The organism is Peteryoungia wuzhouensis, assembly GCF_003205195.1.
In the GTDB taxonomy this organism is placed as follows: domain Bacteria; phylum Pseudomonadota; class Alphaproteobacteria; order Rhizobiales; family Rhizobiaceae; genus Allorhizobium; species Allorhizobium wuzhouense.
Genome location: NZ_QJRY01000006.1, coordinates 1 through 56,773, shown reverse-complemented (window position 1 = coordinate 56,773; position 56,773 = coordinate 1). Strand labels below are relative to the sequence as shown.

At 59.6% G+C, this 56,773-nt stretch carries 55 protein-coding genes and 2 pseudogenes (1 of these 57 cut by a window edge); 17 read left to right on the top strand and 40 right to left on the bottom strand.

Translation table 11 applies throughout. From position 1 onward, the window contains the following. On the top strand, positions 1 to 185 hold the end of the coding sequence (locus DMY87_RS16120; RefSeq protein ID WP_110792676.1) for a dipeptide ABC transporter ATP-binding protein. It extends 673 nt beyond the left edge of the window; only the last 185 of its 858 coding nucleotides appear in the window; its start codon lies beyond the left edge, outside the window; its stop codon occupies positions 183 to 185. A gap of 56 nt (positions 186 to 241) precedes the next feature. On the opposite strand, the gene DMY87_RS16115 is transcribed toward DMY87_RS16120, so the two are convergent. Beyond that, positions 242 to 706 carry an Lrp/AsnC family transcriptional regulator gene (locus DMY87_RS16115; protein WP_110792675.1) on the bottom strand — a complete coding sequence of 155 codons (465 nt, stop codon included), beginning with the start codon at positions 704 to 706 and terminating at the stop codon, positions 242 to 244. 173 nt (positions 707 to 879) lie between these two features. On the opposite strand from DMY87_RS16115, the gene DMY87_RS16110 reads away from it, so the two are divergent. The 4 genes from DMY87_RS16110 to DMY87_RS16095 all read left to right on the top strand — a co-directional run bounded on the left by DMY87_RS16110 (position 880) and on the right by DMY87_RS16095 (position 3,433). Continuing rightward, entirely contained in the window at positions 880 to 2,052 is a 1,173-nt protein-coding gene (locus DMY87_RS16110) for an amino acid aminotransferase (protein WP_110792674.1), read from the top strand. Positions 2,053 to 2,056: 4 nt separating this feature from the next. Then, complete coding sequence (locus DMY87_RS16105; protein WP_110792673.1) at positions 2,057 to 2,686, top strand: DUF6198 family protein; 630 nt, start codon at positions 2,057 to 2,059, stop codon at positions 2,684 to 2,686. Positions 2,687 to 2,786: 100 nt separating this feature from the next. Then, entirely contained in the window at positions 2,787 to 3,026 is a 240-nt protein-coding gene (locus DMY87_RS16100; protein WP_110792672.1) for a type II toxin-antitoxin system Phd/YefM family antitoxin, read from the top strand. A 2-nt stretch (positions 3,027 to 3,028) separates the two neighbouring features. Beyond that, positions 3,029 to 3,433, top strand: a complete 405-nt coding sequence (locus DMY87_RS16095; RefSeq protein ID WP_110792671.1) for a type II toxin-antitoxin system VapC family toxin — start codon at positions 3,029 to 3,031, stop codon at positions 3,431 to 3,433. Positions 3,434 to 3,439: 6 nt separating this feature from the next. Here the strand turns inward: DMY87_RS16095 and DMY87_RS16090 are convergent, their stop codons facing one another. From DMY87_RS16090 to DMY87_RS16075, 4 genes are all read right to left on the bottom strand, one after another. Next, positions 3,440 to 4,192, bottom strand: coding sequence for an ABC transporter ATP-binding protein (locus tag DMY87_RS16090; protein ID WP_110792670.1), 753 nt, complete (start codon positions 4,190 to 4,192; stop codon positions 3,440 to 3,442). Continuing rightward, the gene (locus tag DMY87_RS16085) at positions 4,186 to 5,253 is read right to left on the bottom strand and encodes a FecCD family ABC transporter permease (RefSeq protein ID WP_110792669.1); all 1,068 of its coding nucleotides are present in this window, start codon (positions 5,251 to 5,253) and stop codon (positions 4,186 to 4,188) included. Before DMY87_RS16085 ends, DMY87_RS16090 begins: the two co-directional genes overlap by 7 nt. Next, positions 5,253 to 6,386, bottom strand: coding sequence for an ABC transporter substrate-binding protein (locus DMY87_RS16080; protein WP_110792668.1), 1,134 nt, complete (start codon positions 6,384 to 6,386; stop codon positions 5,253 to 5,255). The genes DMY87_RS16085 and DMY87_RS16080 overlap by 1 nt, the downstream gene beginning before the upstream one ends. 66 nt (positions 6,387 to 6,452) lie before the next feature. Then, complete coding sequence (locus DMY87_RS16075; protein ID WP_110792667.1) at positions 6,453 to 7,598, bottom strand: ABC transporter substrate-binding protein; 1,146 nt, start codon at positions 7,596 to 7,598, stop codon at positions 6,453 to 6,455. A 109-nt stretch (positions 7,599 to 7,707) separates the two neighbouring features. Between DMY87_RS16075 and DMY87_RS16070 the strand changes: the two genes are divergently transcribed. The 5 genes and pseudogenes from DMY87_RS16070 (at position 7,708) to DMY87_RS16050 (ending at position 11,898) form a co-directional block, all read left to right on the top strand. After that, positions 7,708 to 8,511, top strand: coding sequence for a class I SAM-dependent methyltransferase (locus tag DMY87_RS16070; protein ID WP_110792666.1), 804 nt, complete (start codon positions 7,708 to 7,710; stop codon positions 8,509 to 8,511). 14 nt (positions 8,512 to 8,525) lie between these two features. Beyond that, on the top strand, positions 8,526 to 8,705 hold the full coding sequence (locus DMY87_RS24410) for an AbrB family transcriptional regulator (RefSeq protein ID WP_110792665.1): 180 nt from the start codon (positions 8,526 to 8,528) through the stop codon (positions 8,703 to 8,705). Further along, a pseudogene (locus DMY87_RS16060) lies at positions 8,702 to 9,105 on the top strand (type II toxin-antitoxin system VapC family toxin). The gene DMY87_RS24410 and the pseudogene DMY87_RS16060 overlap by 4 nt, the downstream one beginning before the upstream one ends. 145 nt (positions 9,106 to 9,250) lie before the next feature. Further along, entirely contained in the window at positions 9,251 to 10,771 is a 1,521-nt protein-coding gene (locus DMY87_RS16055; RefSeq protein ID WP_245408944.1) for an aromatic amino acid ammonia-lyase, read from the top strand. Between the two features lie 206 nt (positions 10,772 to 10,977). Next, positions 10,978 to 11,898: a sugar kinase gene (locus DMY87_RS16050; protein WP_110792927.1), complete on the top strand. Its 921-nt coding sequence runs from the start codon at positions 10,978 to 10,980 to the stop codon at positions 11,896 to 11,898. 12 nt (positions 11,899 to 11,910) lie between these two features. On the opposite strand, the gene DMY87_RS24200 is transcribed toward DMY87_RS16050, so the two are convergent. Continuing rightward, positions 11,911 to 12,066: a hypothetical protein gene (locus DMY87_RS24200; protein ID WP_165826271.1), complete on the bottom strand. Its 156-nt coding sequence runs from the start codon at positions 12,064 to 12,066 to the stop codon at positions 11,911 to 11,913. Positions 12,067 to 12,337: 271 nt separating this feature from the next. Between DMY87_RS24200 and DMY87_RS16045 the strand changes: the two genes are divergently transcribed. After that, positions 12,338 to 13,447 (top strand): PAS domain-containing protein, encoded by a 1,110-nt coding sequence (locus DMY87_RS16045; protein WP_245408943.1) that lies wholly within the window; start codon positions 12,338 to 12,340, stop codon positions 13,445 to 13,447. A gap of 31 nt (positions 13,448 to 13,478) precedes the next feature. Here DMY87_RS16045 and DMY87_RS16040 read toward each other — a convergent pair whose 3' ends face one another. Together DMY87_RS16040 and DMY87_RS16035 are read right to left on the bottom strand one after the other, a co-directional pair. Next, complete coding sequence (locus DMY87_RS16040) at positions 13,479 to 13,781, bottom strand: PepSY domain-containing protein (protein ID WP_110792663.1); 303 nt, start codon at positions 13,779 to 13,781, stop codon at positions 13,479 to 13,481. Positions 13,782 to 13,920: 139 nt separating this feature from the next. Continuing rightward, a pseudogene (locus DMY87_RS16035) lies at positions 13,921 to 14,167 on the bottom strand (helix-turn-helix domain-containing protein); the annotation flags it as partial. A gap of 185 nt (positions 14,168 to 14,352) precedes the next feature. On the opposite strand from DMY87_RS16035, the gene DMY87_RS16030 reads away from it, so the two are divergent. The 5 genes from DMY87_RS16030 to ggt all read left to right on the top strand — a co-directional run bounded on the left by DMY87_RS16030 (position 14,353) and on the right by ggt (position 19,079). After that, the gene (locus DMY87_RS16030) at positions 14,353 to 15,024 is read left to right on the top strand and encodes a GntR family transcriptional regulator (protein ID WP_110792661.1); all 672 of its coding nucleotides are present in this window, start codon (positions 14,353 to 14,355) and stop codon (positions 15,022 to 15,024) included. 92 nt (positions 15,025 to 15,116) lie between these two features. Further along, positions 15,117 to 15,968, top strand: coding sequence for a transporter substrate-binding domain-containing protein (locus tag DMY87_RS16025; protein ID WP_110792660.1), 852 nt, complete (start codon positions 15,117 to 15,119; stop codon positions 15,966 to 15,968). Between the two features lie 74 nt (positions 15,969 to 16,042). Further along, a complete protein-coding gene (locus DMY87_RS16020) occupies positions 16,043 to 16,756 on the top strand; it encodes an ABC transporter permease (RefSeq protein WP_110792659.1) in 714 nt (237 codons plus the stop codon). Next, on the top strand, positions 16,753 to 17,445 hold the full coding sequence (locus DMY87_RS16015; protein ID WP_110792658.1) for an ABC transporter permease: 693 nt from the start codon (positions 16,753 to 16,755) through the stop codon (positions 17,443 to 17,445). The genes DMY87_RS16020 and DMY87_RS16015 overlap by 4 nt, the downstream gene beginning before the upstream one ends. A gap of 38 nt (positions 17,446 to 17,483) precedes the next feature. Beyond that, entirely contained in the window at positions 17,484 to 19,079 is a 1,596-nt protein-coding gene (gene ggt / locus DMY87_RS16010; RefSeq protein WP_110792657.1) for a gamma-glutamyltransferase, read from the top strand. A gap of 140 nt (positions 19,080 to 19,219) precedes the next feature. Here ggt and DMY87_RS16005 read toward each other — a convergent pair whose 3' ends face one another. The 30 genes from DMY87_RS16005 to DMY87_RS15855 form a co-directional block, all read right to left on the bottom strand. Then, positions 19,220 to 20,191: an acetylxylan esterase gene (locus DMY87_RS16005; RefSeq protein ID WP_110792656.1), complete on the bottom strand. Its 972-nt coding sequence runs from the start codon at positions 20,189 to 20,191 to the stop codon at positions 19,220 to 19,222. 410 nt (positions 20,192 to 20,601) lie between these two features. Further along, positions 20,602 to 21,405, bottom strand: a complete 804-nt coding sequence (locus DMY87_RS15995) for an ABC transporter permease (protein WP_110792654.1) — start codon at positions 21,403 to 21,405, stop codon at positions 20,602 to 20,604. Between the two features lie 2 nt (positions 21,406 to 21,407). Continuing rightward, complete coding sequence (locus DMY87_RS15990) at positions 21,408 to 22,298, bottom strand: ABC transporter permease subunit (RefSeq protein WP_110792653.1); 891 nt, start codon at positions 22,296 to 22,298, stop codon at positions 21,408 to 21,410. A 5-nt stretch (positions 22,299 to 22,303) separates the two neighbouring features. Then, the gene (locus DMY87_RS15985; RefSeq protein ID WP_110792652.1) at positions 22,304 to 23,371 is read right to left on the bottom strand and encodes an ABC transporter ATP-binding protein; all 1,068 of its coding nucleotides are present in this window, start codon (positions 23,369 to 23,371) and stop codon (positions 22,304 to 22,306) included. Positions 23,372 to 23,393: 22 nt separating this feature from the next. Next, entirely contained in the window at positions 23,394 to 24,623 is a 1,230-nt protein-coding gene (locus DMY87_RS15980; RefSeq protein ID WP_205908177.1) for a polyamine ABC transporter substrate-binding protein, read from the bottom strand. A 189-nt stretch (positions 24,624 to 24,812) separates the two neighbouring features. After that, positions 24,813 to 25,235: a Ros/MucR family transcriptional regulator gene (locus DMY87_RS15970; protein ID WP_110792649.1), complete on the bottom strand. Its 423-nt coding sequence runs from the start codon at positions 25,233 to 25,235 to the stop codon at positions 24,813 to 24,815. Positions 25,236 to 25,251: 16 nt separating this feature from the next. Next, a complete protein-coding gene (rfbD, locus tag DMY87_RS15965; protein ID WP_245408942.1) occupies positions 25,252 to 26,163 on the bottom strand; it encodes a dTDP-4-dehydrorhamnose reductase in 912 nt (303 codons plus the stop codon). Between the two features lie 89 nt (positions 26,164 to 26,252). After that, positions 26,253 to 26,825: a dTDP-4-dehydrorhamnose 3,5-epimerase gene (gene rfbC / locus DMY87_RS15960; RefSeq protein WP_110792647.1), complete on the bottom strand. Its 573-nt coding sequence runs from the start codon at positions 26,823 to 26,825 to the stop codon at positions 26,253 to 26,255. Continuing rightward, positions 26,815 to 28,152 (bottom strand): O-antigen ligase family protein, encoded by a 1,338-nt coding sequence (locus tag DMY87_RS15955; RefSeq protein ID WP_110792646.1) that lies wholly within the window; start codon positions 28,150 to 28,152, stop codon positions 26,815 to 26,817. Before DMY87_RS15955 ends, rfbC begins: the two co-directional genes overlap by 11 nt. Beyond that, complete coding sequence (locus tag DMY87_RS15950) at positions 28,149 to 29,156, bottom strand: tetratricopeptide repeat protein (protein WP_133253028.1); 1,008 nt, start codon at positions 29,154 to 29,156, stop codon at positions 28,149 to 28,151. The genes DMY87_RS15955 and DMY87_RS15950 overlap by 4 nt, the downstream gene beginning before the upstream one ends. Positions 29,157 to 29,289: 133 nt before the next feature. Beyond that, positions 29,290 to 31,668 carry a GumC family protein gene (locus tag DMY87_RS15945; protein ID WP_245408941.1) on the bottom strand — a complete coding sequence of 793 codons (2,379 nt, stop codon included), beginning with the start codon at positions 31,666 to 31,668 and terminating at the stop codon, positions 29,290 to 29,292. 35 nt (positions 31,669 to 31,703) lie between these two features. Then, positions 31,704 to 32,447 carry a polysaccharide biosynthesis/export family protein gene (locus DMY87_RS15940; RefSeq protein WP_110792644.1) on the bottom strand — a complete coding sequence of 248 codons (744 nt, stop codon included), beginning with the start codon at positions 32,445 to 32,447 and terminating at the stop codon, positions 31,704 to 31,706. Position 32,448: 1 nt separating this feature from the next. Then, positions 32,449 to 33,258, bottom strand: coding sequence for a tyrosine-protein phosphatase (locus DMY87_RS15935; protein WP_110792643.1), 810 nt, complete (start codon positions 33,256 to 33,258; stop codon positions 32,449 to 32,451). A 63-nt stretch (positions 33,259 to 33,321) separates the two neighbouring features. Continuing rightward, a complete protein-coding gene (locus DMY87_RS15930; protein WP_110792642.1) occupies positions 33,322 to 33,795 on the bottom strand; it encodes a FecR family protein in 474 nt (157 codons plus the stop codon). After that, entirely contained in the window at positions 33,792 to 34,919 is a 1,128-nt protein-coding gene (locus DMY87_RS15925; protein ID WP_110792641.1) for a DUF1972 domain-containing protein, read from the bottom strand. The genes DMY87_RS15930 and DMY87_RS15925 overlap by 4 nt, the downstream gene beginning before the upstream one ends. Continuing rightward, positions 34,916 to 36,028: a glycosyltransferase family 4 protein gene (locus DMY87_RS15920; RefSeq protein WP_110792640.1), complete on the bottom strand. Its 1,113-nt coding sequence runs from the start codon at positions 36,026 to 36,028 to the stop codon at positions 34,916 to 34,918. Before DMY87_RS15920 ends, DMY87_RS15925 begins: the two co-directional genes overlap by 4 nt. After that, positions 36,025 to 37,371, bottom strand: coding sequence for a nucleoside/nucleotide kinase family protein (locus tag DMY87_RS15915; protein WP_133253027.1), 1,347 nt, complete (start codon positions 37,369 to 37,371; stop codon positions 36,025 to 36,027). The genes DMY87_RS15920 and DMY87_RS15915 overlap by 4 nt, the downstream gene beginning before the upstream one ends. A 50-nt stretch (positions 37,372 to 37,421) precedes the next feature. Next, positions 37,422 to 38,426, bottom strand: a complete 1,005-nt coding sequence (locus DMY87_RS15910; protein ID WP_165826270.1) for a glycosyltransferase family 2 protein — start codon at positions 38,424 to 38,426, stop codon at positions 37,422 to 37,424. Beyond that, complete coding sequence (locus DMY87_RS15905) at positions 38,423 to 39,646, bottom strand: glycosyltransferase family 4 protein (RefSeq protein WP_165826268.1); 1,224 nt, start codon at positions 39,644 to 39,646, stop codon at positions 38,423 to 38,425. Before DMY87_RS15905 ends, DMY87_RS15910 begins: the two co-directional genes overlap by 4 nt. Further along, positions 39,643 to 40,923, bottom strand: coding sequence for a hypothetical protein (locus DMY87_RS15900; RefSeq protein WP_110792636.1), 1,281 nt, complete (start codon positions 40,921 to 40,923; stop codon positions 39,643 to 39,645). The genes DMY87_RS15905 and DMY87_RS15900 overlap by 4 nt, the downstream gene beginning before the upstream one ends. After that, positions 40,920 to 41,843 carry a glycosyltransferase family 2 protein gene (locus DMY87_RS15895; protein ID WP_110792635.1) on the bottom strand — a complete coding sequence of 308 codons (924 nt, stop codon included), beginning with the start codon at positions 41,841 to 41,843 and terminating at the stop codon, positions 40,920 to 40,922. The genes DMY87_RS15900 and DMY87_RS15895 overlap by 4 nt, the downstream gene beginning before the upstream one ends. Further along, complete coding sequence (locus DMY87_RS15890) at positions 41,837 to 43,015, bottom strand: phosphotransferase family protein (protein WP_110792634.1); 1,179 nt, start codon at positions 43,013 to 43,015, stop codon at positions 41,837 to 41,839. The genes DMY87_RS15895 and DMY87_RS15890 overlap by 7 nt, the downstream gene beginning before the upstream one ends. Beyond that, positions 43,012 to 44,046, bottom strand: a complete 1,035-nt coding sequence (locus DMY87_RS24195; RefSeq protein ID WP_165826266.1) for a glycosyltransferase — start codon at positions 44,044 to 44,046, stop codon at positions 43,012 to 43,014. The genes DMY87_RS15890 and DMY87_RS24195 overlap by 4 nt, the downstream gene beginning before the upstream one ends. After that, positions 44,043 to 45,554 (bottom strand): lipopolysaccharide biosynthesis protein, encoded by a 1,512-nt coding sequence (locus DMY87_RS24190; protein WP_165826265.1) that lies wholly within the window; start codon positions 45,552 to 45,554, stop codon positions 44,043 to 44,045. Before DMY87_RS24190 ends, DMY87_RS24195 begins: the two co-directional genes overlap by 4 nt. 232 nt (positions 45,555 to 45,786) lie before the next feature. Continuing rightward, a complete protein-coding gene (gene rfbA, locus DMY87_RS15880) occupies positions 45,787 to 46,659 on the bottom strand; it encodes a glucose-1-phosphate thymidylyltransferase RfbA (protein WP_110792633.1) in 873 nt (290 codons plus the stop codon). A gap of 69 nt (positions 46,660 to 46,728) precedes the next feature. Then, positions 46,729 to 47,778 (bottom strand): dTDP-glucose 4,6-dehydratase, encoded by a 1,050-nt coding sequence (rfbB, locus tag DMY87_RS15875; protein WP_110792632.1) that lies wholly within the window; start codon positions 47,776 to 47,778, stop codon positions 46,729 to 46,731. Between the two features lie 98 nt (positions 47,779 to 47,876). Beyond that, positions 47,877 to 49,160 carry an exopolysaccharide biosynthesis polyprenyl glycosylphosphotransferase gene (locus DMY87_RS15870; protein WP_110792631.1) on the bottom strand — a complete coding sequence of 428 codons (1,284 nt, stop codon included), beginning with the start codon at positions 49,158 to 49,160 and terminating at the stop codon, positions 47,877 to 47,879. Positions 49,161 to 49,256: 96 nt separating this feature from the next. After that, entirely contained in the window at positions 49,257 to 49,712 is a 456-nt protein-coding gene (locus tag DMY87_RS15865; protein ID WP_110792630.1) for a hypothetical protein, read from the bottom strand. Continuing rightward, a complete protein-coding gene (locus DMY87_RS15860) occupies positions 49,709 to 50,899 on the bottom strand; it encodes an EAL domain-containing protein (protein WP_165826264.1) in 1,191 nt (396 codons plus the stop codon). Before DMY87_RS15860 ends, DMY87_RS15865 begins: the two co-directional genes overlap by 4 nt. A 346-nt stretch (positions 50,900 to 51,245) precedes the next feature. Further along, positions 51,246 to 54,344 carry an autotransporter family protein gene (locus DMY87_RS15855; protein WP_110792628.1) on the bottom strand — a complete coding sequence of 1,033 codons (3,099 nt, stop codon included), beginning with the start codon at positions 54,342 to 54,344 and terminating at the stop codon, positions 51,246 to 51,248. 424 nt (positions 54,345 to 54,768) lie between these two features. Here DMY87_RS15855 and DMY87_RS15850 point away from each other — a divergent pair, with 424 nt between their 5' ends. Then, the gene (locus tag DMY87_RS15850; RefSeq protein WP_110792627.1) at positions 54,769 to 55,386 is read left to right on the top strand and encodes a recombinase family protein; all 618 of its coding nucleotides are present in this window, start codon (positions 54,769 to 54,771) and stop codon (positions 55,384 to 55,386) included. Between the two features lie 217 nt (positions 55,387 to 55,603). Here the strand turns inward: DMY87_RS15850 and DMY87_RS15845 are convergent, their stop codons facing one another. Both DMY87_RS15845 and DMY87_RS24350 read right to left on the bottom strand, forming a co-directional pair. Continuing rightward, the gene (locus tag DMY87_RS15845) at positions 55,604 to 56,287 is read right to left on the bottom strand and encodes a recombinase family protein (RefSeq protein WP_342588660.1); all 684 of its coding nucleotides are present in this window, start codon (positions 56,285 to 56,287) and stop codon (positions 55,604 to 55,606) included. A 231-nt stretch (positions 56,288 to 56,518) separates the two neighbouring features. Further along, a partial coding sequence (locus DMY87_RS24350; protein ID WP_110792626.1) for a hypothetical protein occupies positions 56,519 to 56,773 on the bottom strand: 255 nt, incomplete at its 5' end.

Sequence of the window (56,773 nt, the reverse complement as noted above, 5' to 3'; positions counted from 1 at the left end):
TCGCCGACGAGGTGATGGTGATGTATTACGGTGAAGCGGTCGAATACGGCACACGGGACGCTGTCTTCTCCGATCCGCAGCACGCCTATACGCGCACGCTCTTTGCTGCGACCCCGAAGGCGGATGTCGAATCCATCAGGGCGCGGATGGCCAAGCGCGGCAAGATCGCCGCTGTTGCCGGCTGAGGTTGTTTCCATCCTCAACAGGGTAGGGGAGGGGCGCTCGATGGCGCCCCTTTTTCTCATTCCGGCAGGTAGCCGTAAGAGATCTTCGGACTGTCGAAGACCATGGTCGAGCGGATCGTCTTGATCTCCGCCAGACGATCGAATTCCTGCCAGATCAGCCGCTTGAAATCGGCCATGTCGCGCACCGAAATCTTGAGAAGAAAATCGAAATCACCGGCAACCGCATGGATCTCGACGACTTCCGCGAGCTTGCCGACATGAGCGATGAACCGTTCGCCGACCTGGGGTGTGGTGCGGTCAAGGGTAATCTCGACAAAGGCTTGCAGGCCGAGGCCCACTTCACCAGGATCGATCACGATCCTCTGCCGGATGACGCCGGTCGCGTAGAGGCGCGACAGCCGCCGGGAAAGAGGGGCAGCCGTCAGGCCGACGCGGTCGGCAAGCTCCGCATTGCTGAGACCTGCGTCCTCAAGCAGGCAGGCGATGATCCGGCGATCAATCCTGTCGAGTTCCAAAGTCAAAGTCTACGTTGCTCCATCCAATCAAGCGAATATGCGCACCATTATTGCGCCATGAGAGATATGTGCGCAATCCTCTGCAAGTGGGCGAAGGGTAGGCCCGCAATTCCGCAGAGACTTTGCGCGCGAAACTTGCTATTTTTCCGCCATCTCAACACCCAAGGCCAAGGTCTATCATGTTCGACAAGCTCGCCTCTCAGCCGAACGATCCGCTGCTCGCCCTGATCGGGCTCTATAACGACGACAGCCGCACGGACAAGATCGACCTCGGCGTCGGCGTCTACCGCGACGACATGGGCAACACTCCGGTGTTACGCTCGGTAAAGGCGGCCGAAAAGCTGCTATTGGAGACCCAGTCCAGCAAGTCTTACGTGGCACCGGAAGGCGACCGCGTGTTCCTCGACCTGCTCTGGGACCTGGTTGGTGGCAAGGAGACGGGCAGGTTTGCAGCCGGGGTTCAGACGCCCGGTGGGTCCGGCGCGCTGCGTCTCGCTTCCGACCTGATTGCAAGGGCAGGCACCGGCCGCCTGCATCTCGGCCTGCCGAGTTGGCCCAACCATGCCGGCATTTTCGGGGCGACCGGCCTCAATGTCGAAACGCATGTCTATTTCGACGTGCCGACACAGGATGTGCGTTTTTCCAGTGTGATGAAGGCCTTCAGCGAAGCTCAGCGCGGTGATGCCGTGCTCATTCATGCCAGCTGCCACAATCCAACGGGGGCAGGGTTCACGCCTGCTCAATGGGCGGAACTCGCCTCGGTGATCGCCGAGAGGCGGCTGGTTCCCCTGATCGATTCCGCCTACCAGGGTTTTGGTGCAGGGATCGAGGAAGACGTGGCGGGTCTGCGCACCCTGATTGCGGCAGCCCCTGAGGCGCTGGTTGCTGTCTCCTGCTCAAAGTCCTTCGGCATCTATCGCGAGCGCACGGGGGCAATTTTCGCGGTCGCACAGACGCAGGCGGCGGCGGACACCGCCCGATCCAACCTGGTCACTCTGGCTCGCACAAGCTATTCCATGCCGCCGGATCATGGAGCGGCCGTCGTGCGCACCATTCTTGCTTCAGATGTCCTGCGGAAGGACTGGATGGACGAGCTGAACGCCATGCGCGGTCGTCTTCAGGGGCTGCGCCGCGAACTCGCAAGCGCTCTTTCCGACGGCTGGCAACTGGCGCCGCAACTCGCCGAGCAACAGGGCATGTTCTCGCTGCTTCCGCTGAAGGAGGCCGATGTGCTGACGTTGCGCAAGGCGCACGGCATCTACATGCCGACCTCCGGCCGCATCAACATTGCCGGCCTGAAGAGTGCCGACATCGAGCGCGTTGCAACCGTACTGACGCCGCTGCTCGGATAAGACCATGACCACCACCACCGCGACGAATGAGGCGCGTGCCGAGCGGCACCGCCTCTATGAAGACGTGCTTGCAATGATTTCCGGAACGATGTTCGTTTCCCTCGGCACGCTGATTTACGCAAAGACCATGCTGACGGTTGGCTCGAGTGCCGGTCTGGCGCTGCTTTTGTCCTATGCGAGCGGCTGGGGTTTCGGGCTGATCTTCTTCCTGATCAACCTGCCTTTCTACATTCTCGCGGTCAAACGCATGGGCTGGCCCTTCACGCTTCGCACCTTCACGGCAGTCGCTTTGGTCTCGGTTCTGTCGAAGTTCAACAGCCAGTGGATCGACTTTTCCCACCTAGATCCACTCTATGCCACTGTGATCGGCGGCGGACTGATCGGGACGGGGCTGCTGATGCTGTTTCGTCACCGCACGGGACTCGGCGGCATCAACATCCTGGCCATGTATCTGCAGGAAAAGATCGGTCTGCGCGCCGGCTATTTCCAGCTGGGTGTCGACCTCTCGATCCTCGCCGCCGCCTATTTCGTTCTGCCGACCGACCGGCTGGCGCTGTCAGTGCTGGGCGCTGCGATCACCAACCTGATCCTCGCCATCAACCACAAGCCCGGCCGCTACATGGGTTTGAGCTGACAACGTCAAGGGTGCCGGCAGACCGATCCGATTCTTGACCAAGCTCGCCTCTTGTCTATCATGTGAGGCATACTGGGAACCCAGGCTTTGGAGTGCAGGAATGACCGTGACCGTCAAAATTTCTGAGCCCAAAGGGCAACTCTTGGAGCTTCTGGACAAAATCGAGGCTGGTGAGGACATCATCATTGCGCGTGGTGACGTGCCAATCGCTCGGCTTTCTCAGATTCCACAGAGGAGCGCGGTCGCTGAACTCATTCGCACGATCAAATCGCAACGCGACCTCAGAAGCGCCACCAGCCGTGACGAGATCAAGACCTGGCGCAACGAGGGCCGTCCATAGCCATGGCCTTCGTGCTGGATGCTTCCATCGCGGTGAGCTGGTTTCTCCGGGACGAGGACAGCAGCGTCGGTGACCGGTTGCTTTCAACGCTTGAATCGACGTCTGCGCTCGTGCCTTCCCTGTTCTGGTTTGAAATGCGCAATGTACTGGTGATCGCTGAGCGCAGAGGACGCTTGGCGCTTGGTGAGTCCACCCGATGCCTGGAGCAGTTACGCGGCCTGCCCATTGAAGATTTTGGATCCGGCTTGGATGACGCGATCCTGCGTCTTGCTCGAACACGCGGCATAAGCGCCTATGATGTCAGCTATCTCGCTTTGGCGAAGCAACAAAGCCTCCCGCTTGCCACCACCGATCGGCAATTGGCGGCGGCTGCACGGCTTGAGAATGTGGACGTCATTGAACACTGAGCGACCTTATCCCAGCGCCGCATCCACAATCACCATCGGGCGTCCCTGGGTGCAGGCCTCGATCCGCGCTTCCACATGGTAGACCTCGCGCAGTAGGGCAGGGGTGATCACGTCGAGGGTTGCGCCGCTGACCACCAACCGACCATCGGCCACCACCAGTGCGTGGTCGCAGTAGCGGATGGCGTGGTTGAGATCATGCAGGGCGATCAGCACGGCGATACCCGTCTCCCGGGCAAGCGTGTGCATGAACTGCAGCACCTCGATCTGGCGGAAGAGATCAAGCGCCGAAGTCGGCTCGTCCATCAGCAGGATCTCCGGCTTTCGCACCAGGGCTTGCGCGATTGCCACCAGTTGGCGCTGTCCACCCGACAACTCGCCGAGATCGCGAAAGGCAAGATCCGTGATGCGCAAGGCTTCGAGGATCCGGTCGATCTCGACCAGTTCATCCTCGGCAACCTTCCAGCCGGAACCCTGTTTGGACGCGAGCAGCACGCTTTCATAGACGGTGAGAACGGCATTGGCGCCGGTGTCCTGCGGCATGTAACAGATTGGCCGCAGGCTTTCCTCTCCGCTCACATGCACGACGCCATCGCCTTTCAAAAGGCCGGCGATACGCTTGAACAGGGTGGACTTACCCGCCGCGTTGGGGCCAATCACCGCAGTCAGAGCGCCGCCTGATATGTCGGAGGTGGTGATCTCTGAAAAAACCCGATGGCGGCCATACTGGGCGCCGACGGCTTCGAGCCTGAGGGCTACCATGCGCGCCTCCTGTTGGTGAAGATGAGCGAGAAGAAGAAGGGAACCCCGACCAGTGCCGTGATCACGCCGATCGGCAGGATGGCGCCGGGGATCAGCATCTTCGAGACGACTGACGTGACGGATAGGAGCAGCGCGCCGCAGATCACCGAACCGGGCAAGAAGAAGCGCTGGTCTTCGCCCACCAGCATACGGGCGATATGGGGACCGACCAGGCCGATAAAGCCGATGGTACCGACAAAGGAAACCGGGATCGCGGCGAGAAGGCTGACCAGCATCATGGTCTCGAGCCGCAAACCCTTGACGTTGACGCCAAAGGAGGCGGCCTTGTCGTCACCAAGGCGAAGTGCCGTCAGCGCCCAGGCACGACGGGCAAACAGCGGAACGCAGAGGACGAGCACGGCGAAGGTGACGGCCACCTTCGGCCATGTCGCCTTGGTGAGCGAGCCCATGGTCCAGAAGACGACGGCCGCCAGCGCCTGTTCGGAGGCCAGATATTCGAGCAACGACAAAAGCGCGTTGAAGGTAAAGACAAGCGCAATACCGAGCAGAACGATCGTCTCGACCGTCACGCCCCTGAGCGTCGAAACGCTGTAGATGAACAGCGAGGCAAGCATGGCCATCAGGAAGGCATTGACCGGCACCATGTATTGCACGGCGGCGGGGAAGACCGCGACGCCGGCGACGAGACCAAGCGCGGCCCCGAAGCCAGCGGCGGCCGAAATGCCGAGTGTGAAAGGACTTGCGAGCGGATTGGCAAGGATGGTCTGCATCTGCGCGCCCGCCAAAGACAGACACGCCCCGACCGTCACCGCCATCAAGGCAATCGGCATGCGGATATCCCAGATGACGACGCGCAGCTGATTGCTGGCGCCGGCCGGGTTCCAGATCGTCGAGATGACATCGGAAAGGCTGTAACGCGCCGGGCCATAAGCCATGTCAACGGCGATGCTGACGAGCAAGGCCAGGACCAGCAAGCAGAGAATGCCCGTACGGCGTGCGGCAATGGCACGGTAGCGCGTGCGCCCCTCCGCCATATCAGCGCCTTGAATTGCGACCGCCATCAGTTCGTCTCCCCCTTCAGCGAGGCAAAGTATCCGGGCTTGTAATCGACCGGCAGGAATTTTTCGTGGAAGTCGCGGAAGGTCTGATCCGGATCAAGGTCGGCAAAGAGTTCCGGGTGGAACCACTTGGCGAACTGCTGGACCGCCACGAACTCGTAAGGCACGCCGTAGAACTGATGCCAGACGGCATGGACATTGCCGGTCTTCACCGCCTGCAGGTCGGAAAAGCCCGTGCGCGCCATCAGTGAGATGAGCTTCTGCCGGGCGGCCTGCGGATCGGCGCCGCGGCCAACATGGACGAACCGGTTCGTCTTGGACTCGGCTGCCCAGTTCGACCCGGTCGCGATGTAATGCTCCGGGTTTTCGACAATGAGCTGCTCAAGATTGAGGTCCCCGAAGGTGGTCTTGATCACGTCGGCCGCGATGTTGTGGCCACCGGCCTGCTCGACCATCTCACCAAAATTATAGGGCCCGAAACTGCGGCAACATCCGTTTTCCGCATCATTTCCCGGGGCCCGTTCGATGAAGACCTTGGGACGAACGAAAGCTGTCACCTTCGCCAGCCGATCGGTAACCCGTGCCAGTTGCTCGTGGCGATAGGAAATAAGATCCTTTGCCCTATCTTCGGCACCAAAGATCTGACCAAGGATGCGAATGCTGTTTTCACTGTTCTTCGTCGCATCGACGCGGAAATCGACATAGACGATGGCAATTCCAGCGGCGGCGGCCTTCTCCTCGATGCCGCTTTCGGCGGCTACCTTCTGAGCTTCGACGTTGAGCGTGATCACGTCGGGTGAAAGAGCGATTGCGGCTTCAAGGTCAAAGGTGTTGTTCGGCACGTAGCCGAAGCGGGGCAGGGAGGCGAGCGCCGGAAAGCGCTCCACATAAGCCTCATAGCTGTCCGGGTCCTTGGTCAGGAAGTCGTCGCGCCAGCCGACGATTTGGTCGACTAGGTGATCGCCGGTCAGCGCCGCGATGGTATGGATCTGCCGGGCCTCGCCAACGAGCACGCGCTTGGCCGGCAGGTCGATCTCGACCTTGCGGCCGGCAATGTCAGTGATTTCAGCGGCGAGCAGCGGTGAACCCAGAACGCTCGACAGGGCGATCAACGCCCCGAAAAACTTCGTCAGCATCAAAATTTCATCCTCGAAAGAAGACCGGCATCCCTGAATTCGGCGGGATGCCGGCCGCTTGACCGATCAGGATCCGGTCTTCAGCGAAGCGAAGTAGCCCGGCTTGTAGTCGACCGGCAGGAAACGGGTATGCAGTTCCTCGAAGGTCTTGTCGGCGTCGAGGTCCTTGAACAGATCCGGGTGCAGCCACTTGGCAATCTGCTGGATGGCAACGAACTGGTAGGGGCTGTTGTAGAACTGGTGCCAGATGGCGTGGACATTGCCGTCCTTGACCGCCTTGATGTCCGTAAAGGCCGGACGGGCCATCAGGTCAGCGAGCTTGCGCTCGGCTTCTGCCTTGTCGGCTCCTGGACCGACACCGACCCACTTGCCACCGGGGACATAGAGTTCCCAGTTGGAACCGGTCACGATGACCTGATCCGGGTTCGACGCGATGATCTGTTCCGGATTGACGTTACCAAAGGTGCCGGGAATGAAGTCCTTGGCCATGTTGATGCCGCCGGCGAGTTCGACCATCTTGCCGAAATTCTCATTGCCGAAGGACATGCAGCAATCGTCGGAATAGCCGCCAGCGCGTTCCATGAAGACAACCGGCTTCTTCAGATCCGACTGCTTGGCGAGCACGTCGGTGACGCGGGCGATCTGCTCGTCGTGGAACTTGACGAATTCCTCAGCGCGCTCTTCCTTGCCGAACAGCTTGCCGATGATGCGCATGGAATCATCCGTGTGCTCCATCGGCTTTTCTCGGAAGTCGATATAGACAAGCGGAATGCCGACGGCGGCGAGCTTCTCGATATAGCCGCTTTCTTCGGTCGCGGACTTGGCTTCCGTGTTCATGATGATGACGTCCGGCTTGAGCGTCACAGCCTGCTCGATGTCGAAGGTGCCGTCCTTCATGCCGCCGAAGGTCGGGATCTTTGCCATCTCCGGGAACTTCTGCAGATAGATGTTGTAACCATCGAGGTCAGCCTTCTTGAAGTCATCGCGCCACCCGACGACACGGCCGAAGGGCTTGTCCGTATCGAGCGCTGCGGTGAAGTAGATCTGCCGGCCTTCGCCGAGGATCACGCGCTCGACCGGAACGCTGACTTCGACCTCGCGGCCGGTGATATCCTTGATCTTCACGGTCTCGCCGGCGAAAGCGACACCCGAAAAAAGAACGAGCGAAATCGCGGCGGCGGAGGCCACCTTCTCCATCTTGAACACGGTCATATCTCCTGTTTGCGATTGTGCCGTGATCTACGTTTTTATGACTTTCCCAGTCAAGAAATATCTTTTAGAAGTGTTCCAACCTCGCGATCCATCTTGAAAGAGTCATTTGATGCAAGCCTTTAGCCCGCTTTCCAACCACGACCTGCGCGACGAGATCAAAGCGTACTGGTCGCGCCGCGCCGAAACTTTCGATGCGCAGCCCGGACATGAGATTTTTTCAGAAGATGAGCGGGCCGCCTGGCATGCGCTGCTGAGGAAACATCTGGGCAACGGAGAGGGCAGGGCGGCGCTCGACCTCGCTTGTGGCACGGCCGTGGTTTCACACCTGCTCGATGATCTGGGATTCCAGGTGACGGGGCTAGACTGGTCTGAGCCGATGCTGGAGCGGGCGCGTACGAAAGCAGCCACACGGGGACGCAAGATCCGCTTTCTCATGGGTGATGCGGAGCGGACCATGGAGCCGGACGCGTCCTACGACGTCATCACCAATCGGCATCTGGTCTGGACCCTTGTCGATCCGCTGTCCTGTTTCCACGAATGGCATCGGGTGTTGAAGCCCGGTGGCCGGCTTCTTGTCGTTGATGGCGACTTCGTCAACCCATCTGCTTTGACACGATTGCTGAAGCGGTTGGCAAGCCTCGCCTCTCATATCGGTCTGGCCCGGGATGCGCTTCATGGAGCACCCAATCCGGAGATGGCGGAAACCCATAACCGCATTCTCTCGGCCGTCTACTTTTCCGGTGGCGCCCGTTCGGACGCGGTCGCCGCCCTTCTGAGAGAAGCGGGCTTTACCAAGGTGACGATCGATACCGATATGGCGGCCATCCATCGCAGCCAGCGGAAGAATTTCTCGCTGCTTAAGGGGCTGGAGCGCGCGACCCAGCATCGTTTCGCCATCTGTGCGGAGAAGTGAGGCGACCAAGCTGCATGACTTTCATCGTGCCCGGCAGTGAAGTCGAGTTCCACCGCGCTAGCGACGGTAGCATCGTCCTGACACGAGCCGATGCACAGCCTACGAGAAGCCGGTTTGCACGTTTGCACGGGCATGCGGGGAAGGGGCTTTCCACCGACGAGATCATGGCGCTGACCCGGGGCGACGAGGCGTGATTCTTGTCGATACCAATGTCCTTCTCGACCTCGTGACCGGCGATCCGGTATGGGCGATGTGGTCGATTGAGCAGCTTGAAAGCGCTGCCATTAAAAGTCCTGTGCTGATTAACGACGTGATCTCTGCTGAACTCGCCGCCCGTTACGGCACCATAGAAAAACTCAACGCTTTCGCCGCAGACGCACGGTTGATCCATGTGTCCATGCCTAAGTCTGCCCTTTTTTTGCGGGTCAGCTATTCACGCGATACCGCAGGGCCGGCGGACAGCGAAGTGGGGTTCTTCCGGATTTCTTCATCGGCGCGCATGCTGCTGTCGAAGGCCTTTCACTTCTCACTCGAGATCCAGGTCGCTATCGACGCTACTTCCCAAAACTGCGTCTGATTTCGCCCGATATATAGTCGACGCTCACGTCTCGTCGTGTCGCGGCCAAGCCTAAAACCTGCGATTTTGGCCGCTCGCGTGGCGCAAGGTCCCTGTAGCATGGTGCAGCCATGCCATGCATTGCAGGCGACCATCCCCTTCCTTCCGGAGCCAGTCCCTTCTGTGACCCCTGTTCTTCTTGATGCAAAGCCACTCGATTTTGCCTCCCTCCACGCCATCGGCAGCGGCACGGTTCCCGTGTCGATCAGCCCCGAGGGCATGGCTCGCGTGCGCGAAGGCCGGCGGGGGTTGGAGGCGGCGATCGCCCGGGGAGAGACGATTTACGGCGCAAACACCGGTGTCGGCGCGATGAAGGACACCGACTGGAGCGAAAGCGAACTCGGGCAGTTCAATCTCGGCCTCGTTCACGCCCACCATTTCGGCACGGGTGCGCCATTTCCCCTTCCGACCATCCGCAAGGCGATCGCCATCCGCATCAACACCGCGCTGACGGGTTATTCCGGCTGCTCGCCGCAACTGGTTGAAGCCTTTGCGGCGCTGCTGGAAAAGGATGTGGTGCCGGTGGTTCGCCGTACCGGTTCCATCGGATGCGCCGATATCGGCTTGATGGGCCAGATCGGCTCAGTCCTGACCGGCGTTGGAGAGGTCTATTATCGCGGGCTCCGCCGCAAGACCTCGGACGTCTTTGCGGAACTCGGCATGACGCCGATCAAGCTTGCGCCGCGCGACGCGCTGGCCTCGCTGTCGGTGAATGGCGTGGGGTATGCCGCAAGTGCCGTTGCGGTACGCGATGCAGCGCGCGTGTTGCGGGTGCTTATGGCGACGGCCCTCATGTCCTCGGCCACACTTGGCGCCGCGCGCGCGCCCTGGCGCTCCGCCATAACCGTTGGCTGCAACACGCAGTCCGACGTCGGACGCTGGCTGACGGAAACCTCGGCCAACTGGCACTGGCACGATGCCTCCCATGTCCAGGACCCGTTGAGCCTGCGCATGCTGCCACAGATCTTCGGCGTCGCCATTGCCGAAATCTCGCGGATCGGTGCAGTCATCCTGAAGGCAACCGGTCGCAGCGACGACAATCCTGTGGTGGTCGATGGCGAGGTGCTGACATCGGGCGGATCACTACCGCTCGAGGTGGCGATTGCCATGCAGGCGGGCCAACTGGTGATCGCCCATGTCGCCCGCAACGTCTTCAACCGCTGCGTCCTCCTGGCCAATGGCGGCCGACGTGACCTGCCCGTCAATCTGGTGCCGGGCGGTGCGGTCGCGACCGGCTTCGGCCCGGCCCTGAAACTGGTCGGGGACCTCTACATGCGGGTGATGTCGATGACGGCGGCGCTTTCCCCGCAGTCGCTCGTCGTTGCCGGCGGGATAGAAGACGAAGCCGCGTTCCTGCCTCTGATCGTCGAACGGTTCGAGCGTCAGGTGGAAGCGCTGAAGCGCATGGCCGCACTCGAAGCTCTCTTTGCAGCGCAAGGCAACGACATTCTCGGGGACCACCCCAAAGGCATTGCCAGCCTGTTGCAGGAGGTAACGCGGGCTCACTCCGCCTTCTACCGCTCGGATCGACCGCTGTCTTCGGAAGTGGAGGCCCTGGAAGAGGATCTCGCCGCCCATTCCACCATGTCACGCATCGTGTCTGCAGCCCCGCTGCCTTTCTTCGACAGCTTTTTTGCCCTCTAGTTTCCAACTGTTTCGTGGCCGATGCTGTGCCTCGTCCGTTTCGGCATAGCCGGTTGAACATATGGGTTGAGCACCATTCACGCTGCGCTCGCCCTGCCTGCAATTTGACATCGACAGACCAGCAAATATGCGATCAGCGCGAATTGCTGTCGACGGCGGCCAGCGTGCGCATTATCACCGGACGCAAGGCACAGGAGGAGCAAGACATGGGACGGATCGTCGCGATTGGCGAATGCATGGGTGAGCTTTCGGAGACGGGCGAGCCGGGTTTGCTATCGATGGGTTTTGCCGGCGACACCCTGAACACAGCCTGGTATCTGAGACGCAGGCTCGGGACCGACTGGCAGATCGATTATCTGACAGCCGTGGGAACGGACACCCTTTCCGGACGACTGCTGGACTTTTTGGCGGGCGAGGAGATTGGAACGGCGCATGTGCAGCGCCTGTCCGACAAAACAATTGGTCTCTACCACATCAGCCTCAAGGACGGAGAACGCAGCTTCACCTATTGGCGCAATGACAGTGCCGCGCGGCGACTGGCACGCGATCCGGCGCTCGTCGACAAGGCGCTCCAGGGAGCCGATATCGCCTATTGGTCCGGCATCACGCTTGCCATCCTGCCCCCGGAAGATCGTGCATCGATGATCGAGGTCCTTTCGCAATTTGCCCGGCGCGGCGGTCAAGTGATGTTCGACCCCAATCTTCGTCCTCGTCTTTGGGACAGTGCAGACACTATGCGCAGTTGGATCCATCGGGCCGCTGCAGTGAGCGATCTTTGTTTTCCGTCCTTCGATGACGAGGCATCGCATTTCGGAGATGCGAGCCCGGCAGCCACCGCCGAACGCTATCGCCAGCATGGTGCTGCCCGCGTCGTGGTCAAGAACGGACCCGGTGACATCACTCTTGTTCATGCGGCGGGAGATTTGGAAACGGTCGCCGTTCCGGCCGCAGCGTCAATCGTCGATACGACCGCTGCAGGCGACAGCTTCAACGCCGGCTATCTTGCAGCCGAGCTTTCGGGCGAGACGATGCGGAGCGCTGTCCAGGCCGGGGCCGCATTGGCCGGCAGGGTCATCGGCGCGCGCGGCGCGCTGGTTCCCCAGGCGGTCCAGGTGGACGACAAGTGATCAGGTCTGCACTCAACCACCGAAGATGGTGAAGTAGCCCCAGGCCGCGATGAAGGCGATGACGACGCCTGCCCAGATCATCCCTTTGCGAAGGGTCGGGGAGACCGTTTTCTTCGGCTTCGGCGCCTTGGGCTCCGGTGGGCGCTCGAACTTGATGACGTTCGACATTCCATTCTCTCTCAAAGACGACGCAGCTTTTCGACAACCTGACTGTCGCACTCCTGCCATGATGAAGGCTCCATCACAAGTGTCGGATCCCACTCTTCGCAATGAAGAGAAGGCAACGCATCTACACTATGCCCGAGTTGGAATATCTGTGTTGCATGAAATGCAGGCTCATCAACGTGGCAAAGGGCTTGCCGCCACAATTGGGCCGCGCTAGCAGTTTTAGCTGCAAATCCTGCAAAGATCCTTTGTCCCTCGGACGGGGAAGTAAAACATGAATGCCAACCCTTTCGAAATGCTTTCCCAATTTGCCTCCGAAACCGGGATTACCAGAGACGGCGGGCAGCCGGACAACTGGAACACTACAACGCTCGCCCGCGACGCTGTCGTAACCCATTATTTGAAGTTGGCTGAAGACCGCGGCACCGTGGGATTCTGGTCCTGTGACACCGTGACCGGCGCCTGCTGCCCAAGTTCGGGACTTTTGCGATTGCTGGGGCTGGAGCCGACGGCGCATTTTCGGATTGCCGAATTTGGCGACTTCGCCCACCCGGAGGATCGGTCGCAGGCCGAAAACATCTGGCTGATGATCCGCAGCGGCATCCCGGTTGAACGCAGATTCCGGATTGTCCGAGCAGACCGTACCGTGCGCTGGATCGACTTTCGCTCGGAAGTTGTTCTTGACGACAATCAGCAACCGAGTCGAGCCGTGGGCATTGTCATCGACATGACCGCGCAGCACGAGAGCCGGGAGACAATCGAAGATACGCTCGGGCGATATCGTGCACTGGTCAATTCTCTGGCCACGATGGAATGGCGCGCGACGGCTGATGGCGTACCCATCTATTCCCAGGGTTGGACGGCACTCACCGGACAGCTGGAAATTCATGTTGCCCGCGGCGCCTGGATGGACGTTATACATCCCGAGGATCGGGAGCGTGTCGCAGCCGCCTGGGGGCAGGCGGTCAGAACGCTTTCGCCTTATATGGTCAATCTTCGCCTGCTGCGCGCGAATGGCGATTATGAGTGGTTTCACAGCCGAGCCGTGCCGATCATCAAGAAGGGTGGACGGTCGCATGAGTGGCTGGGGATCATCATGTTGCATGACGACCTCACCAATCACGGCCTTCCGACACAGAACGACTGGCATGACCTCACCCCCATGCAGATCCGGGCAGCCCGTGCGATGCTGCAGTGGACGCTTGGTGACCTGTCCGCTCTGTCAGGCATCTCCGTCTCGTCGATCCGCCGCATCGAGGCTGAAGGCGAAAGGTCGACACGTCCCGCGTCGATCAATGCGATCCGCAAGGCATTCGAAGATCACGGCCTGAGCTTCGGCGACGGAAACAGGGTATGCTTCCAGAATGCGGATTCCCGGATATGACGACGGCCACGTCCGGCTGGATACCCAATGCTCAATGAGACCCCTGGGCCGAGAACGCCGCGGCTTTAGTCGCGCCGCTCTTGACTTCGATCGCGCGGAAACTGTGCGGGTCGAAATGGGCGATCACCCGGCGCCCGGTGCCATCGGTGGCAGCGGCTTCGTAACACCCATCCTCGGCCTTGATCGACCTTACCGTCCAGCCATGATCTTCCAGCTGCGCCTTCAACGCTTCGCGCGGCCGCCATTCTGACAGTGGAATCTCGCACCCCTCGGCAGCCGAAACGACGTCGCCTGCACCGGCAAGAAAACACAACGTCACAAGAAGATGTCGCACAGCGGGGTCCTTGTCCTAAGGTTCGGACAGACCATGCGTATGAAACCTGACGCACAGCTGAACCTTGGGCGCCTTCAGTGACAGTTGCAGGAGAGTGGCTTTGCCCTTGAGACAATTGGCCGAAGACTTGTTCCGCAACGTTCCGCCGCGAGAGCGCTTTCTTCCGCCTTGCAGTCACCGCCAGATCATTGGCAAGGGTGCAGTCGTAGCCGTCGTGGTCAGGCAGCTCGCGTTCCGTGGAACGTGTTGCGCTTCATCTCACGACAGACCGTCGAGCGATGACTTCCAAGAAGACGCGCTATCTCATTGACGGGCAGTTTCGCTGCAATCAGCTGATGAAGCCGTCTGCGTTCATCGAGGTCAATATGGGAGTAGGTGCGTTCCATTGCATTCTCCTTGCGAGTGACAACCCATTGGTATCATTCGCAAGTCGCACTTCATCCTTGCCCCCCGCTACCCGAATATGTCACGTAATCTATCTTATGGAACTTTCATCAAAAAATTAAAACCCGCTTGACGGCATTCAAACAAGGTGATTGTATGATTGGATACAAAAATTCAGTGAGACAAGATGTCAGGGTCTTTTGCCAGCAACACGCAATTTGCTTCAACAGCTGAGCAGGAAGCCTATCTCCATCTTCAGAAGGCGCTCCGCCTCGGCCGCTACAAGCCCGGCGACCGATTGATTCCGGAGGAGATCGCGGCGGAAATCGGCATGAGCCGCATGCCGGTTCGAGAAGCGTTTCGACGACTGTCAGCCGATGGACTCGTCACCTTGCGGCCCAATCGCGGATGCGTCGTTGCCGGTCTTACACTTCAGGAGATCCATGAGACGTTCGAGATTCGCTCCGTCTTGGAGGGCCTCGCAGTCAGGCTCGCCATGCCGCGAATGAATGCCGAGATCTTTGAAGAGCTGGAACGACTGCTCGATAGAATGGAGCGCGACGGACAGTCGGGTAGCGGAGATTGGGTGTCCAGACACCAGCAATTCCACGCTCTGATCTTCAATCTCAGCGAACGGCCCAAGCTCATCCGTCAGATCACCGCGCTGCATGTGGTGATCGAACCCTATATGCGCATCTGGTTCGACTATGTGAACAAGCCACTGTCCGCGCGCGAGGAGCACCAGACGCTGATCGATGCCCTGCGTTCCGGTGATCCGGAGCATGCAGAGGCGGTGATGCGCGAACATATCATTGCGACGCCGAGCCTGCTGGCAGAATACGCCAGTCCAGGCCGCTAGCATCATGTCAGAAATTGCCCGTAGCCGGAGGCACATCCGGCACGGGTGGGGAACCGCCGTACTCCACGGCTCAACAACGAAGAGGAAAAGTCATGACGATCCGTCGCATGGCAGCCGTTGCGGCTGCCCTAACCACACTCGCTTTCGGCACTGTCGCGTTTGCCGAAAGCGCGCCGACCGAGATCAAGATTGCCACGGAAGGCGCCTACGCGCCCTGGAACTTCACCAATGCGAACGGTGAGCTGGACGGTCTCGAGATCGAGCTTGCCAACGATCTCTGCGCCCGCATGAAGATCAAATGCACCATTGTCGCGCAGGATTGGGATGGCCTGATCCCCTCGCTGACCGTCGGCAAGTTCGACGTCATCATGGCTGGCATGTTCATCACGCCGAAGCGTCTGGAGACCATCGATTTTACGCAGCCCTATGCGGTTGATCCCGGTGGTTTTGCCGTGGCCAAGGACAGCGAACTTGGAAAGCTCGGCCTCTCCGCAGAGCGCTTCGACATGAGCAATGAAGCCGAAGCGACTGCCGCCATCGACAAGCTGAAGCCCTTGCTGAAGGGTAAGGTCGTCGGCGTCCAGGCGGCGACCACCATGCTGGACTTCGTCAAGAAGTACTTCGGCGACACCGTCGAGATCCGCGAATACAAGACGACCGAGCAGCACGACCTCGACCTGGCGGCCGGCCGCATCGATGCAATCTTCGCCCAGCAGACGGCACTTGCGGCCACGCTCGCCAAGCCGGAGTTTGCCGACTACACGATTGCCGGCCCCGGTTTTGTTGGCGGTCTCTTCGGCATGGGCACCGGGGCGGGCCTGCGCAAGGAAGATACCAAGCTCAAGGACATGCTCAACGCCGCAATCGACTCGGCCATCGCCGATGGAACGATCAAGCGCATCTCCGAAAAGTGGGTTGGTACCGACGTCACCCCAGTCAAGTAACCAAGGCGGACCAGATGCGGCCGGAGTTCTTGGCAACTCCGGCCGCATGAATGAGTGAAAGGGGTTTCGCCCGCATGCTTGAAAAAATGTATTTGCTCGGTTTCGCCGAAGGCGGCTGGGGGACTGCCCTGCTCGGTGCGGCCGCGGTGACCCTTTTTCTGTCGGTACTGGGCTTTCTGCTCGGAGCGGTCTTCGGTGCCCTTGGCGCCAGCGGCGGACTGTCCTCCACGCGGATCCCGAGATCGCTCGCCTCGGCCTATGGCACCATCTTTCGCGGCGTCCCGGATCTCCTAACCATTTACCTGTTCTATTACGGTGGCAGCGTTGCCCTGACGGCCATTGCCCGAAGCTTTGGCTCCGAAGATTTTGTCGGCCTGCCCTCGCTCGCGACCGGTATCCTGGCCATGGGCATCATCTCAGGAGCCTATCAGGCCGAAGTCTATCGCGGCGCCTATCTCGCCGTTGAACCCGGACAGTTTGATGCTGCCAAGGCGCTTGCTTTGTCGAGAATGCAGATGCTCCGCTTCGTCATCATCCCGCAACTTCTGCGCCATGCGATCCCCGGCCTCAGCAATGTCTGGCAGCTGGTGCTGAAGGATTCGGCCCTGATCTCCGTCATCGGCCTCGTCGAACTGATGCGCCAGGCCCAGGTCGCTGCCGGTTCCACCCGCGAACCCTTCCTCTTCTATCTCGCTGCAGCCAGCCTGTATTTCGTGATCGCCGGGATCACCGGCCAGGTGTTCCGCGTCGCTGAGGATCGCGCATCCCGGGGGCTCGCCCACCGATGATCGACTTTGGCTTCTTTATCCAGATCATCCCGCAGCTCTTGTCCGGCCTGCCGCTGACACTGAAGCTCGCCGGCACATCCGTCCTCTTGGGATTTGGCCTCGCGCTCGTCCTGGCACTTGCCCAACAGGGTGAGCACAAACTGGCCGTCTGGCCGATCCGCACCTTCGTCGCAGTCTTTCGCGGAACACCGCTGCTGGTCCAGATCTTCCTGATCTATTACGGCCTTGGCCAGTTCCGCCCATCCCTTCAGGCGATCGGCCTTTGGGGGCTTTTCCGCGAACCTTACTGGTGCGCGATCCTGGCTCTGACGCTCAATACGGGAGCCTATGGCAGCGAGATCCTGCGTGGTGCGATCAAGAACGTTCCCCGCGGGCTGGGAGAAGCAGCACAGGCGCTGGGCATGTCACGTCTTCTGACACTTCGACTGGTCGTTCTCCCAATCGCGTTCCGCCAGGCTATTCCAGCCTATGGCAATGAAATCATCCTGATGGTGAAGGGCACCTCACTCGCCTCGATCATCACCCTTCTGGAGGTCACAGGCATTGCCCGGAACCTGATCTCCGAGAGCTACCGCGCCATCGAGGTCTTCATGGCAGCCGGCGCGATCTACCTGTTCCTGAACTTCCTGATCGTCCGGGCAATTGCCGCTCTCGAGGTCAGGCTGACCCCATACCGGTCCCGCAGCTGACGGGCGGTCAAAATGAGAATGCGAGGAGACTGACAAGGATGCGCAACTTCGAGAAGCCGACACGCTCGGTGGCCGTTTCGGCCAAGGCCATGGCCGCAACCTCCCACCCCTATGCCACGCTGACGGCAATCAACATCCTGCAGGCGGGCGGCAACGCCATAGACGCAGCGATTGCCGCTTGCGCCGTGCAATGCGTTGTCGAGCCCGGCTCCACCGGCATCGGTGGCGACTGCTTTGTGCTCTATGCACCGAAAGGCGGCGACGAGGTCATCGCCTATAACGGCTCCGGCCGTACACCGAAGGCGCTGACGGTCGACTGGTTCGAAGAGCGTGGCATGACGGAAGTCCCGCGCCAGTCCCCCTCCGCCGTCACCATCCCCGGCGCCATCGACGCATGGACTCGTTTGCATGCGGATCATGGGCGCCTGTCTCTCTCCGAAGTGTTTGCACCCGCCATCCGCTATGCGGAAGACGGTTATGCCATCACACCACGGGTCCATCGTGACTGGCAAAAGGAGGAGCAGCTACTGGCGGCGGACAAGGCAGCCGCAGAGATCTTCCTGCCGGGTGGACGCGCGCCACGCATCGGCGAGATGCACCGTCAGCCGAAACTGGCCGCCACGCTCCGCAAAATCGCAGCCGAAGGCCGTGACGGCTTTTATAAAGGCGCAGTCGCCGAAGACATGGTGGCGCATCTGAACGCCCATGGCGGCCTGCACACGCTTGAGGATTTTGCTGCGGCCAAGGGTGAATATGTCAGCCCGGTCACGACAACCTTCCGTGGCCGCACCATTCACGAATGCCCGCCCAACGGCCAAGGCATCATCGCGCTTCTCATCCTCAACATCCTCGCCTGCTTCGACACCAAGCTCGCACCGGCATCGCCGGATCGCCTGCATCTGGAAATCGAAGCAACCCGCCTCGCCTACGCAGCGCGTGACGCTTGGATCGCAGACCCGGCCAAGGCAGAGGTTCCGGTCGATGAACTGTTGTCGGAGCGCTTTGCCAAAGAGCTGGCGGACCAGATCGATCTGACGCGTGCCCTGACCGAACTGCCAGACTTCGAAATGCCGTTGCATCGCGACACCGTCTACATCTCGGTCGTCGACGAAGACCGCAATGCCGTGAGCTTCATCAACTCCATCTTCGACAGCTTCGGCACCGGTCTGGTGGCGCCCGAATCGGGCGTCATCCTGCACAATCGCGGCCAGAGCTTTTCCCTGAAACGCGGTCATCCCAATATGATCGCGCCTGAGAAACGGCCCCTGCACACGATCATTCCCGGCATGGTGACGCGCGATGGACGCACAGAAATGTCTTTCGGGGTCATGGGCGGCTATTATCAGGCCATGGGACACGCTCATCTGATTTCCAAGGTCTTCGACTACGACATGGACATGCAGGATGCGATCGACCTGCCCCGTCTGATGCCCATCGGTGGCAAGGACCCGCGCGTCGAGGTCGAACACACGCTGCCGCCGGAAACAGTGGCGGAACTCACCCGGCGCGGTTTCGAAATCGTCGCTGCCGAAGATCCGATCGGCGGCGCACAGGTCATCCGTATCGACTGGGAAAACGGCACACTCACGGGCGCGTCAGAATCCCGCAAGGATGGGATCGCCCTGGGATACTGAAAATATTCGCCAAGCGATCGGTTTCATCAAGCAAAACGCTGCGATCCGGAAAGGGTCGCAGCGTTTTTGCGATGGATTGACCGTAGATCTGATCGACTTTACCGGGGGCGGCAATGCTTCCCCGCTGTTCCGCCGAAACGTCACAGCATCTGAAAGAGTTGACCGAGCCATTTCATCTGCTTTCGCTCCTGATAGGCCTGTCCACCTTCGTGATTGTTGAAGTCGTATTCGACCATCTCCTTTTCACCGGCATAGGCATTGAATGCCGCATAGACGGTGGACGGCGGGCAGATCTCGTCCATCATGCCGACGGAGAAGAGAGCCTTCGCCTTGGCAAGGCGGCCAAAATTCACACAGTCGAAATAGGCGAGTGTCTCGAAGACCTTCGCATTCTTGTCGCGTTGCTGGGCGAGGAACTGCGCGATCTCGGTATAGGGCTCCCGAAAAGCCAACCGGACAGCACGCGGAAAGTCGCTGAGGAATGGCACATCCGGCATCGCGGCCTTGACCCGCATGTCGAGCCCGGCCGTGGCGATCGACATGCCCCCACCCTGACTGTCGCCGCAGACAGCGATGCGATCAGCGTCGATGAACGGCAAATCCACCATGGCGTCGATTGCCCGTACGCAATCTGTCAGCAGACGGCGATAGTAGTAATCGGCACGATCGAGCACACCGCGTGTCATGAAGCCTGGAAACGAAGCCGTCGACCCGACCGGATCCGGCGTATCGCCGGCGCTCCACACACTGCCCTGCCCACGCGTGTCCATCCGGAAATAGGCGTATCCGGAAGCAGCCCAATGCAACTGATCGTGTGGCTGGCCGCGGCCGCCGCCATAGCCGATATACTGGACCACCAGAGGCAGACGCCCTTCCCTCTGCGTCGGCAGGATCAGCCATCCCTTGATCGGATGCCCGCCGAAGCCGGGAAACGTCACGTCATAGGTTTCGATCACCTTCAACGACGTGTCGGCCTTGACGATCTCCACCTTTCCGCCGGCCGATCGAGCCTCCGAGAGGGTGGCGTTCCAGAACGCTTCAAAGTCATCCGGCATGATGACGCTGCTTCGATAGGCGCCCAGTTCTGGATGAACGAGATCGGAGATCGGCATATCTGGCTCCTTGGTCGGAAGATCATGAAAAGGTAGGGGCGAAAACCGGCAACTGGGGCCTCAGGGGACGGCGTGCATATCGGGGGGCCTTGGAACGAGCTGCTTGCAGCCTAGGTGAACCTGAAAGTCTGCTCCCGCTCCGCCCCAAACCTGCAAAAAGTGCCTCCGAGGCGATACACTTCGAGCAGACCGGCCGCAACGCCTTCGGTAGAAAGTCCACGCGCCTCAATGCTTTCAAGCAAAGCATCGGTCACGGTTTGCGGGATCCTTGAGTGCATGGTCACCGTATTGGCGCGCAGGCTTGACTGGTACGCTCCGAGGTCCGCTGTTTGTGGTTTGGCGCCCCACGAATTCATGGCGCCGCCCGGTCGCACAAAGTCTCTGATGGCGCGCCTTCATCCGGGCCATCATCAATGCCCCCGCAAAGACGTTTCGGACTTTCGGGTCGTCACTGCAGCGACGAGAAGCCCGAATGCGACGACGCCGAGGATCATGGTCGACACCGCATTGATCTCAGGCGTTACGCCGAACTTGATCTGGGAATAAATCTTCATCGGTAGGGTCGATGCACCCGGTCCGGTCGTGAAGCTGGAGATGACGAGGTCATCCAAGGACAAGGTGAACGAGAGCAACCATGCAGACGCAAGGGCGGGAAGAATGTTGGGCAACGCCACTTTCAGGAACGCGATGACAGGGGGACATCCAAGATCCCTTGCCGCCTCTTCCAGAGACGGGTCAAGCTCGGCAAGCCGTGACTGCAGAACAACGGTGGCGAAACACATGGTGAAGGTGGCATGCGCGAGTGTGATGGTGAGCGGCCCTCTGTCGATACCGAGCGCGACGAACATCAAAAGCATCGACACCCCCAGGACCACCTCCGGCATCACCATAGGCGCCGCCAGAAGGCCCATAAAGATCTGTCGCCCGCCGAACCGTCGGATTCGGACCATCACCAGAGCCGCCAGAAGACCTAGCGCTGTCGCGATCGTCGCGGAGACCGCAGCAACCAGGAAGCTGACACGCGCGCCATCCAGCAGAGCCGCGTTGGAAAGAGCGGCCCCATACCACTGCGTCGAAAATCCGCCCCAGACTGTCACGAGCTTCGACTTGTTGAAGCTGAACACGATGAGGATGAGAATAGGCAGATAGAGGAACGACATGACGAGGAGGATCGAAAGTCGGTTGAAAAAGCTCGGACCACTCGAGTGGCTCATGGTCAGACCCTCATCTTGGAAAGACGCGATTGAAGAAACGTGATCGGAACGACGAGCAACAGGACAAGAAGCAACGTCACTGAGGCTGCGACCGGCCAGTCGCGATTGTTGAAGAACTCGATCCAGATCGTACGCCCAATCATCTGTGTGTCCGCACCTCCGAGGAGGTCGGGAACGACGAATTCGCCGACCACCGGAATGAAGACGAGAGCGCTCCCCGCAAAGACCCCGGATAGGCTGAGCGGAAAGGTCACGCGCCAGAATGCAGACAAGCGGCTGCATCCAAGATCGCGGGCCGCCTCTAGGAGAGAGTGGTCACGATCCGCAAGGTTCGAGTAGATCGGCAGCACCATGAACGGGAGGTAGGTGTAAACGATGCCGATATAGACGGCCGTCTGCGTGTTCAGGATCTGCAGGGGATGAGCGATGGCTCCGGATGACAGAAGTACGCTGTTGAGCAGACCGTCATTGCTGAGAATGGCCATCCATGCGTAGACGCGGATGAGCAAAGAACTCCAGAACGGCACGATAACCAGGAATACGAGGATCGAACGCCAGGGACGCCGGCAGCAGGAAATGCCGTAAGCCAGCGGATAGGCGATCAACAACGTGAGCAGCGTAGCGATTGCCGCCACTTTGAGACTGTTGACATAGGCCCGCGCATAGAGCCCGTCGCGGAGCACGAACTGAAGATTTTCAAAGTTGAGTTTGACGGAGAGCAGCGCGCCGTCCCAGGTGAACAACGGCTCGTAAGGTGGCATGCCCACACGCGTAGACGACAACGCAATGGCGAGCACCAGCAGCGTCGGCAGAAGGAACATGATCGACAGCCATAGAAACGGCGGACCGATCAAAAGTATCCGGCGCGGCAAAATTGATGTGAATGAAGTCATGCCCCTCACTCCGCCAGAAGGTGGGCAGCCTCATCGGCCCATCGGGCGACCACGGCGTCCCCGACATGGAAATCGTCACCTCCGCCGTTCACCTTCACCACATCGAGCGTGGCATTGGTCGGCAGTCGAAGCCTGTAACGCCTCTGCGCGCCCGTGTATGTGACCTCTTCGACCACACCTCGAATGCCTGCCCCGTCGCGCCCGAGTTCGATCCGTTCGGGACGAACGGATAGCCAGAGCGAGCCATCGATCGAAATGCCGGCCGGAATCCTCGCCCTGAACGGCGTATCGAAACCAGAGAGCCTGACGTTAGCCCAGCCGTGATCTTGGCTTGCGCTGGCCACATCGAAGATGTTTGCCTCCCCGAGGAATTTGGCAACATAGCGCGAAATCGGCGCCTCATAGACCGTTTCGGGAGCACCGACTTGAAGCACGCGCCCTGACTGCATGATCGCGATACGGGACGATACGGTCATCGCCTCGTGCTGGTCGTGCGTCACGATGATGAAAGTCAGCCCCAGTTCCTTCTGCAGCCGAACCAGTTCGTCCTGCGTCTCCGACCGCAGGTTCTTGTCGAGCGCGCCTAAGGGCTCGTCGAGCAGGAGAACCTTCGGACGCTTCACCAGTGCACGCGCGAGCGCCACACGCTGTCGCTGGCCGCCCGAGAGTTGCGAAGGCTTCCGCTCCAGCAAGGCTTCGAGCTGCAGCTTCTTAGCCACCTCGGACAGTCGGGCACTGATCTCGTTCTTCGGCAGTCGCTCTTGCACAAGACCGAACACGATGTTTTTCGCCACGCTCAGATGCGGAAACAGGGCATAGGACTGAAACATCATGTTCGTGGGGCGCCGTTCGGGTGGAAGCTTCGTAACGTTGGCGCCATCCAGGAACACGTTGCCGGACGTTGGATTTTCAAAGCCCGCAATCATCCGCAGAAGCGTGGATTTGCCGCATCCGGATGGGCCCAGAAGAGAGAAGAACTCCCCTCTGCCAATCTCGAGCGATATGCCGCTGACGGCGATGAAGTTTCCATAGGTCTTACTCAACCCGTCGACCGTCAGAAATGGCTTCTGCATGTGACGTCCCACTTTCCTGTCTTTACTGCCCAGCCCGGAACGTCGTCCAGATCCGCGTGCGTTCACGGTTCTGGCGCGGCGGCACCGACCTGTCACTGAACAGCTTCGCCTGGACTTCGGCAGGGGGATAGATGTTCGGATCCTTGGTAATTGCTTCGTCGACCAGAGCGGTCGCTCCAGCATTGGCATTCGCCAGGAAGACGGAGTTGCTGATATCGGCGACGACCTTGGGATCCAAAATGTAGTCGATGAATTGGAGGGCCTGATCGACATTTGCGGCGTCCGCTGGAATGGCCATCGTGTCGAAGGAGACGATCGTGCCTTCCTTGGGAAGCGAGTAATGGATCTGCTGTCCGGTTTTCGCTTCATCCGCCCTCGCGGCAGCAATCCCCACATCACCGCTCCACATAACGGCAAGGCAGAGCTGGCCCGATGCCATATCGGCAATCAGCTTGCCACTCTGCATATGGCGAATGTTGGGGCGGAGCGCCATCAACAGATCCTCGGCCTTTTTTAGGTCTTCCGCATTGGCGGAATACGGATCGAGTCCGAGATAGTTGAGCGCAATTGGAATGATTTCATTCGGGGCATCGACGATACCGATACCGCAGTCGGCAAACTTCGCCGCGATCTTGGGATCAAAAACCATTGCAAGACTGTCGACCGGAGCATCCGGAAGACGCTCCTGGATCATGGCCTTGTTGTAAGCCACACCGGTGGTCAGCCACATGTACGGCACGAGATACGTGTTGCCACTGTCGTGCTCACCCAGCAGCTTGAGAAGCTCGGGGTCCAGATTGCCGTAGTTTTTCAACTTGCTTTTGTCGATCGGCTGCAAGGCACCTGACGCAACAAGTCGCTCTCCAACGGTGGCACTCGGGAAGACAACATCGAACCCACTGCCGCCTGCCAGGAGACGCGTTTCCAGGATTTCGAGTGAATCGAAGAAATCGACCCGCGCATCGATACCGGTCTTTTCGATGAATTTGGAAATCGTATCCGGAGCGAAGTAGTCGGAAAAGTTGTATATGAAGAGCTGGTCGGCATGCGCTGTGGCCGCTGGCATCACGAGGCAGCTGGCCAGCAGCAGTGCGCGGCCAAGATGGCTGGTCTTTTTCTGTTCCATTGTAACGCACCCCAAAGCTGCCATTTTGCAGCACTTATGTTTTTGTCCTGTCCAGAGGACTACAGGAGTTGAACTCGCCGATCCTTCGAGATTTTGCGAAGTGAACCCGAGCACATCGTCAACCATAGACCGAAGGTCAGGCGACCCGCACGGGTGGCCTCTCAATCCTGCCCTTGATTGCATCCATGAAGGCCCGAACGCCTGACCGGCTTTTCCAGTCCTCCAAGGTTGCAACCTGGAATTTTGCTTTGTAGGAAAAAAGCTTCGGTCGGATTAGACCCATACGGCCAGAACGAACGAATTGTGCGCCAGGCATTATTTCCGGGCTAGTCTGCCGAGCCCCATGTCCTTTGCCAGCTTCGAACGGGCCGCCGCATAGGCCGGGGCAACCATGGGATAGTCGGCTGGTAGATCCCATTTTTCCCGATATTGGTCGGGGGTCATGTTGAAGCTCGCCTTCAGGTGGCGTTTCAACGACTTAAACCTGCGGCCATCTTCCAGGCAGATCAGATAGTCCTGTTCGATGGACTTTCGCACCGGAACCGGCGGTTTCGGCTTTTCAACGACGGGTGCTGCAGGCGTGGTGTGAGACACGCTTTGCAAAGCGTTGAATACGCTGCCAATCAGCTTCGACAAATCCGTCGAAGGAACAACGTGATTGGAAACATAGGCGGAAATCACGCGAGAGGTGCATTCGACGAGCAGCAACTCGCTCTCTTTTTGTGCCGTATCGATCATGAATGGCTCCTTTCCTTTAAATCTTGCTGGGGTTTTGGTGATTGTTGTCGCGAAGAGGCAAGCAGCGTGAAACCACCGTCCGCATGGAGCTCTGCCAATCCGGCATGGTGACCCCGTGCACAGAGGCCAGCTTGGCGGTGTGCAATCGAGAGTTTGCAGGGCGCCTTGCCGCTGTTGGATAATCCGCACTGGTGATGCGGGCGAGTTCCGCCGATGGACCGCCCATCGGGCGCGACGTTTCAAAGATTCCCGCCGCGAAATCCGCCCAGCTGGCAGCACCTCGGCCTGCGAGGTGGAAGGTGCCGCGCAACGTGCTCGCCCGTTCCTGCAGAAGGTTTCGTGCAACCGTGACGATCGCATCGGCGATATCGAGCGCCGATGTCGGATTGCCCTGCTGGTCATCGACCACGCTGAGATGGTCTCGCGTCGCCGCGACAGTCAGCATGGTCTTGAGGAAATTCCGGCCGAACGGGCTGTAAACCCAGGCCGTGCGCAGGATCACATGATCATCCGTGGCGGCTGCGAGCGCATATTCCCCTTCGAGTTTCGACCTGCCGTAAACGCCCAGCGGGTTTGTGGGATCAGTCTCCTCGTAAGGGGAAGTCTTGGTGCCGTCGAAGACATAGTCGGTCGACAGGTGGATCACCGGAATACCCAGCCTCGACGCGACCCGTCCTATCTCTCCGGGGGCAATGCTGTTTACGGCATGGGCGCTCGCCTTGTCCGTCTCGGCCTGATCCACGGCCGTATAGGCGGCGGCCGAGACGATGATGTCGGGCCGCCGGGCCGTGATCGCACCATCGATCGATCGCGTGTCGGCAAGATCGAGGTCCGGTCTGCCCAATGCCAGAATTTCAAACTCCTCTTGATGCCAGCCAAGTTCGACCAGCGCGCTTACCACCTGTCCCTCGCGGCCGGTCACCAGCATGCGGAGCGGTTTACGGCCCGCCTCAATGTCTTTGCGGCCGAGGGATGAAAGTCGTGACCACGAAGATGCGTTATCCGCAGACGAGCCGCTCATCTTGTCGGCCCTTCGTATCGGAAGACCTCACCGAGTTCGGCAAGGGGCGGCTGCCTTGCGTCCTTCTCCGAAAGACGGGCGGAAAACCCATCAAGGGGCCACGCAATGCCAATCTGCGGGTCACTCCAGAGCAGCCCCCGGTCATGTTCGGGGCTGTAATAGTCGGTGACCTTGTAGGCCACGATCGTATTCTCGGTCAGGGTGCAGAAGCCGTGCGCAAAGCCGGGCGGGATCCAGAGTTGCTGGCCGTTATCGGCGGACAGTTCGACCGAAACATGCTGGCCGAAGGTCGGAGAACCGCTCCGCAGGTCCACCGCAACGTCGAAGATGGCGCCGGCCAGACAGCGCACGAGCTTTCCCTGTGCTCTGGGCGCGAGCTGAAAATGCAATCCCCGAACGGTGCCCCTCTCCGCCGACAGGGATTGATTGTCCTGGACGAAGTGAAAATCACCGACGTTCTGTGAGAAAATGTCCTGTCGGAACGTCTCCGAGAAATATCCGCGATCATCGCCAAAGCGACGTGGCGATATCGTGAAGACGCCATCGAGTTCCAGTCGTTTAACGTGCAATTTGGTCTCCTTCTGATGTCGGCGTGGCCGTTTGAACGGCCTCGATAAGTCTGGGCGGCGCAACTCCGATCGCTCGACCAGCTACAGCCGAGGAACCCGGCGCGCGGGCAAACAGGAGAGCGGCAAAAAAAGCGAAGAGCGAGGCGATCCCCATCGTTCGCAGCGGGTAATCGACCGTGGAATGGACGAGAATGATGAGGATCGCGATGAAAGCCGTGCGCGCAGAATCCCGATGGCGCACCCGGATGAAACGCATGACGATGGCAGCGAGACACCCAGCGAGAATTAGCGTTCCCGCAAGCCCTCCCTCCAGGATCAATTCGAGGAAATCGTTGTGCGCGTGGTTCACGAAGGCCGAATAGACCTGTTCGAGCTTTTCGTAGCGCGGATAAACGAGATCGAAAGTGGAGAATCCCGTTCCAAGGGGCCACTGATCACGAATGGCGTCCCATGTGGTAAGGGCATAGTCGCGACGATCGAGGATCTGGTCGCCTTCCACCTCCGTAAACTTGATCCATAGCCCATAAAGATAGGCGGTAGCCACCAGACCCAGACCGGGTGCGAGAATGGCTGCGGATCTCGACCCACGTGCGATCATCACGAAGGCGAGCAGCGAGACGAACAGTCCGATCAGCACGCCCGCCCGCGATCCTGCGGCGAGAAGAAACAGGAGGACCAGCGTGACAAGCAGCAGATTCCAGACCCGCATATACCCCTGAGGGCGCATGGTCAGGGCCGCGAGGATACCGACGGCGACGTAAACGGAGTAGTGATTTTCGTTCTGAAATGCGCCGAGCTCCGCCTGATAGCCCAGCAGATCGGACAACCAGGACATATCCGATTGCGAGAAGGTGACGAACGACAAGGCGAGATTGACCAGCACTCCCGCGACCACGAACCGTCCAAGAAGGCCCAATTCCGGCTCGTCGAACTTGCTGAGCGCCAGAAACAGAACGATCATGGTCAGACATGAAATCAAGCCGGATATCGTCCGGTAAGACGAGAGGCTGATCGTCGTGGTCGAGCAGGATCCGATCGCCGGCATATAGGTCTGCGGCCGCAGGCTCTGTAACCACTCACAGGGCAAGGGCATGATCTGGATGCAGCCGAGCAGCGCGATGGCTCCAAACAGGGCAAGCCCCGCAGTGGAGACGGAACGATCCCAAAGCGTCACAATGACATAGGTGGACGTGGCGATCATGAGGACCTGCAGGACATGGTCCATGAGAAGACCGCGCTCGGTCCCACCGCCCATGATCTGGCATGCCAACACGGCAAGACCAATGACGAGCCGTACGAAAGAAGAAGAAGAGGACGTCCGGATCATGGCGCGCTCACGATCCGGACGTCGTCAAAGCGGACCCTGCCGGAATATCGGTCGTTCCAGCTTCCCGTCATGGCACGCGTCCCGAGCCGCAAAACCTGCAGCCCGCAATGATCCGGGGGAACAACAAGCTCGGCCGAAATCGCCGTTATCGGATAGGTCCCCTGCTCGACCGGCAGTGTGCCCAAAACCGTCCCCGGCTTGAAGCAAGCAATGCTCCAGAAGAGGCCCTTGGGCAAAACCGCGCCCTGCGCTGATGCCTTCACCGACAGACGGTAGCGTCCGGACGCCAGGTTGAGAAACTGGCGGATACCTGGGTCTCTGACCGGCGCCTGCAGGAAATCGATCGAAAGGCCAGGAGTGGAGGCGCCGTCACCCGGTTTTGCCATGGACGTTGCCAACCCCGGTTGCCGTTTGACCATCCAGTCGAAGGGGGACCCGCTCGGAGCGTCCAGAAACGAACCGTTATAGACATTGCCTGCGAGTTTCTGCCGCTCATCGTCCAGGGTCACGAGAAAAGTCTGATAGGCTTCGTCATAGCGGCCTGCCGTCAAAAGGGCCCCCAGCACCTGGTTGATCTCGCCGGCGTTCTGCTCGCCCTGCCCTTGCGCCAAATCCCACAGGAGATCGGCCGCGAACAACGCGCCGTCCGGTGACTTGCTCAAACTGCTGATGAAGCTCACACGCCATGGCGGCGCCATCTTGAGGCGTTGCACGAGCAGGCGTCGCTGGTCGGCTCCCCTAAAAATCTCGGGCAGACGATCAGCGTAGACCGGGATCCTGTCGGGCCACCGACGGAAGAGAGCATCGACGCGATCGACCACGGTCGCCTGGTCATTCTGTGCCGCCGAATATTCGATCATCCATTGCAATGCCTGCAATTCCGTCGGCGCCAGGACAAGGGCATGCCGGAAAGACGTGAGTGCGTGCTCCACATCCCCCTTTTTCGCCTCTGCGACACCTCGCACGCTATACAAACGGGCATCGCCCGGCGCCTCTGCGGCCATGCGTCCCGCAGCCGCCATCAGCTGATCGATGTCAGCCGTATCTGCCGGACCGCCAAGTCGTTCTTCAGACAGCGTGATGAATGCATCCACGTTGAAGGGATTCAAGCGCAGTGCGAGCTTCGGGTCCGTGTCCTCAAGCAATTGACTTGATGCGATCAAGGATATTGTCGAAATGCTGGCGGATGCGAAAAACAACAAGACCCACCGACCAATTCCAGACATCTCGATCTTGCCCCTCTGTATTCGACGACACTTCCGGCAAGAGATTGCTGGACGAGGAATACGTGTAGTATTTGTAGTTCAGGTTTCCGTACCTGTAGTTGTGCTCGAACTTTCCGACGGTGAACATCGTCAGCGCGACGCCGACCACATTTGCACCCGCAGAGGTCAGGCGCCGGACTGCCATGGTCACGGACTTGCGGGACACCTTGCTGGTCGAAACGATGAAGAGCGTCGCGTCCGCAAGGCGGCTCAGGATCGGGACGTCGGCAATCCCGATGACAGGAGGCGCATCGATGATGATCATGTCGAACTGCTTGCGCAGACTGGAAACGATGAGGCTCATCCGAGGGGACGACAGAAGGTCCGCCGGGTTTTGCGGAACGGTGCCAGCCGAGATGAAGAAGACATTCGAGGATTTGCCGCGCCGGACGAGACGCGCAAGGTCGCCGCGCCGCACGGTGTTGGTCAGCAGGTTGCTCAGACCGATGACATTGTCCTCGTTGAAGCGGCGGTGAATGCTGGGCTTGCGCATGTCGGCATCGATGATCAGCACCCTGCCCCCCAGTGAGGCGAAGTCTTCCGCAAGCTTGATCACGGTGGTCGATTTGCCTTCACCAGGCTCCGAACTCGTCACCAGAAGTGTCGCGGGCGCGCCCTCGGCACCGGAGAACTGCAATGAGGTGCGCAGGGAGCGATAGGTTTCGGAGAGAGCGGACTGAGGGTTCGTCAACTGCTGCTCGAGGTCGATCTCGGGCACAAGTGGCAAGACGCCCAAGACCGGAAGACCAAGCTCCTTTTCGACCTGGTCGGAATTGCTGAAGGCATTGTTGATCAGTTCCGCCACATAGATGACAGAGGCAGCCAGCAACAGGGAAATGATGGCACCGATCGCAATGTTGATCGGAAGGCTGGGCGAGAACGGCATGGTCGGGCTGACCGCCAGATCCACCACGGCCGCGTTCTGCGTCTTGAGTTCCGATCCGACAGCGACGTCGTTGAGTTTGCCGATCAGGCTGTCGTATTGCGCACGGTTGGAATCGACCTCACGCTTCAGGATCGTGTACTGGATGTTCTTGTCCTGGTAGGTCGACTTCTCTGCCTCCAGCTCGGTTATCTTCTTCTGGAGATCTGCGACCTTGGCCACCGTCTCCTGGTGCTTCAGCCTGATGGAGTCCGTGATGGCAAGGATACCCATCTTGAGTTGCTTTTCCGTCTCGCGGATCTGCGACGCCAGCTGGCGCATCTCCGGGAAGTCTGGCTTGAAAAGCAGCCGCTTGCTCTCGTAGTCCCCCTTCAGATCGATGAGCGTGCCGCGCAGCTTGTCGAGTGCAGCGCTGCCCAAGACCTGTTCAAGACTGTCCCCCTGCCCTGCATCGATCTGCTTGACCAATCGGTCAAAGTCGAGGTTTTCCTGGACCGCCTTTGAGAGGGCGGCGTTGATATCGGACAGGTTCGTATCGAGAAGCGAACCCTCGTTCCCCGTCACGGTGATACCTGCGGTTTTCGCATAGGCGACCAGGGCCCGCTCAGACTCCTGGAGCCTTTCCTTCACCAGAGCCACCTGCTCCTGGATGAATTCCCGCGCCTGCACGGAGGTCTTGCTGCTCTGGTCGATCCGCAGATCGATGAAGCTCTGGGCAATCTGGTTGGCGATGTCGCGCGCATAGGCCGGGTTCTGGTCGCGGTAGTCGATGGTGAGCAAGCTCGTGTTGGGAACAAGCTCGACCTTCAGGTTCGACATCACACGGGATGTCGCGATGCGCATCAGCGCATCCGGCGGAAGCGAGCTGTCCGTTTTCTGAGGTTCCGAACCGAACGCCCGGTAGAAAATGTTGAGCGGCGAAATGCGGGCACGGGGAAAGAGGAAATCCTCCCGTTCCGTCAGGTTCAGGGCATAGACGACCCGCTCGGCGAGCGCACGGCTCTTCAGCTTTTCCCGGGCCGTCTGGAAAGCCCTGATGTCACTGCTTTCGCTCGTCAGTTCCAGATCCTCGAAAACCCGTGCCGAGGGCACCAGGACCTCCAACTTGGCAATCGCCTGGTATCGGGGCGTCTGCATCAGCGTGAGCAATCCGGCCAGCACTATCCCGGCCGCCAGGAGGCTCAGGATCAGCCAACGATACTGAAGCACCCGGAAGAAGAGACCGATCATGTCGAGGCTGGTCGCCCGTGGATAATAATCCACGCCGATATCCCGCCCCCGTTGGTAACCGGCATAAAACGCTTCCGAGGGAGGCGTCATCGGATGGTAGGGATCCGCCGCGGCAGCCGGCTGATTTCTATCGAACATCTTCAATCCATTCCTAAATTGCCAAGGCGAGGAGCTCAGGGAATTGCAGCAATTCCCGTTGCGACCCGGGCCGAGAGGCCGAGCGCTTCTTTGAGGCTGTTGATTGCAACCAAGCTCTGCGACCTGAAGACGACCACGACGTCGCCGCCATAGATGCGCGGGTTCTCCGCATGCCCGTCGCGAATTGTTCCGACATCGTAATTGGCGACCAGCTTGCGCTCGCCAAATGCGCGGTACACGTAGACCTTCCGCTGATCGGCAAGTTCTCTCAAACCACCCGCGAGAGCGATCGCGTCGAGAAGCGTCGTGCCGGGTGAAACGGGATACAACCCCGCCTTCGCCACCTCGCCATCGACCGTGACCCGTTGGCCCGACGACTCCTTCAGGAAGATCGACACCTCGGGGTACTGCAGGTACCGCGCGCCATACAGCTGCTCGAGTTCCAGTTCGAGCGCACGAATGCCCTTGCCCGCCGCATTCACCGGGCCGACCAAAGGCAGAGACAAGGCGCCGCGGGAATCGATCTGTACGGTTCGACTGAGCTGTTCCGCTTGAAAGACGTCGATGGTGAGCACGTCGCCCGGAAGAAGAGGCTGATCCATGCCGCCGGCCGTGTTGACCGGCGCGGGCAGTGCCCGAACGAGTTGCAGATCACCGGACGCTGTTTCAGCCTGCCCCGGTGATGTGGCCATGGGTGAACCTGAACTGCCGCACGATGCAAGCGCGAGCAAACCGGCCGACAGGAATGTTGCGAGAAGGAGGCGGGAAATCGTCAGCATCTTAGAGCCCTGCCCGCAAAAGCGTGAGGAGCCGACCGACGCCGCTCCCGGAGGTCATGGGTCGGCGTGGAAGGAGGTGCTGACGCGCAGCATCCGGAAGCATTCCGTCTGAAAGAATGATCTGGGGGATCTCGATGAACATGCGCTGTGCTGTCTCCTCCCCCCATCGGCTGGCAACCAGTTTCATGGCGGCTGACATGCGCGGGGCACGGGCGCGTGGGCTATGGGCATCGCTTGCCACGAAGACGAGGAGGCCGGCATCGACAAAGCTCGCAGCCTGCGCCTGCGCGGTCATGCCGAACCGCCCCAGAAGCGAGTCCGCCGTCAGTTGCAGCGGGCAACCAAGCTCCGCGATCTTGACGAGAAGCTCCGGGCGCCGCTCCGCCCAGCTGAGCCTTTCCGGGTGGGTGATGACGGGAATGAAGCCGGCGTCCTTCAGGCGTAGAACGAAATCCTGCAATCTCGGCGGAACCACGAGATGCGGAAGCTCAAGCAGGAAATAACGCGAGTCATTGAGTGTCGGGATATCGCCCCGGAGAAGTCTCTCGGGCAAATCCCAGGCGAGATGGGCTTCAGCTCCACAAAACAGCGTGAGCGGGATACGCAGTTCACGCAGCGCCTGTTGCAGGACCTCAAGCACCGGACGGATGGTCGCCCAATCATTCGGATAGACACCCTCTTGGACATGCGGCGTGCAGGCCATGTGGGTGATGCCGTCCGCCACAGCGATACGGGCCATCTCGATGGAGATGTCGAGCTCGCTTGCGCCATCATCGAGGCCGAAGAGGATATGCGAGTGGAGGTCAATCATGCTTTGACTCGTCCTTGCTGGAACTTGCCACCTGCGCTGAACACATGCCGGAGCGCGCGGCTATCAACGGCTGACCCGCTCGTCTTTCCGGGCGATCGAAATCATCACTTTGCCGCCGGCCAGAACACTGAGGACGCTGATGGGCACCGGTGACTGTGGAGCCGGTTGCGTCGGTCCGGCTGCGCGGGCAGCTTCAGCGCGGACACACCAAGACCCATGCTCGTCCTCGATACGGATCAGTTGCTTCTCCGATACCGAGAGCGTGCAGGTGTCGCCGATCTTGAGGATCGTCGCCGACGACGGTCCGGTGAGCAGGCGTCCCGGCAAAGAGACTTCCATGTCTGCCCGCGCCGGCCGCATGCCTTCGGCCTGGGAAACAAAGACCTTGCCCGTAACTTCCCGAAGAATCGCTGTCGATGCCAGCGGCGCGCGGCAACCACAAATGGAAGGTGGAACCGCCTCAGGCGGCGCGTCCAGTCCCAAGGAGGTGATCGCTATCAAGCAGAACGCTGCGGATGTCTTGAAATGACCATTCATTGTTGTTTTCCTTGATTGGCTGTCGAAAGGGTCTCGCTCGTCTGCCAATCGGCAGAAAGCATCTCGAAGTACTGATCCGCCACGATGCTCCAGCGATATTTTCTGTCGGCAATTTCCTTCATCCACGCCCCGGCATCGGCACGTATTTCGCACGCGATAAGGGCGCTGAGATCGAGAGAGGAACGGAAATAGTCTGCCCGGCCTTCGGTCGTGTGCCTGTTGTAGACACAGTCGAAAGCGACCACCGGCAGTCCGAAATGCATCATTTCGACCAGCGAGGGATTTGTGCCCCCGGCCGAATGGCCGTGTACGTAAAAGCTCGCATCGATCCGGATGCGATAGAGCTCATCCGGATCGTAGATCGGATCGAGGAGATGCAGATTGGCACAAGCAGCATATTTGCTCCGCAGCCGGCGTCCGTAATCGCTGCTGTCCCAGTTACCGACAAAGACGAGATCGCGCTGACTGGAGGCGAAGGCCTCCAGGATCATGTCGATGTTGTTTTCCGGCTCGATGCGGCAGAGCGCCAGAGCGTAGCCAAGCGAACAAGGGAGGGAACGCACGGCAGAGCATGCATCAGACGGCAGGTTGACGGCGTGATCGCCGCCATAAGCGATAACCTTCGGGCTGATGCCATAGGTATCACTCAGGTAGTCCGCGATACCCTGATTGTCTGCGACGACCTCATGCGAGAAGCGGACAGCCATCCATTCGGAGAAGCGCAGGAAGTGGCGGGCAAGGCCTTTCCACTTGTCCCTTCGCCACTCTATCCCATCGACATTGGTGACGATCCGCATGCGCGAAACGAGCCTGATCACAGGCAGGATCGAGGCTCCCGAAACGCCGAGAAGCAACACGACATCACAGCCGCGCCAGACGCACTGAAGAAGCGTGGTCGCATCGTAGAGCACGCTCTGAAGACCGTTCGCCTTCCAGCGCGAATAATAGAGGCTGGCACCAAGATAGTTCGATGGCTGCACATCATAGGCCGGGGCGCTGCAGTAGACGGCAAGATCCGTCCCCGAACCGCGTGCCTGATGTTGGCGTACAAGGTTTTCCGCAAGCGTTTCGAAGCCGCCGTAGCGACCGGGCACGCCCACCGTGCCGAGGATTGCCGCCTTCATGCGCGGATCTCCCTGTTCTGGAGGCGACTGAGGTGATCCTTCAGCAGAACCGCAAAATTGGCCTGGCTGTAGCGATCAGCTTTCCGACGGGCCGCTGACGACAGCTGCAGGCACAATGTCGGGTCACTGGCGAGGCGGCAGACACACTCCGTGAGATCAGCCAGTTGCCGTGAATCGATCAGAAACCCGTCCTCGCCATCACTGACGATCTCGGTCGGCCCGCCGACCGGCGGTGCAATCACCGGAATCCCAAAGGAGAAAGCCTCGGTGATGGTAAGCCCGAAGGTTTCAACACAGAGGTCCACCCGAGACAGGTTCACGACGAGATCGGCAAACGCATAGAAGCGCGCGGGATTATTCACCTTCGGATAGATCCGCAGGTTGGACGGAATCTGAATGTTCTTCAGGTACTGTGCGATCTCGTCGCCCTTTGCATTCAAGACGAGATCAAACGCGATATCGTCCCGCCAGAGCAGCGTGCCGGCGAGATTGATGAATTCGGGAACGCCCTTGAAGTCACGCGGCGACGCAAGCATCAGAACGCGAAACAGGCCGCTTCGGCGAGGCCAGAACGGCGTGTCACGCCCCTTGGACTGAAGCGAAGGCGACACCGGGTTCGGGATTACGACCGATCGGTGGGGATGCGTCGGCAGCCGGTTGCGATGATCTTCCGACACGTAGATCAGGAGATCCGCAAAGCGCGTGGCCGCAGCTTTCAAGAGCCACCGCAGCGGGGCTGGCGACAGCGACACTTCGTGCAGGTGCCAGACCAGACGTCGCTTCTTCGCCCATGCCCAGAACGCCGCACCGACAGGCAAGAGCGTGTTCACATAGATGATCGCATCCGGAGCAATGTCCCTGGATGTGCCGAGCATGCGAAAGAGGCGAAACTGGCTGCCGATCAGCGACGCCAGCGTCAAAAGACGGAAGCGGCTGCGACGATACCCATAGCGTCGCATCGTGACGTTGGCGTTGTCCAGCAGACCACTGCCGGCGGAGCCGACATAAAGCAGGCTCCCCTCGTTCGAAGGCGCCAACGCTTCGATGGCGCTGAGCAACACGCGCGGGCTGCCGGAATTGTCGTTGAGCAGGTGGCAAAAGACGATCATCGCACCGCCACCCGCAACTTCGATCTCGCGACCCTGTCGCGGTCAGCGAAAATATGGTCGACAATCGCGGCGGCGGCTTCTTCGGCAAGCCCGTTGTTCGGCACCTCCGTCATGGCGCCGCGTCGAACCAGATCACCATAGGCCAGGTTGAGTTGGTTGATATGGCCGAGCGTCAGCTCTTGCTTGCGCGCATGCGCAACCTCGGGCCTTACGCTGATGAAGAAGCTGTAGGTCGGCAGTGGGATGACACGGGCGAACGCGCGGAGCAGCCACTTGGGCAGCCGGATACGGCTGCGACCGGGATCGGCAATCACATCGTGATAATAGCGATCGAACAGGACGATCCGACGGTCAATAAGCGCTGGCCGGACGCGGCGGAAATAGCCATGGACATAATCAGCGACATAGTAAGAAAGCCTGACCAGAGACCCGAGGAAACCGGAGGCAGGGCTGCGATGCGGCCGCGCGTAGTCGGCATCCACCGCCTGCACCGCACCGGTTGCCTTGGCCAGTTCAGCAATACGCGGCAGAACGGACGGCCTGAAATGCCCCCTGTGGGCCAGCGCATCTCCACCAAAGACCAGAGCCAGTTCGGCGAGAACAAGTTCGATCACCGTCGTTTTGCCCGCACCATCGGGACCGCTGATCGAAAGCCAGAAACCATGTGGTCTTGCGCGGTTCAGCAAACGATGCAGCGTAAACCGTGGTAACAGAAGATGCGCACCCGCGCGTTGCGCCTTCCAGGCTCTGAACACCATCCGACGCCGCTGACGAGGCGGCAGCACGGCAATGGAAGAGGCATGCCCTGACCGGATAGTATCCAACTGCCGGCGTGCCTCGCCATAACCGACGAGGGGGGTGAGCCTATCCAGGAGAGCAGACCAATTGCGGCTGACGATAGCCGCAAACGCCGTATCGTATTTGGGATGCAGCGGCTTGCCGACCGCAAGGTGGAACAGCCATTTGTCTAGCAGCATCACCCGCTCGGAGACGACAGGGATGCCGTTGTGCCAACGCAAGTTCTGCAGCATCTCTTCAGCGGAAAGAAGCTCGACGCCATAGACTTGGCTGCAGGTAAAGAAGTCGATCTGCAGGCCGACGATCCCGCTTGGTATCCGTTTCACCAGCGCAAGCTGCGTCAACCGCTCATCGGCATAGGAATTGGCAAAGAGATAGCCGAAGTCTCGCCCAAGACGCGCGACGACACGAACCGCCTGATCAAGGTCCTTCGGACTGACGACGATATCGAGGTCCCGCGCACCGACCTCCTCCGGAAGCTGCTCGTGGTTTCGCATGACCGCATAGTCGATGCCGGCGACGGTGAGATCGAAAAACAGCCGCATGAGCAAATCGGTCTGGGGCGTCGGCACGCGTACGGGTAACGGGATCGACGTCATGACTGCACCGACTGTGTCTTGAGTTTCTGCAGGATGAGCTTCGGCGAGGTGACCGCGACGAGGCCGAGGAAGACGCCCATCCTGAGGTAGCGGCGGCTCGCATAGGCGAAGCCGGCCCGCTTGTAGAAAGCCGCAGCGAGATCCGAACGCCGATCTGCCAACCGCTGAAAAAGCGTTCGCGATGCGAGGAACTCTGCAAGTCGACGCTCGCCGAGCCCCTTGCGTCGGCGGATCATGCAGTCCTTGATCCAGCGCATCTTGAGCTGCATGACCGCCACATTGCGCGTCGACAGTGAGCCTGTAGGCTTGCGGTAGAAGAAAAGTGGTTCCGGGATCGCAATGAAATGTCGACCGCTCGCGCCGAGGTCGGCCATACGGCACCACAGGTCGAGGTCCTCGGCATAGTCCTCGTAGCGGAGACCCTTGGAATTCGGCAGCAGGTCCTGCCGGTATCCTCCAACGGCTAATGCGTCACGACGCCAGATAAGCGTCACCACCGTCATGAATACGAGTTTGTTTTGCTGGAATTGTTTGAGGGCGGCCGCGCGATTGGTGGGCCCAACCTTCAATAGCCCCAAGCTCTTTGGTACATCTGCCTCAGATTCGAAGTAGTGTGCATAGCAGCCCACCCCCAACAACGACGGATCCGATTCGAGTATTCTTGCCTGCCTCTCCAACAGCCTTGGCTTGGCAATATCATCGGCATCAAAAAACAGAATGCACTCACTTTGGGCCTCTTCCAAACCCAGCTGCCGGCAGAATGCGGGTCCTCTATTTCGCGAATTCCGCAACACCCGCACACTTCTGAATGTGGCCGCGTAGTCTCGCACGAGTTCGTACGAACGATCACTCGAAGCGTCGTCGATGACGAGGATTTCTTGAACTGGATAAGTTTGCTGGCGTAGCGACTCCAAGGTTCTGGTGATGGTGCGTTCCGCGTTGTAGCAACATACAACTATCGTCACCTCCAGCGCCTGTTTTCTATTCAAAAAATCGGTCAAGAGCGGCTCCCGGTATCTTGGTATATTTGGTCCATGGACGATGCGAGCGCAGCATAAGCGTGGCGCTTCCGGGCGATCGTCTGTGCCGATCGAGCCAGTGACTGTCTGTAGGTTTCATCAAGGGCGAGCCGCCGAATGGCAGCGGCAAAGTCGGCAACCGGATCCCGATCATGTCGGAGAGCCACCGTGATGCCGGCCTCCTGCTTGACCGTGCGGCCGGTGGCGTCACCCTCCAGGCAAACGACCGGCAGACCCGTCAACATGGCCTGCAGCACGACAGTCGACAGTCCGTGATGGAACGAGGGATAGAGGAACACGTCGCTACGATTGAGCGCCTCAACCAATCCCGCCATGTCCAGACGGCCCGTAATCACCACCCGATCGCCATGGAGATGCGCCGCAACCATCCGGGCGATTTCGGAGCGCAATGGGCCATCACCCACCATCGTCAATCGAGCGGAAGGGTCGTTTTCGAAAAACCGCAGGGCTGCCTGAAGCGCTAGGAGTGCACCTTTCCAGTCTTTGAATTCACCGGCGAACAGAAGGCGCAGTTCCCCTCCCCGCGACAGATCGGCCTTCGGCTGCACCATGGACGGTGTTTCCTCGATCCCGGTCTGGGTGAAAGGCAGCATTTTGCCCGCCAGGTGTCGCGGCATGGTTTCCGGCGTGTGCGACAGTATCCGGTCGGCTCTCCGCCCTGATATCAACACCAGAGGATCCAGATACCGCATCGCATAGCGAGCAATCACCCGCAGCCGATCCTTAAGTCGGGATGTCGCCGATAGCCTTCGGCGAAGGACAGGATGGGTGTCCTCGCTTCCGACCGGACCCCACAGGAGAGGGCCTTGAGCAAGCGCCAGCCCTGCCGGCATCCAGTCCATGCCGCCCGTCAGGTGATGGCAGAGATCATATGCTGTTGCCCTCTGCAAACGCCTGGCAAGCAAACCCGATCCGACCTGCCACAGGTAGTAGTAGAGCAGGAAGAACCGCCTGCCCTTCTTGTAGAAACGGAAGATCCAGGGGAGATCAAAATAGATGAACTCAAGGTTGGGCGGCCGACCATCGCGTCGGAAGGCCTCTTCGTGGATGGTGCGCAGATTGGCGCGGGTGATCACCGAAATTTCATGGCGCTTGGCAAGCTCAAGAACGAGCCTCCACGCGATTTCCCCTTCGCTGCCGCGACCGGTTTCACAGGCATAGGCTGAGATGAGGACCTTCATCGGGGGCCTCCTCGGACAAAAGCAAAGCTGTCTGTCGGGGATGCCTTGGCGAAGTGATGAACGGCCCGTAGCAGAAGCAGGCTGTACCAGAAGATCTGGCTGTTCCATGCGGAGTTGCCGAGAACCGGTCCCCAGAGGAGGATCAGAGGCAGTGTCTGAAGATTGGTGAAGCGAAGAAGATAGGCGCGGAGAAACAGGGTCGTACCGATGATGCCGGCAATCATAATATAGCCTGGGATGAAACCGGCCATGGCCGCATCTTCGCCCACCCCCACCAGACGTCCTTGAACATACTGGGTGACGATCTGGTATCCGCCTCCGAACCAGACGGACGGGTCATCCAGACTTGCCGACTGCAGGAAGAGGATCAATGGCATAACGCGCACTGCGCCGCTCTGGTCCGCCTGGACCAGCGCCATGATGTCCATCGTCGGCAAGGCCGTGAGGAAGCCGACGAGACGATGGACGGATTCCAGCTCAACGGATTGGAGGATGGGCCAGGTCATGATCAACAGCAGGGCACATCCGACGATCCACCGCAGTCTCAGCGCAAGGACGATGGTCAGAGGCAGAAGCGCGACCGCAAGCGAGCTGCCTGTCAGCGCCTGACTCACGGAAAAGGCGACCACAACCCATGTCTCACGCTGCCAAAGTTCGCTGAAGCTCAGGGGCGGAGCACCACGCCGCGCGAGGATGAGATAGGAAAGCATGGTGGAAGACAGCGCGCGCGCCGCATGGGATGGCTCCACGGCAAGAGAGTTGTAGCTCCACGCGCCCTTGGACAACATGCCGTTCAGGATCGGCAGGCCGGCCAACGAGCAAAGCATCTGCACCACGGAAACGGCAGCGAAGGCGAAGACCAGCTGGCGCAGAAGTTCGATCAATCGTTCGCGATTGACGAAGCCGCTCTCAAGCGTCCCGGCAAAGGCGATGTATGAGAGCGCGAACATCCCGGTATATCCGAGGCTGGTGACATTGGTGGTGCCGCCATGAGCGAGTTCGACAACGATTAGGTATGCAATCGCCGCCGCAGACGAGCCGAAATCGCGCTCCAGCGGCAACCGCAAAACGATGATGGTCGGCAGAGCGAGAGCCGCTACGAGAATGACCAAGACGTTGCGCTGATCTCCTAGAACGAACAATGAGATGGCCGTGCCGAAGGAGACGAGCAGAACCCTTGCGACCAACCAATGCGGCGTGGCCCGCATCGGGCGTGCACCAGCCCAAGCGGGCATGGCCAGCTGCCTGCCAGAACGCGGGGAGAAGACTTCGCTCATCGCAAGCCCCCCTGTACCCAGGTGCGCAAACGGGTCATTGCGAGCATCACCTGATAGGAGATGTTCAAGGCCGCCAGGGATGCCTTGCCCGCACCGCGATACCGCGCGTGATAATATCTGCGGCTTTGCGCCCAAAGGGACAGGCGGCGCACGGGATCGCCTTTCTCGGCGGTACGATGCGCGTGAACAGCCGAGATCTCTCCGGTGTAGACGGAATTCAGACCCGCCCGCCGAACCTGCTCTGCAAGAATCGCCTCTTCGCAGTAGAGGAAGACGTTCTCGTCGAAATAGCCGATGCGCTCCAGGAACGTGCTGCGAACCAGGAAGCAGCATCCGCTCAACTTGTCATTGCCCGTCGGTCGACCCGGCTTCGGATTGCCGCCAAAGCGTCTTCGCGACAGGCCGGCGAGAAGCATGAAGACCGGGGATAGAATTTCCCTGACAAAGCCCGGCTCGAACATGGGGTTTTCGTTGACACCAGCGAGGCTCCAGATGGCGGAGGCAGCAACCGCATTCCGATCCGATCGAAAGAGGGTCTTGGCCAGTGTCAAAAGGTAGTCGCGGTCGTCGATACGGATGTCCGGATTGACGATGAGAACAGCCTCGCAACCGAGCGACACGGCAAGGCGCGCGCCGATATTGTTGCCTGCGGAGTAACCGGCATTACGGTCGTTCAACACGAAGAGCCCGTCACCGTGCCGGTAGCCAGAGGGAATATCGACGCCGGCGCGAAGCTCCCAGACATCCGGGAGCGCGTCCCGAACGTCCTGGCGCATGCGTGCGCGGCTGGCACTATGAGATCCGTTGTCGACGACAACGACGTCCACAGCCACGCCTTGCTGCGCCAGTATCCCATCAAGGCATACCGGCAGATCACGGTCACTGTTGTAAGTGAGGATGACAACGCCCAGCTTCAGCATGCTGGTGCCCCCCACTGACGAAGGCAAGCATCGATCAGGCGACCGCGCCGATCACCATCTGTCCAACCACCAATGCTTCCGGCGTAGTCGAGCTGCCGCTGCAGGTAGAAGGCGGCATGAAGGAGCAGCGAAACGAGCACGCAGGTCCGGACAGTCTCCAGATCCAGATCGGAAAACAGCGCCCCAACGCGCTGGTTCAGGTCCGAGATAACGTCTGCCGGATCGGCGCCATGGCGTGTTGCCAGCAGGTAGTGAACGAGATCGTAGCCAAGCGGCAAATCGTCGGCTGCGTATTCCCAATCGAAGACATAGAGCCGAGGCTCCAGCATGATGCAGTTCCAGGGCGTGAAGTCCCCGTGTGCCAGGGCGACCGGAAGCCCATCGACAAAGCGGGACGCTCTCGCTGCGCCGGACAGCAAACGTCTGGTCCAGGCTGCAGGCAACCGGATCTCGTTCGCCAAAGCCCGCACGCTCTCGAACGCGCGATGAACCCCATTGCTGCGCGTTCGCGACGCCAGCTCACTCAGGAAGCGGAGATGGGCCCCACCCGGACGGACGCTGCTTTTGGCGCCGAAGGTTTTCCGGCTGTCTGTGACAAGCACGCTTGGCCGCACCGCACTGCCGGGATCGAACGCCAGGACCGCAGGCGTGTCGACGGTCGCCAGCGCAAGGCGACCGACGCGCCGCAACATCTCCGCCTCGCGGGCCAGATACGGCTTCACCAGCGGTCTGCGGCTGACCTTGGCGTAACCGAGAATATCGCCATCCTCCGCCATCAGCTGGATCGCAGTCTTCCGGTGAGGTCCGGCGGTTCCGGTAAAATATGCGCAATGCGCCAGCCCTGCGGGGCGCTTCCCCGGCAAATTCGGAAGGGCGCCAAAGCGTAAACGGCCCGCGCTCCAACCGCTGGAAACGCCCAGTCGAGCCGCAGTAGTTACCCCGGCTTTGATGATGGTGGCTGCGAGAGACACAGGCTGGAACATCGCCATTGCGGCCGCCGATGGCCGCCCGCCGCTGATCGGGATCAGCCACCAGCGATCGTTGGTCCGCGCTTTCAGGAGCCCATAGGGCCGACCGCCATCAGACACGGGCGCGACGCCAAGAGCAGCCAGATCTTCCAGGAACTCTCCGAAGGAACCGGAGGAGGAAGTGAATGAAACATGCGTGTTCACCAGATCCCCCTATAGTCACGAAGGACACTCAGGACACCACGGCTCATCCGCCAGTAGTCGCGATTGAAGAGCTCGCTGAATGCTCTCTTTGCACTTCTCTCCCGGCGCAAGGCGGCCCGGGCCTCCAGGAACGCAATCTTGCGGTCGAGGATGGCGAGAGAAGTGGTCAAGTCGAGATCCGTAGCAAGTGAAAACCGGCTGACGCTCTGGCGCACCAGCCTGAAAGCCTCGATCTCCTGCTCAAACCGGACCCGCTGAGCCTCGGAACGAGTGGTAAGATTTTCAGGCCGCCGTCCCGCCAGCACGCTCGTCTGCCGGGCATGACGACGATAGGCCACAAGCTTCTGCGGGAGAGCGAGACCCGGACGACCGCTTGCCGTTGCGCAGAGAGCAAACCAGGTATCATGGGTCATCACCGAACCTGCGGCCTCGATGCCCATGAAGGGTTCAATCACGTCACGCCGGAAGGCGGATGCCATGCCGTACACGACGTTTCCGCCAGAGATCATGGTTTCCAATGGCTTCTGCCGGAAACGGGCTTGGCGCGCGGGTGTAAAGCGGGCAAGCGTCCAGAGCGTTTCTGGCAAGGACCGATCAGGAGAGACGAACTGGACTGCATCGCAGAAGACAAAACCAGCCAGAGGCGTGGCGTCGAGCGCTGCGAGCATGGCCTCGATCTTCGTCGGTAACCAGATGTCGTCCTGGTCGCAAAAGAAGATGACGTCGCCCGATGCCTCAATCAGTGCAGACCTGAAAGCCGCATTGACACCCCGGTTTTGATGCCCGCCAAGCACCTTCATCTCGAAGGGGGCCTTTGCGGCATAGTCCTGCAGCAGAGACCATGTGTCATCGCTCGACCCGTCGTCGTAGACGACCAGTTCGTTTGGAAGCCGCGTCTGCCCAAACAGACTGTTGAGCTGCTCCCGCAGATAGTCAGCACCGTTGAAGGTCGCCATCACGACCGACACCGACAAGCTTTGCGAAGTCGAGGGATGCTTTGGTGCGGCAACGCCCTGAATGAGAGGACTCACGTCGATGCCCTCCGAAACCTGAGGAGGCGGTCGCTCAACATCCCCAAAAGCCACCTGCGTTCCGCATCCGAGAAGCCGAGCACATAGATCGCGGTCGCGGTCACGATGCACGCGGCCAAAAACCTGGAAATCTCGGGGAGTGGCAGGTTCGGCAATGCCGCGGCGAGGATCGCGGCTGCCGCAAAGGACAATGCAGTGACTATCGAAGTCGGCTGCAAAACCCGTCGGGCGAAGTAACCGGGGGCAAGGCCCGTCAACTGCATGACGAAACGAATTCGAACTGCCAGGGCAAGAGAGGAGAGCAGCAGCAGCAGCCAGAACAGCGAAAGTGGCCCGGCCTCGAAGGAAAGCAGAAGTGCTCCAACCGGCACGGCCGTCAACATCAATCCGCCGACGATGATCTGGTAACGGCGGATATTGCCCGTAGCCTGGATGACAGTGACCAGGGGGTAGGACAGGCTGTTGACGAGACCTGTCACGAGGAGCAGCCGCACCATTCCAACCGAATATTCCGGCACGTCGCCAAGCCAGGCGCCGAGAACCGCATCGGCCTCCAGCACCACGGGCACAACCAGAACCAGCATCAGGAAGAAGGCTGTCTTTGCATTTCTCGCAACCAGATCGTGGAACTGCGACGCATCCTGCTGAAAGTAGGATTTCATGATGCGGGGACTTGCCGTGATCTGCAGATTTGACGCCAGCGTGGAGGTAGCATTGGCAAGCTGAACCGCAATGCCTTGCGACGCATTGGCCACCGGGCCGAAATGCAGGTTCAGAAGCAATCCGAAACCATGGATGTTCAGAACGACGGACAGGACCTCGACGAGGCTCCATCCGGCGAAACTGGCCAAACGACGCAGAAGGCCGAAGTCGGCACAGGGCCTGTAGCGACTGGCTTCCAGGGTCAAACGGCAATATCCGACCTTGGCCATGAATATGACGACGACCAGTCCCAACATAAGAGATGAGAAAAGCTCGAGACGGTCACCGACGGCCAGGATAAGGGCCAGGGCGATCAGCACACGCAGGAGTGCATGAGCGATATCGAAAGCCGCATAGGCCGAAAACCGTTCAGTGGCGGCCAGCAACGCATTGTACGGAACCTGAAGCACAGTCAAAGCGACGGTGAACGCTGCGCAGTGGAACGCCCATGTCGCGGCCTGCATGCGCTCCGGTGGGACAACCATATGCGTGTGCAGGAACCACAAGCCGACCGTTTCGCAAACAAGCAAGACAGCAACGGCGATTGCGGCGTGGATCTGGAGAGAGGCGCTGAAAACAGTGCGCAGCCGATCGGCATCCTGGAATGCCAGCTCGACGCTCAGGTGGCGCTGAGTGCTGGCCGCCAGGGCCGAGTTCAAGAACGCGATGACAAAGGTGACGCCGGCAACCGCGAAATAGATCCCGTAGTCCACTTCACCGAGCTGACCGAGAACAACGCGCGACGAATAGAGGGAAACGGACATCGTCAGAAGCGTTCGCCCATACATGATGAGCGTATTCGCCAATAATGAGCGGGACTCATCCTGGTTTCCAGGCAAAGGCTGGGCCGAGGCGGGTGTCGCCCCTTCCACTGCTTCCGCCCTGTTGGCGGGTTGTTTGGCAGCAAAAGCACTGGTCAAACACGCACCTCCAGCTGGAGTGCGCATTCGAACGCAACAGCACCCGCAGCCCGTCCAGAAGACAGGCCGCGGCCGGATGGCCCAGAAAAATTGCCGCTGCTGATACCCGCCGACATCATCATTTCAGCAGCCCCGCCAGATAGCGGCCATAGTCGTTCTTGCCGAAGAGGTTCACACGCGAGACGAGGGCGTTCTGATCGATCCAGCCCTGGTCAAAGGCGATTTCGTCAGGGGATCCCACCTGCAATCCCTGGCGCATCTGCAGCGTGCGGACAAAATTGCCGGCATCCAGCAGACTGGAATGCGTGCCGGTGTCGAACCACGCATAACCGCGGCCCATCTTTTGTACGGTGAGCGTTCCTTCTTCGAGATACTGCTCGAGCAGGGACGTAATCTCGAGTTCGCCACGCGCAGACGGGACGACCCTGCGTGCCTTGGCCGGAGCGGTGCCATCCATGAAGTAGAGGCCGGTGACGGCATAATCCGATAGCGGAACGGGCGGCTTTTCGACGATGCTCGACACCCGCCCGCACTCGTCGAAGGAGACAATGCCATAGCGCTGCGGATCGGCCACGCGGTAGCCGAAGACAGTCGCACCTGTCGTCTGAGAGGCTGCCTCCGCCAGAAGAACAGGCAGACCGTGACCGAAGAAGACATTGTCGCCCAGCACCATCACCGAAGGTGCGCCGGCAAGGAAATCCTCCGCGAGGATATAGGCCTGTGCGAGACCATCCGGCGACGGTTGCTCGATCCAGGTGAACTCGATGCCCCATTGGCTGCCGTCACCCAGCGCCTTCTCGAACTGCTGGCGGTCCTGCGGGGTGGTGATGATCGCGATTTCGCGGATGCCGCTCAGCATCAGGATGGAAATCGGATAGTAGATCATCGGCTTGTCGTAGAGCGGCAGCAATTGCTTCGAGAGCCCCACCGTGATCGGGTAGAGCCTGGTGCCCGAGCCACCCGCAAGCACGATCCCCTTACGAGACGACATGTCGAACCTCCGGCGTGGCATAAGAACTTGAGAGACGTCCGCGTTCAGCGGGATGAAGAGCCGTGTCGGTCATGCGCGGCTCCCGATGCGCGCAGTTGCGCCCTTGCGATCCATGAGCGGGCGCCACCAGGCTTCATTTTCAAGGTACCAGCGCACAGTCCGGCGGAGCCCTTCTGCAATGGTGACCGAAGGCTGCCACGAAAGCTCGGTGCGGATCCGTGTGGCGTCGATGGCATATCGGACGTCGTGCCCCGGTCGATCGGCAACGAAGACAATCTGGTCGGCATAACTGCCGGATGACTTTGGTTTCTCGCCATCGAGAATAGCGCACAACATCCGGACGAGCTCGAGATTGGTGAGCTCATTGTCTCCGCCGATGTTGTAACTTGAGCCGACCGCCCCTTTCGCGAGCACCGTCATCAGGGCTTCCGCGTGGTCTTCGACGTAAAGCCAGTCCCGGACATTGCTGCCGTCGCCATAGATCGGGATCGGCTTCCCCGCCAATGCCCTGAGAATGGCGAGGGGGATGAGCTTTTCCGGAAAATGATACGGCCCATAGTTGTTCGAGCAGTTGGTCAACAGGATCGGCATGCCATAGGTCTCGTGCCATGCACGCACCAAATGGTCGGAAGCAGCCTTCGAAGCCGAATAGGGGCTGCGGGGACTATAGGGGGTCGTCTCGGTGAATTTGACCGAGGGGTCGCGCGGCAAGGAGCCGAAAACTTCATCCGTGCTGATATGCTGAAACCGGAAGCTCTCTGGCTTGCCACTGTTCAACCAATATGCGCGGGCAGCCTCCAGCAGGCAGAAGGTCCCAACAATATTCGTCTGGATGAAATCGTCCGGACCGTCGATCGATCGGTCGACATGGGACTCTGCTGCCAGATGCATGACGGCATCGGGATTGAAACGCGAGAAGATCTGGTCGAGAGCCGCGCGATCCTGAATATCGACGCGCTCCAGAGCGTAGAGCGAATTGTCGGCAACCGTGCTGACATTCTCGATCCGGCCCGCATAGGTCAAGGCATCGATGTTGACCACCGAGTGGCCCGTCTCGACCGCCATCCGGACCACTGCGGAGCCTATGAACCCCAGCCCTCCCGTCACGAGCAGCTTCATCGATTGATACCTTTCCATTTCATGCTGCGGCCCTCGACGGACCTGCAAGCAAATGCCGTAATTTCGAAAATATAAATAGGCGAATCGGCCTGATTTTTCTATTTTGCGCCGAATCCATTTATGATTATCGCTACGGTCTTGATGTATACAATGATGTCCATCCAAGGAGAAAAGTTCTTGACATAGTAAAAATCGTAGTGAAGCTTCTGCCTCACATCCTCAACCGCTGATACATGCCCCTGATTTACTTGAGCCCAACCTGTAATTCCGGGCCGAACGATGTGCCTGTATCGATAAAATGGAAGCTTTTCTTCGTACCATCTGGACAATGGCAGCGCCTCTGGCCGTGGGCCCACCCAGCTCATTTCGCCACGAAGGATGTTCAGCAACTGCGGCAGCTCATCGATGCGTGTGCGCCTGAGAAAGCGGCCGAGCCGGGTGATACGCTGGTCGCTGTCGGCGGTAACGGCACGCTCGCGGTCGTCCTTTTGGTGGTCCTGCGCCACACGCATCGTGCGGAATTTGTAGATCGTGAAAACCTTGCCCTGATAACCGCGGCGCTCCTGGCAAAAGAGCGCAGGCCCGGGCGAGTCCATCTTGATCAGCAGGGCCACGACCAGCAGGAAGGGCAGCAGGAGCACCAGTGCGATCGCCGCAGAGACGCTGTCGATGGCATGTTTGATCGCGAGATAGGCCTGGTTCGGATTGAGCGAGCCGAGCGTGTTTTCCGAGAGATGGTCGATGGCGACCCGGCCTGTCAGGGACTCGACAATCTGCTTCACATGATAGACCGGGATTCCTGAGAGCGCGCAATCGGCGATGAAACGCTCCCACGGGGCGGAAATGTCCGCACGCAGGTCGGCAACCACACCCTGGATCCGCTCTGGCGGCTGGTTTGGCGAGGTGAGAACACGCCAGGTCACGTCACCGATCGATGTGACCTGGCTGATATCACCCGCCGGGACCACGGCAAGGCGTGTCGGCTTCAGCTTGCTGACAAGGAAGCTCCAGCCAAAATACCAGACGGTCGACAGGATGAAGGAGCCGGCCGCCTGGAAGCGGCTGTAGTCAAAGCGGAAGAAGAAGATGATGACGAAGACCGTGCCATAGGTCAGCGCAAAGGTCGGAAGGATAGCGCCCGCGGAGGCAAAGCCGGGATAAGTCCCGAGGCGGCGATAGAGCAGATAGCCCGCAAGATGCGCGACAATTGCGGCCGTTACCGTGATCTGGTGATTGGCGTTGGATAGAACCTCCGGCACGAACAACATGCGAAGGATCAGCGGAATGCCGATCGCGAAGAGGAGGCCGCCCACCAGCTGGTAGCGAACCCGCAAGGCGATATGACGAGGTCCGTCCCAGAACCCCACAGCTTGCTTATACATCGACGCCTCCCTGATGAAGCAGGTCGCTGCGCATTGCACGCAGGAAGAGTTTTGGAGTGGCCGTGCGAACAGACGGCGAGAAGGAAAGCTTGCCCATCATGGCTGGCGGTCTCCGATGAGGATGCTCACCAGATGGCCGTATGCTCGCCAGCGTCGGCGAATTGCGTCGCCGTGCCGCCATGCCACGGCGTAGATGCAGGCGGCATCTGTGGGGGAAAAGCCTTCGGCTTCCTGGTGAGGAACCTCGTTCGTGACGGCGTCGTAGCCATTCAGAAGTCCCGCCTCGTAGACGGAAATGACGACCTGCATTTGCCTGTCGGAAAGCTGGTATTCGTGGCTGGACGCCAGATCGCGCGCCGCCCGCGCGCAATCGGTCAGATGCCTGAACGGGTGTTCGAAAGGCGCAGAAAACGGGTCCAGGCCTTGGAACGCGGCGAGAAGGCTGGTGCGCTCTACCTTGCCCGCCCCCTGCGCCAGATCGGCGAGAGAACCAGCAATCCTGACCGAAGCGCCGGCATCCAGCAGCACCCATGAACTCGTGCGAAGATTCAACGCAGGGTCTCCTCTGCTGCCAGAGGCTGCCGGATGACGTGACGTCGGCGCGGACGATCGGTGTTCGGCAGACGAACCGGCGGCGTGGCAGCCGGTGAACGGTCCTGCGGGATTTCCGGCCTGCCGAAATGATAGCCTTGCAGCCACTGCGCGCCGGCAAGCTGGGCAACGGCAAGGCAGTGAGCATCTTCAACGCCCTCGACCACGACCAAGCTGGACATGCAGGACGACATGGTGATGAGGCTCGAGAGCATCTCGCTTCCGAAGATGGTCTCCGATGTCTCACCCACGAAAATCGCATCCAGCTTTATGATGTCCGGACGCACGACGCGGGCAAACGCAATCGAGCTGTAGCCAGACCCGAAATCATCAAGCGCGATGCGGCAACCGGCATCCTTGAACGCAAAGAGCAGATCGGTGGCTGTGCCGATGTCTGCAGGAAGGGCTGTCTCCGTCACCTCAATGACAAGACGCCTTGCCACATCTGGCTTTGCCCGCAGGCCTCGCAGGCACGAATTCCAGCAGCCGTCGGCATTCAACGACATGGCCGACACGTTGCAGCCAAGCAGAAGGTCCGGATTGATTTCCAGCTCTCCTAGGGTGTCCATGATCACCCAGCGATCGAAAGCACCGGTCAAGCCGAGCCGTTCGATCGCTGGCAGGAACGCACCGGGCGCAATGCCGCCACCGGCGGCGTCGGCAAGGCGGATCAGACGCTCCCGATAGAGAAGTTTCTCCGGCACATCCGTCGCGACGATCGGCTGTTCAGCAAACCGGACTTTGCCCGACTGAAGGGCAGCGTAAGCGACAACCGCCGCGGCCATGTCCGCTCGGTATTGGGCAATGTTCAGATTGCGGTTGATGTAGCGGACAGTGGCGGCCCCTTCATTCTGAGACAGCCCCAACGCCACCACCAGCCTGACTTTGCCGACGGTCAACGGCGTGAGCGCGGCCGATTGTACGACTTCCTCAAGTTCCTGAAGACGCGCCTCATCGAAGCGAGGCCCGACGAAGCGGAGCGAAAGCCCGTAGGGCTCCTCCTGCCGGTCCCAGTCGGAGACCGGCAAGGCCGCATCGAAACGTCGCCAGATTTCGCTCAACACACGCCCGGCAACACCGTCGGAATAGGCCGCCGCGATGCAGGCCAGATTCTCGATCACGATCATGAATTGTAGGTGGCTCTTCATAGGTAAGCTCCGCCGTGAATGCGTTGAATGGGACATCGTTCGATCATTGCTGCGAGCACACCTGCTGCGAGGCTGGCGCTCATTGCGGTTGCAGTTCGACTGGCCTTGCAGACGCTCGCAGAGTGCCCGGCGATGTTCGGTTTCCAGCAGCCGGCTTCAGGTACAATTCGAAGGAGCGGCACAGTGTGTAGAGTTGGGCCGGGACGACGGTCCCAGCCCATAGGCCCTCGCTCATGGCGGCGAACGCGGGCCTCTCCTCCTCCAGGCCGGACACCACAAGAGCTTGGGGGTGTGTGGTACGGCTGAAGAAGCTCAGGGGCACGAAGTCGGACTGAAACCCACGTGGTCAGTAACTGACGTCAAACCGCACCTTCACACCACTCTCGTTGACCTCCTTCCCGAACTGCCCGGAATAGGCGAGGCTCAGGCGTGCGTTGGACCCGAGATCTGCCGTCAAACCGGCCTCGACGAAGCCGACGTCACGGCCAAGAGACGCGGACGAAACGGCGAAGCTGTTGCCGATGTCGAAACCCTGGATCGAGCTTATGCTGGTGTCGCTGAAGTTGTGGCGCCATCCCATGGAACCGGTGGCAGCCAATGGCACGCCAGCGACCTCGAAATGACCGCTCGTCCGGAGGCCGAGAGTGGAATAGGTTGCGTCAGTATCCACACCTGCCCCACGAAGTGCGGCGATCCCGCCGTCTTCCACGAAAGCATCCGTGTCGGCGTTGACATAGGCGAGACCGGCAAAGGGCTCGAATGCGACCGGACCGGAATCGAGCCGGTATCCGAGTTCCGCAAAGGCTTGCGCCGTGCGACCATTGTAATCAGCCGTAAGCTGGTCCTGGAATTCGTCGAACCGCACGCCGCGCTGGGAACCCAATTGGTGCCAGCTCTGCGCGACGCCCATGCTGAGGTTCAGCCTGTCCCACGTGCCGGCGCCGTAGAGACCAACGCTGTAGCTGTCGATGGACACTGAACCCCGACCCTCTGCAAGGTTGAGAGACGTGTTGCCATACCCGCCCACAAAGCCCAGACGGAACGCATCGGTGAAGTCGCCCTCGGCTCCAAAGAAGACTCCACCCGAATTGCGATCGAAACCGGCCCCGTTGCCGTCGCTGTCGACATTGGCCCAGCTGCCATATCCCTGGCTCCAGAGCGCCGGTCCTTCACCGTTCGTCTCCGATGCCACCTGTCGACGGATCGCCTCGCGCAGAAAACGGCTATCCTCAAGGAGAACGGCACCTGCCGAAGCATGAACCTCGCCCGACAGTTGATCAAAAGCCAGCCGTGCTTCTTCAGCAGACTGCACGATGCCCACAGCCCCGCGGATCTCGGCAGCGGAGTCCAGGGCCTCCAGAGTTTCGGCGACCGCAAACTGGTTGAACGTCAGGGCGGCACTGTCAAAGCTCGATGTTTGCGTGGATATCAGCGACACAGAACGAGGCTGATAGTCGGCCAGCAAGTCGTAGAATTGCGATACGCGCGTATCTCCCTGAACCTTGAAGGCACCAGCGACACCCTCATCTGCCGTCAGGATCTCGTAGCGTGCATCAAGCCTGTAGCGATCGCTGCCATCCTTCACCACGTCGAGAATGGCACCGGATTCCAGGGTGGCTTCCCCACCGATGACAATGAGGTCATTGCTCGCGCGGTTGGGAACGGGTGCGGCGCGATTGCTCCTGCCAACCGTCGGGATGGTGGAGCTACCAGGCACCAGTTCGGCACGGTAGATCGAGCCGTCCGCCTGCCTGTAGTCACCGGTAACGGTCAACGTGCCAGCACTGTTGCCCGGCGCGACAACCGAATTTGCATGCGCATCGATGGAGCCTACGGTACCGCCGCCTTTGAGGGTCGCCCCGTCCATCACGACGGCTGCCGCGCCGCTCGCGCCCTTCATGTCAAGGACACCGCCCGTGACATTCAAAGTTCCGGTAAAGTCGGAGGAATCTCCGGTCAGGATCGTGGTTCCGGCCTGCGCCGTCAGGATGCCTGCTCCTGAAAGGGCAGCAGCGAATTCGTAGTCCGAAGACGTATGGTTGAAAGCGAGTTCACCATGACCGTCCCCGAAGACAATCTTGTCAGCAATCACCGTCCCGGCAGCTTCGGCATCCAACAGCCCGCCGATGACCAGCACACCACTGGATCCAGCCAGCCAGCCAATGCGGACTTCGTTATCGGCTTCAAGAACAGCACCATCGGATACCGCAATGATGCCCATACCAGCATATCCGGCATAGACGTTTCCCATGGCATTCAGGCTGGTATTTTCCTGTGCGGAAAGCTGGCTGCCTTCGCCGGCGACCTGTATGAGCCCGAAAGATCTGGGATCCATGCCGGCACCGACTGAGGCCGAGGTCACACTGGCACCATTGGAGATCGCCAGAACCCCATTGCCGTTCATAGGATCGACATCCCGAAAGCCATTTTGACCGCCCACATAGATCCGCTCCCTCGTCTCAACGACGGTGTCCGGACCCGTTACGGTCATGGTCGTCAGGTTCGATCCGTCGGGACCAATGTAAATTCCACTGGCGTAGAGATAAGCACCGTCCGACACCGTCACCGAGCCTCCGGATGGGCTCAACCAGGCCGCCTGCGCGGTATCCTCCGGGTTGCCGATCTCGACATGGGTCTGGTCGCCCGTAATGGTGATCGCGGCACCTGCACCGGTGTAAATGCCCGTATTGCGGATATATGCGGTCGCACCATCCGAGATTGTCAGGGAGCCGTGCGATCCTTCTGTACGGGCAATGTCAACGCCACCGGTGCTGGTCCAGACCGTGCCTGCGCCCGTCACTTCCAGCGTCCCATCGCCACCCGCGCCCTGCTCCCAACTCGCCGTGGACAGCGCAAGACGTCGCGTGCTCAGCGAAGCACCATCAGAGACGGTGATGTTGCCGCTACCGCCGTTTGAGCCGACCGTCAGCTCAGAGCTGTTGGACCACGTCGAACCGGCGCCACTCAGCTCGACACTGGCCTCGCCCTTGTCCGGCGTGCCGATTGTCGCATTCACGCTCGTCAGATCTGCGGATTCATTGATCACGAGGGTCGCGGGACTGGAACTGCCCACAGTCAACGTGCTGACATCCAAAGCCTCGTCCGAGAGCGTCCTCGTGTCCTGCTCAACCCAAAGGTCGGACGGACCCTGGCCACCCCCACAGGGCTGCAAGCAATCGGCCGCAGCGCGAGTCGCACCCAGGCCGAAGTTTGACCCCAATGCCAGCGAGAACAGGCATACGCCTGCGGCCAAGCGAAGCCGGCGCCCTGACAGGCCAGAGAAAGCCGTCGAACGCTCGCCCTTCAACGATGAAAGCAAAGCGCGATTTTGATGATGTGAAACCACGTTCAGTCCCCCTAAAAATTCCACGAAATCGATTTGAAAAGAAGCTCGCCGCTCCGCCTCACCCAGTCGGCGAGCGCTCCCGAACACGCAGATCTTCACGAAAACCCGGCGCGCGCCGGGAGCTGATCAAGCTCGACCGCGCCCAATCGGCGGTCGGAACGATGCATTTCGATGAGATGGATCGATTATTCTTCCGAAGCCAAATCGGAGAATATCTTGAATATAGACTCAATAAAAACGAGGAAAAATCCGCATTTACTCTAGAAAAATCGCCTTTACGCACCAATATATTCGTGCATAAATTCGAATATAATGAATATGAACGGTGCATTAAAGGGTCCCTTCACGTAACAAGACTGCGAAGGACGGCAGATTCGAATCTACACTGAAAATTTTGGATTTTTTTGATTTAAAATGCGGAAAAAAATCCCGGACGAAAAGGACCCCTTATTGTCAACGCAGATGATACGTCGGCCCAAACTTGGTCCAACCTGGAGAAATCCGGATTAGATGGGAATTGATTATGAATATTGGCTACGCTCGCGTTTCGACCGAAGACCAGAAGCTGGACCTACAGATTCAGGCACTCAAACAGAGAGGCTGCACAAAGATTTATTCGGATCATGGTATTTCGGGGCAGGATTTCCACCGTCCTGGCCTGGATGCACTTACAAAAGTACTGAAGCCGGGCGACACCTTGATGGTGTGGCGCCTCGACAGGCTGGGGCGCTCCTTAATGCACCTCGTGAGATTGGTTGATGAGCTTGGGAGGCGTGGCATCCATTTTCTCTCTCTCTGCGAAAACATCGACACGAGTTCTCCAGGGGGAAGGCTGATTTTCCACATGATGGCCGCGCTTGCAGAGTTTGAGCGCTCACTGATCAGCGAGAGAACACGTGCCGGTATGGCTGCGGCTCGCAATTTGGGTAGACATGTCGGACGCAAGCCTATCCTCAGCGATGAAGAACTGCTGTGTGCCGCGCACGCCCTCGAATCTGGCGAAGCGACGATCTTCGATTTGGCCAAAGCGCATGGACTGGCGCCACACTCTCTACGTCGCATGATCCGAAATCGCGTGGAGAAACGTCGCGATGCAATCCAGACCTTGACCATCTCGGTAGGTGGCAAGCAGCAGGCATAAAACGATATCGTGAATTTGTGGAACCAAGATTGGAAAGGCAGATAGCACGGCGTAGGCGCGGTGCGCGTCGGGGCTGAGAGTGGTCCTCCAGACCCTGTAGGCTTGGCTTCCGATGATATCTCATACCGGGAGGTCCTCTGAAGCCAAGGCTTAGCGGCGATTAGCCAATTGGCGGCACAGCCGCCGAATGATCATACCGGAACGTGTCAGTCTGCACTCAGCGGTTGTCGCGCGTCAACATCGCGGCGCTGTCAAAACCAACAGACTTGGCCCCCTCCGGCATAGCTACCGCGCTGCCGCCGCAGAGGCCGTCGATCGGCATCAGTGAGAGCACGGCAATCACCGACATCGAATGCTTGAGATACCTTCTAAGGGTGCGCTCCGTAACGCCGAATTTATTGGTCAGCGTCGACAGTTCTGCGCCCGCCTTGTGCGCGTTTTTCAATTGGCAAACATCAAGAGCCGACAAGGCGGACCGCCTTCCGAGCCGTGCTCCTCGGACACGGGCGGCCGCCATACCAGCTCTCGTGCGCTCGCTGATGAGATTCCTCTCGAACTCGGCCAGGGCACCCATGATGTGAAAGATCAAACGTCCACTTGACGAACTGGTATCAATATTCTCCATCAGCGAGTGAAACTGTATGCCCCGGGCTCCCAGTTCGTCGATCAGCTTGATGAGGTGAGGCAGAGAACGCCCTAGGCGATCCAACCTCCAAACCACCAATTTACCCCCCGCTGTGGCGGCCGCCATTGCCTGAGTGAGGCCAGGGCGCTCCGTCGTCTTGCCAGACATCCCCTGATCCGAGAAAACCTGCTGGCAGCCAGCAGCCTTGAGAGCGTCCAATTGCAGATCCAGACTCTGCTCTTCCGTTGAGACACGGGCATATCCTATGTTCACCATGCGTCACCCCGCCGAACTACGCCGCCTACATTACGTCGCACGCAGAAGCGCCCCATGTACTGCAGGGGCCATCGGAAAGGCGGTAGTTATGTAATATTATCAATTTATTAATTAAAAATGCGATAATTTATATCAAATGCATCTAATAATTAATAAAAATTGCGCGCTGCAGAATGTAAATTTTATTCTTTTATAATATAATTTAGTATTGACTTTCATAAATCATACTTTTTAACAAAACAAGAATCCCAAATTCAGGAACAGGCCTGGAACGCTTCCCTTGTAATCCATTTGCGTCACCGCTTTTTCTAAACGCGCCGCATCTTGCGGGAAAACGGACCTAGAGAAAAGATGCACGATACTTGATCGTACGACCCGATTCAGGCGCATTGGCAACTGGCCCTTCCCCAGGTCTCGAACTAGAGCGCGTCCATTGAACGCGGAATCGTGTTGATGATTCCCTTGGGTGCGGAATTCTGATTCCAT

What these genes read in the sequence shown, in the direction of transcription:
- DMY87_RS16110 (WP_110792674.1), top strand. Translation starts at nt 880, where the DNA reads ATGTTCGACAAGCTCGCCTCTCAGCCGAACGATCCGCTGCTCGCCCTG.
- DMY87_RS16105 (WP_110792673.1), top strand. Translation starts at nt 2,057, where the DNA reads ATGACCACCACCACCGCGACGAATGAGGCGCGTGCCGAGCGGCACCGC.
- DMY87_RS16100 (WP_110792672.1), top strand. Translation starts at nt 2,787, where the DNA reads ATGACCGTGACCGTCAAAATTTCTGAGCCCAAAGGGCAACTCTTGGAG.
- DMY87_RS16095 (WP_110792671.1), top strand. Translation starts at nt 3,029, where the DNA reads ATGGCCTTCGTGCTGGATGCTTCCATCGCGGTGAGCTGGTTTCTCCGG.
- DMY87_RS16090 (WP_110792670.1), bottom strand. Translation starts at nt 4,192, where the DNA reads ATGGTAGCCCTCAGGCTCGAAGCCGTCGGCGCCCAGTATGGCCGCCAT.
- DMY87_RS16085 (WP_110792669.1), bottom strand. Translation starts at nt 5,253, where the DNA reads ATGGCGGTCGCAATTCAAGGCGCTGATATGGCGGAGGGGCGCACGCGC.
- DMY87_RS16080 (WP_110792668.1), bottom strand. Translation starts at nt 6,386, where the DNA reads ATGCTGACGAAGTTTTTCGGGGCGTTGATCGCCCTGTCGAGCGTTCTG.
- DMY87_RS16075 (WP_110792667.1), bottom strand. Translation starts at nt 7,598, where the DNA reads ATGACCGTGTTCAAGATGGAGAAGGTGGCCTCCGCCGCCGCGATTTCG.
- DMY87_RS16070 (WP_110792666.1), top strand. Translation starts at nt 7,708, where the DNA reads ATGCAAGCCTTTAGCCCGCTTTCCAACCACGACCTGCGCGACGAGATC.
- DMY87_RS24410 (WP_110792665.1), top strand. Translation starts at nt 8,526, where the DNA reads ATGACTTTCATCGTGCCCGGCAGTGAAGTCGAGTTCCACCGCGCTAGC.
- DMY87_RS16050 (WP_110792927.1), top strand. Translation starts at nt 10,978, where the DNA reads ATGGGACGGATCGTCGCGATTGGCGAATGCATGGGTGAGCTTTCGGAG.
- DMY87_RS24200 (WP_165826271.1), bottom strand. Translation starts at nt 12,066, where the DNA reads ATGTCGAACGTCATCAAGTTCGAGCGCCCACCGGAGCCCAAGGCGCCG.
- DMY87_RS16045 (WP_245408943.1), top strand. Translation starts at nt 12,338, where the DNA reads ATGAATGCCAACCCTTTCGAAATGCTTTCCCAATTTGCCTCCGAAACC.
- DMY87_RS16030 (WP_110792661.1), top strand. Translation starts at nt 14,353, where the DNA reads ATGTCAGGGTCTTTTGCCAGCAACACGCAATTTGCTTCAACAGCTGAG.
- DMY87_RS16025 (WP_110792660.1), top strand. Translation starts at nt 15,117, where the DNA reads ATGACGATCCGTCGCATGGCAGCCGTTGCGGCTGCCCTAACCACACTC.
- DMY87_RS16020 (WP_110792659.1), top strand. Translation starts at nt 16,043, where the DNA reads ATGCTTGAAAAAATGTATTTGCTCGGTTTCGCCGAAGGCGGCTGGGGG.
- DMY87_RS16015 (WP_110792658.1), top strand. Translation starts at nt 16,753, where the DNA reads ATGATCGACTTTGGCTTCTTTATCCAGATCATCCCGCAGCTCTTGTCC.
- ggt (WP_110792657.1), top strand. Translation starts at nt 17,484, where the DNA reads ATGCGCAACTTCGAGAAGCCGACACGCTCGGTGGCCGTTTCGGCCAAG.
- DMY87_RS16005 (WP_110792656.1), bottom strand. Translation starts at nt 20,191, where the DNA reads ATGCCGATCTCCGATCTCGTTCATCCAGAACTGGGCGCCTATCGAAGC.
- DMY87_RS15995 (WP_110792654.1), bottom strand. Translation starts at nt 21,405, where the DNA reads ATGAGCCACTCGAGTGGTCCGAGCTTTTTCAACCGACTTTCGATCCTC.
- DMY87_RS15990 (WP_110792653.1), bottom strand. Translation starts at nt 22,298, where the DNA reads ATGACTTCATTCACATCAATTTTGCCGCGCCGGATACTTTTGATCGGT.
- DMY87_RS15985 (WP_110792652.1), bottom strand. Translation starts at nt 23,371, where the DNA reads ATGCAGAAGCCATTTCTGACGGTCGACGGGTTGAGTAAGACCTATGGA.
- DMY87_RS15980 (WP_205908177.1), bottom strand. Translation starts at nt 24,623, where the DNA reads ATGGTTGACGATGTGCTCGGGTTCACTTCGCAAAATCTCGAAGGATCG.
- DMY87_RS15970 (WP_110792649.1), bottom strand. Translation starts at nt 25,235, where the DNA reads ATGATCGATACGGCACAAAAAGAGAGCGAGTTGCTGCTCGTCGAATGC.
- rfbD (WP_245408942.1), bottom strand. Translation starts at nt 26,163, where the DNA reads ATGCTGGTGACCGGCCGCGAGGGACAGGTGGTAAGCGCGCTGGTCGAA.
- DMY87_RS15955 (WP_110792646.1), bottom strand. Translation starts at nt 28,152, where the DNA reads ATGATCCGGACGTCCTCTTCTTCTTCTTTCGTACGGCTCGTCATTGGT.
- DMY87_RS15950 (WP_133253028.1), bottom strand. Translation starts at nt 29,156, where the DNA reads ATGGCCGCAGAGGCGCCGGGCGATGCCCGTTTGTATAGCGTGCGAGGT.
- DMY87_RS15945 (WP_245408941.1), bottom strand. Translation starts at nt 31,668, where the DNA reads ATGTTCGATAGAAATCAGCCGGCTGCCGCGGCGGATCCCTACCATCCG.
- DMY87_RS15940 (WP_110792644.1), bottom strand. Translation starts at nt 32,447, where the DNA reads ATGCTGACGATTTCCCGCCTCCTTCTCGCAACATTCCTGTCGGCCGGT.
- DMY87_RS15935 (WP_110792643.1), bottom strand. Translation starts at nt 33,258, where the DNA reads ATGATTGACCTCCACTCGCATATCCTCTTCGGCCTCGATGATGGCGCA.
- DMY87_RS15930 (WP_110792642.1), bottom strand. Translation starts at nt 33,795, where the DNA reads ATGAATGGTCATTTCAAGACATCCGCAGCGTTCTGCTTGATAGCGATC.
- DMY87_RS15925 (WP_110792641.1), bottom strand. Translation starts at nt 34,919, where the DNA reads ATGAAGGCGGCAATCCTCGGCACGGTGGGCGTGCCCGGTCGCTACGGC.
- DMY87_RS15920 (WP_110792640.1), bottom strand. Translation starts at nt 36,028, where the DNA reads ATGATCGTCTTTTGCCACCTGCTCAACGACAATTCCGGCAGCCCGCGC.
- DMY87_RS15915 (WP_133253027.1), bottom strand. Translation starts at nt 37,371, where the DNA reads ATGCGGCTGTTTTTCGATCTCACCGTCGCCGGCATCGACTATGCGGTC.
- DMY87_RS15905 (WP_165826268.1), bottom strand. Translation starts at nt 39,646, where the DNA reads ATGAAGGTCCTCATCTCAGCCTATGCCTGTGAAACCGGTCGCGGCAGC.
- DMY87_RS15900 (WP_110792636.1), bottom strand. Translation starts at nt 40,923, where the DNA reads ATGAGCGAAGTCTTCTCCCCGCGTTCTGGCAGGCAGCTGGCCATGCCC.
- DMY87_RS15895 (WP_110792635.1), bottom strand. Translation starts at nt 41,843, where the DNA reads ATGCTGAAGCTGGGCGTTGTCATCCTCACTTACAACAGTGACCGTGAT.
- rfbA (WP_110792633.1), bottom strand. Translation starts at nt 46,659, where the DNA reads ATGTCGTCTCGTAAGGGGATCGTGCTTGCGGGTGGCTCGGGCACCAGG.
- rfbB (WP_110792632.1), bottom strand. Translation starts at nt 47,778, where the DNA reads ATGAAGCTGCTCGTGACGGGAGGGCTGGGGTTCATAGGCTCCGCAGTG.
- DMY87_RS15870 (WP_110792631.1), bottom strand. Translation starts at nt 49,160, where the DNA reads ATGTATAAGCAAGCTGTGGGGTTCTGGGACGGACCTCGTCATATCGCC.
- DMY87_RS15860 (WP_165826264.1), bottom strand. Translation starts at nt 50,899, where the DNA reads ATGAAGAGCCACCTACAATTCATGATCGTGATCGAGAATCTGGCCTGC.
- DMY87_RS15850 (WP_110792627.1), top strand. Translation starts at nt 54,769, where the DNA reads ATGAATATTGGCTACGCTCGCGTTTCGACCGAAGACCAGAAGCTGGAC.
- DMY87_RS15845 (WP_342588660.1), bottom strand. Translation starts at nt 56,287, where the DNA reads ATGGTGAACATAGGATATGCCCGTGTCTCAACGGAAGAGCAGAGTCTG.